Below are 56,261 nucleotides of genomic sequence, written 5' to 3' on the forward strand. Positions count from 1 at the left end.
CCGCGCCCGCGCCGTCGGCCGGGCAGGCGCCGGCGGCGCCCGTCGGCACCGCGCCGGCTGGCGCGCGGCCTGGGCAAGGCGGGCCGGCGCAGGCCGGGCAGGACGAGAGCGGCGGTTTCATGAAGGAAGTCAGCGATGTCCTGTTCGGTTCCACCGGCCCGCGCGGCGGCAAGCGCGACGGCGTGGTCCAGAGCATGGCCAAGACCGCCCTGCGCCAGGCTGCCCGCGAACTCGTCCGCGGTGTCCTGGGTTCTTTGACAGGCTCCCGCCGCCGCTGACGCGCAGTGGCTTGTTAAATCAACATGCTTGAAAGGGTCGCCCCATTTAAAAATGGGGTGACCCTTTTACCCCCCGTTGCTGTCGCCCAGGATTGTCCCCGGGCGGGTCAACTGCCCGCGAGGCGCGTCACCGGTTACCGCGCTCCGGCGCGTAATGGCTTGTTGAGCCGGCATACAGAAAGGCCGCCCCATTTTTATATGGGGCGGCCTTTTTCTCTCCCTGCCGTGGCAGGCGGGTTGTCAGCTGGCTACGAAGCGCGTGACGTCGTCCAGCGTGCGCTTGAAGCGCGTCACCATCTCCGTCACTTCGGCGGGCGTGATGATCAGCGGCGGGCAGAAGGCCACGGTGTCCTGGATGCCGCGGATGATCAAGCCATGCTCGTGCGCCTTTTCATACGCATAGGCGCCGGCCTTGCCCAAGGGGTCGAAAGGCCGCTTGGTCGCCTTGTCCGCCACCAGTTCGACGCCGGCGATCAAGCCCACCCCGCGCACTTCACCGACCAGCGGATGGTCGGCCAGGGCCCGCAGCTGTTCATGCAGCAGCGCGCCGCACTCGGCGGCATTGTCGATCAGCTTGCGCTCGTCGATGATCTTCAGGTTCTCCAGCGCCACGGCGGTGGCCACGGGGTGGCCGCTGGCGGTGTAGCCGTGCCCCAGGGTCCCCACCTTGCCGCTGTTCTCGGCGATGACTTCATTGACCTTGGCCGACAGCAGCACGGCAGCCAGCGGCTGGTAGGACGAAGTGATCTGCTTGGAGAACACCATGATGTCGGGTTCGATGCCATAGACATCGCTGCCGAAGCGTTGGCCCAGGCGGCCGAAGCCGGTAATCACTTCGTCGGCGATCACCAGGATGTCGTGCTTGCGGCACACGGCCTGGATCTTCTGCCAATACGTGCGCGGCGGGGCGATGACGCCGCCGGCGCCCATCAGGGGCTCGCCGATGAAGGCAGCCACGGTTTCCGGGCCTTCCTGCTGGATCAGCGCCTCCAGCTCATTGGCCAGGCGCGTGGCGAAGTCCTCTTCCGATTCGCCGGGGTTGGCGTAGCGGTAGTGGTGGGGACATGCAGTGTGCTTGATCTGCGGCAGGGGCAGGTCGAAATCGCGGTGGTTGCCCACCAGGCCGGTCAGGCTGGCCGAAGCCACCGTCACGCCGTGATAGGACCGCTGGCGCGCGATGATCTTCTTTTTCAGCGGCCGGCCCAGGGCATTGTTGTAGTACCAGACGAACTTGATGACGGTGTCGTTGGCTTCCGAACCGGAGTTCGTGAAGAAGGCCGTCGCCATGCGGCCTTCCGTGTAATCGACCAGCTTCTGCGCCAGCTCGATGGCCGGCACGTGCGACTTGGACGTGAACGTATGGTAGTAGGGCAGCTTGCTCATCTGGCGGGTGGCGGCGTCCACCAGGCGCTGCTCGCCGAAGCCGACGGCGACGCTCCACAGGCCGGCCATGCCTTCGATGTACTGCTTGCCTTGATCGTCGTAGACGTAGATGCCTTCACCGCGGTCGATCACGCGCGGGCCGGTGCTACGGAGCTTGATGACATTGGTATAGGGGTGCAGATGAGTGCGGACGTCGGTGCTGTGGGTGTCGTTGGAAGACATGATGGATTTCCTGCGTTGGTGGCCGCCCGGCTATACGGGGAAAACGCGTCTGGAAGTGGCGCGGCCAATACCTGGATGATATATGGGAGCGGAGTTTGCGTCAGCGGCGTCGGCTCAAGGCCAGGAACAATCCTGCGCCGCAAATCAGGACAATGCCGCCCGCGGCGATGGCGTCGGGTGGGCGGTCGAACAGGAAGGTGCTGTAGGCCACCGCCATCGGCAGCTGCAGGTAGTTCAGCGGCGCCAGCGTGGAAGCCGCCACCCGCTGGAAGGCGCCGATCAACAATACCTGGGCGATGCCGCTGCACATGCCCAACGCCAGCAAGGCCAGCAGTTCGCCGGCGCCGGGCGTGACCGCCGGCGGGAAGAAGGGCGCCGGCAGCGCCGCGCCAATCCAGCAGATTGCCGTGGCGTAGCCGAACTGCGTATGGCCGGGTGTCTGGCCAGCCAGCCGGCGTGTCACCAGCTGGAACAGGGCGTAGCTGACGGCGGCCACCACCATCAGGGCCGTGCCTATCCAGGGCAGGTCGCCGCCGGGCCGCACGATCAACAGCATGCCGCCGAAACCCACCGCTACCGCCAGCCATTGCATGAGGCGCACGTGCTCCTGCACCAGCCATGGTGACAGGGCCACCATGATCAGCGGCGCGGTGAAGTAGATCGCCGTCGCTTCGGACAGGGGCATCCAGATCAGGGCGGTCATATAGCAAGTGCCCACCGTGCAAAGCAACAGCCCGCGAGCCACGAGCAGGGGGGTGGGACGACGCGCCGCCCGTTCGGGCGCGGCGGCCGCGGCCCGCGCCCGGCCTCGCCACACGCGCAACAGCCACACGATCCCCACCAGCGCCACTGCCGTGTAACGCATCAGGTTGAGAAACGTGGGCGGATAGCGCGTGATCATGTACTTCGAGCCCGCATCGAAGGTGGCGAACGCCACCAGGGCACCGAGGAACATCAGGCAACCGGTGCGCTGCGCGGACGCCGGCGTAAGCAGGGCGAACGGTTTGCCGCGGGCAATGATGCTCATGGAAGGGTGCTCATGGTGTGATCTTCATACGGCGATGCTCACAGCACCGCGGCCTGCCCGGCACGTTGCGCCTGGCCGTCCGGCGCCAGGCCCTGCAAGAACGCATCCAGGGCCGCGCCGATGGCTTCCACCATGTAGCCGCCTTCCTGCACCACCACCGTGGGCAGGCCCAGCCCGGCGATGCGTTCGCCCAGCTGGCGATACGCATCGATGTCCACCTTCAACACGCTGATGGGATCGTCCTTGTACGTATCGAAGCCAAGCGGCAGCACCAGCGCCTGCGGCCGGTAGTCGCGCAAGGCGGTCAGCGCCTCGTCCAGCGCGGCCAGGAAGGTCGCGCCGTCCGCGCCGTGCGGCAGGGGATAGTTCAGGTTGTAGCCATGGCCGCTGCCATAACCCCGTTCGTGCGCGTAGCCAGTGTAGAAGGGGTAGTAATGCGTGGGATCGGCATGCAGCGACAGCGTCATCACGTCGGCGCGGCGGTAGAAGATGTTCTGCGTGCCGTCGCCGTGGTGGGCGTCCACGTCCAGCACGGCCACTTTGTCGTAGCTCTGGCGCAAACGCTGCGCCGCTGCCGCGCTGCTGTTCAGATAGCAGAAACCACCCGCGCGGTCCGCATGCGCGTGGTGGCCGGACGGGCGGCACAGCGCATAGGCGCTGCCCTGCGTGGCGCGCGCATGATCGGCGGCGGCCACCGCGCTATGCGTCGAGCGCAAGGCCGAACGCCAGGTGTGGGGGCCGATGGGGCTGGCCAGGTCACCCAGGTAATAACCGGTCTGCGCCACGATGGACGGCGACGGGCAGGGGCCGCGCGCGTCGTCCTCGACACGGCCGTTGTAGTAGGGCGAGAGATTGGGCAGCACCTCGATGCCGGGCTCGATGGCGCCCGGCTTCTTCAATTCCTGCCAGCGGTCCCAGGCGCTGGCCAGGTAGTCCAGGTAAGCGTCGCTGTGCACGCCGGCCAGGGGCGCGCGGCCGAAGTCCGGTGGCGATTCGACGGGGATGCCGCGCGCCTGCAGCTTGGCCAGCAGCGCCTCGGCCCGCGCCGGCAGGTCGGTGGGTTTGCTGATGCGGCCCAGCCGCATGAACTGCTGCGGGTCGTGCAGTATCTGTTCCGCGCAAAAAAAAGCCTTCATGACATTGCCTCGATCGCTGATTTACCTGGAAAGAAGTGCAGCGCGCGCGCTCAAGCGGCGTGCTGATCCGGCTGCGTGCAACACCCTGCGCTGTCCGCACCGTCCGCGCTTTTCAACTCGATCTCCACGAAAACGAATTCCTCCGTCCCAGGGTTGATCACATTGTGTTCCACCCCGACCGGCCGGTAGTAGGACTGGCCGGTGGTCAAGGCGCTGCGGACTTCGCCGCGCGGTGTCTCCAGCAGCAGTTCCCCCGTGGTCTGCGGCACCACCACGTAGTGCATGCCATGGCGATGCCACCCGGTTTCGCCGCCGGGCGGGAAGCGCCATTCGGTGACCTTGACCAGTTCGTTGTCGATCTGGACGGTGGGCGTGGCGGCGGGGCGTTGCATCGGATGTCTCCTGGGGTCTGCAGCGGCTGGTGTGCGTGGCTGCTCGTATGGGTTCCGGTAATTCGTCGGGTGCGCGGGGCGCTGCTACGTCGCCTCGCTGGTATCCACGCGCGTGCTGTCCCAGGCGCGGCCGGGCACCGCGCCGATCAGCCGCTGGGTATAGGCATGCTGGGGTGCATCGAAAATCTGCGCGGGGCTGCCGTACTCGACCACCTTGCCCTGGTGCATCACCAGCACGGCATTGCAGATCTGCGCCGCCACCCGCAGGTCATGGGTGATGAAGACCAGGCCGATGCGCAGCCGCTGCTGCAGATCGCGCAACAGTTCAAGCACCTGCGCCTGTACCGACACATCCAGCGCCGATACCGACTCGTCCGCCACCAGCACCTTGGGATCCAGCGCCAGGGCGCGTGCGATGCCGATGCGCTGGCGCTGGCCGCCGGAAAACTGGTTGGGATAGCGGTCGAAGGCCGATGCATCCAGGCGCACCAGTTCCAGCAATTCCCGCGCGCGCGCATGGGCCTGTTCGCGCGGCTTGCCGGCGGCCATGGGCCCGTCGCTGATGATGCGGCCCACGGTCTGGCGCGGGTTCAGCGACGCGAAGGGATCCTGGAAAATCATCTGGATATCCTTGCGCAGCGGGCGAAACGCACTTTCCGACAGCGGCGCGATGTCCTGGCCGTCGAACAGCATCTGCCCGCCATCGATGCCGACCAGCTTGAGCAGGCATTTGCCTATGGTCGACTTGCCCGATCCCGACTCGCCCACGATGCCCAGGGTCTCGCCACGGCGCACGCGGAAGCTGACGTCGTCAACCGCGCGCACCACGCGCTTCTTGCCCAGCCAGCCATGGCCGGTGACGTAGGTCTTGCACAGGTTCTTCACCTCCAGCACCACTTCTTCCTGTGGTGCATCCTCCCTGGCTTGCGCGCGCCGATGCGGCACCGCGGCGATCAGGCGGCGGGTGTAGGGATGTACCGGCCGGTTCAGTACCTGTTCGGCCGGTCCTTGTTCGACCACCAGGCCTTTTTCCATGACCACCACCCGGTGGGCGATCTCCGCCACCACGCCGAAGTCATGGGTGACGAACATCACGCCCATGCCTTTCTGCTGCTGGATGCGGGCAATCAGGGCCAGGATCTGCGCCTGCGTGGTGACGTCCAGCGCCGTGGTCGGCTCGTCGGCAATCAGCAGCGCCGGTTCCAGCGCCAGGGCCATGGCGATCATGACGCGCTGGCGCTGGCCGCCGGACAGACGGAAAGGATAGGTGTGGAACAAGGTGGCGGGGTCGGGCAGGCCGACGAAATCCAGCATCTCCAGCACGCGCCGTTCGCGCGCGGGGCCGGGATAGGCCTCGTGCACGCGCATCACTTCGGCGATCTGCTCGCCCACCGTCATCAAGGGATTCAGGGCCGACAGCGGCTCCTGGAAGATCATCGCCATGTCCTTGCCGCGCATGTCGCGCAAGGCGCTTTCAGGTTGCGTCAGCAGGTCCTGCCCGCGCAACAGGATCTGTCCGCCTTGCGGCCGCAGATAGGTAGGCAGCAGGCCCATGATGGCGTTGGCGCTCATCGACTTGCCCGAGCCCGATTCGCCCACGATGCAAAGGATTTCGCCGGCGCGGATGTCGTAGCTGACATCGCTCACCGCATAGGGCCGGTCGCCGCCGGCCGGCAGCGCGATGGTCAGGCCGCGCACGGACAGCAGCGGTGCGGCAGGGTCTTGCGGTGGCAGCGTGGCTCGTGCCGCTTGCACTGGCGGCGGCGTGGAGGACTGCTGGTTCAGGTGCGTGGTCATAAGTCTGGCTCCCGCCTCTCATTCGCCGCGGCGGCGCAGTTGCGGGTTCAAGGCGTCGTTCAAGCCTTCACCGATCAGGTTGATGGCCAGCACCGTCAGCAGAATGGCCAGGCCAGGCCACACGCTCATCCACCAGGCATCGCGGATCATGGTGCGCGCCGCGCCTATCATGAACCCCCAGCTCATGAGGTTGCGATCGCCCAGGCCCAGGAAGGACAGCGACGATTCCGTCAGGATGGCCGTGGCCACCATGAAGGAGGCCGACACGATGATGGGCGACATGGCGTTGGGCAGGATCTGCGTGGCGACGATGCGCGAGGGCTTCTGGCCGATGACGATGGCCGCCTGCACGAACTCGCGCTGCTTCAGCGTCATGAACTCCGACCGCACCAGACGCGCCGCCGGCGGCCACGACACCACGGAAATGGCGCCCATGATGGAGTAGATCGAGGGGCCCAGCACGGCCACGATCACCACGGCCATCGCCAGCTGCGGGATGGTCTGGAAGAACTCGGTGAAGCGCATCAGGAAGTCGTCGATGCGGCCGCCGCAGTAGCCGGCGGTGGCGCCCACCACCACGCCGAACAGCAAGGCCACACCGGTGGACAGCAGGCCTATCATCAGCGAAACCCGTGCGCCCCAGACCAGGCCGGCGGTGATGTCGCGGCCCAGCATGTCGGTGCCGAAAGGATAGGCCGCATCCGTGAAGGGCTTGATCAGCGGCGACGCCACCATCATCCAGGGCGAATCTTCATACAGATAGGGCGCGGCGATGGCGGCCACGATCACCACGACGATGATGGCCAGGCCGGCCACGGCGCCGTAGTTGCGGGCATAGCGTTTGAAAAAGGCCTTCATGCGCCCGCTCCTTGTCCGCCCGCGCCGATGCGGGGGTCGACCAGGCGATAGATGATGTCCGTGATCACGTTGAATACCACCACCAGCACGGAAGTCACCAGGAAGATGCCCAGCAGCAGCTGGTAATCGCGCTGCAGCAGGGCGTCGAACATCAGCCGGCCGATGCCGGGCCAGGCGAACACTGTTTCGGTGAGCACCGCGCCGCCGGCCATCTGCCCCAGCTGGATGCCGGCGAAAGTGATCACCGGCAGCAGGGCGTTGCGCAGCACATGCGCGCGAATGACGCGGCCCGGCGCCACGCCCTTGGCGCGCGCCGTCTTGACGAATTCCATGCCGATGACTTCCAGCATGGACGCGCGCGTCAGCCGTACATACACGGCCATGAAGAAGCATCCCAGCGTGATCACGGGCAAGACCAGGTGCTCGGCGATGTCGCTCACCCGCGCCCAGCCGGCCAGGTTGGCGCCCACCGTCTCCATGCCGAAAGCGGGCAGCCAGCCCAGCAGCACGGAAAACAGCAGGATGCCCATCAGCGACAGCCAGAACAGCGGCGTCGCATACAGCAGCAACGCGCCGCTGGTGACCACGCTGTCGAGCCAGCGGCCGCGATTGTCATAGCGGGCCCGTGCCGCCACCACGCCCAGCAGCACGCCAAGTACGATGGAAAACACGAAGGCGCAACTCATCAGCAGGAAAGTGGCCGGCAGGCGCTCGGCGATCAGGTCGATGACCGGCACATGGTTGCGATAGGAAAAGCCCAGGTCCAGCGTGGCCACGCCTTTCAGGTACAAGCCCAGCTGGGTCAGCACCGGCTTGTCCAGGCCGAAGGCCGTGCGCAATTGCTCGACGTAGGCGGCATCGCTGGCGCCCGCCTGGCCCGCCAGCACCGCGGCGGGATCGCCGGGCGCCATGCGGATGAGAAAGAAATTGATGATCACGACGCCGAGTACGACCACCAGGGCCTTGCCGACGCGCGCCAGCAAAAAAGACAAAAATTTCATGCGGACATCCTCATCCCTGTGCCGTGCCCTGTGCCTTGTTCCCTGTGCACGGATCCCCTGCCCACGGGCATGCCGCGGCGCGGCGGTGGCGGCGTCAGCCTTCACCGGCGCGGCTGCGGCGAGCCAGCCTCACTTGTCCATGTAGACGTCGTCGAAGCTTTCGTTCAGGCCGATGGCCGACTTCACCAGGTTGTGCACCTTGCTACGGTACAGCGTGGGATATTCGAGATCGATCAGGTAGCCGTTGGCAACGTCACCCACCAGCGTCGACTGGATCTTCGAATAGAGTTCCTGGCGCTTGGCCGTATCCACTTCGGACGCGGCCTGGTTCCACAGCTTGTCGAGGTCGGGGTTGTTATAGCCCTGCACATTGGCGAACGGCGAACCCTTGACGATGTTCGAGCCGATGTACAGGCGCTGCACGCCCAGGGCCGGATCGCCATACTGGTAGGTGAAGCTCAGCGTCACGTCGAAGTCCCAGTTGCCGGTGCGGCTGGCCCAGCCGCCGGCATCGGTCGATTCGGTATCGACCTTGAACCCCAACTGCTCCAGCGCCTGCTTGATGTACTCCCCCAGGCGGTCCCAGGTGGCGCCATAGGGGAAGGCCAGCTGGCGGATGGTGTAGTCGCCCGGCTTGATGCCCGATTCCTTGATCAGGTCGCGCGCCTTCTTCATGCTGAAGTCCAGCGCCGGCGTGTTCTTGTCGTAGAACATTTCGGTGCTGACGAAGGGACCGGTGGAGGGCTTGCCCAGGCCGAAGAAGATGTTATCGACGATGAGCTTGCGGTTCAGCGCGGCCATCACCGCCTGGCGCACCTTGACGTTGTCGAAGGGCGGCTTGCGCATGTTCATCAGCAGGTAGGCCTGCGGCGAGAACATTTCCCAGCCGGCGGTGGTGTACTGCACATTGGGCAGGGCGCGCAGGCGCTTGACGTCGACGTTGTCGACGTCGCCGCCACGCAGCACGTCGACCGAACCGCGCTCGAAAGCCACCGCGCGCGAGGCCGAGTCCGGGATGATGTTGAAGACCAGCTCATCCAGGTAGGGCTTGCCCGTTTTCCAGTAATTGGGATTGCGCACCAGCTTGATGTACTCGCCCCGCTTCCATTCCTTGAACATGAAGGGCCCCGTGCCGATCGGCTTCTGGTTGGCGGGGTTGGTCATGTAGTCGGTGCCGGCATAGATGTGCTTGGGCATGATGGGCGCGAAGCCCGGCTCGAATGCCAGCAGGAAGGCCGGGAAGGGCGCCTTCAGCTTGACCACCACGGTCAGGTCGTCGGTCTTGCTGACCGATGCCACGAACTGGTTCAGCAGCACGCGGGCGCGGGCGTGCGTCTTCGGCAGCATGTCGGCCAGGGAGAACACCACGTCGTCCGCGGTGAAGGGCTGGCCGTCCTGCCATTTCACGCCTTCCTGCAGGTGGAAGGTATAGGTCAGGCCATCCGCTGCCACTTCATAGGACTTCGCCAGGCTGGGCTGCGGTTTCAGGTCGGCCGAGTAGGTGAACAGGCTTTCGTAGATCTTGCCGGCCACGAACTGCGTCGGGCCTTGCTGATTGATGGCCGTGACGATGACCGGCGGCTCGGGCTGCACGATCATGTTCAGGGTGCCGCCGCGCGTCTGTGCCTGCGCGCTGAAGGGCAGCGCCGCTGCAACGGCCAGTGCGGCCAGACCCAGTTTGAAGCAATGGCTGTATTTCACCTTCAAGATATTCCCCTTGGATTCCCTGGCGCGGGCCTGCGTGGCAGGCGCATTGCGCATTTTCTGTGAACTGTCTTGAACTGCTGAGCGCAGCGTATCGAATATTTGGTACTCTCAACAGAGCCAAATTTCTCCATTTCCATGGTGCCACTTGCGCGACGCCAGCCTGTCCGAGGTTTTGCTGCAACGGCTCGATAGGGGGGCGAAGGATCCCCTATCGCGGCAGATCTATACCGTTCTGCGCACGTTGATACTGGACGGCGAAGTTGCCGCGGGCCTCAAGATGCCTGCCACGCGCACCTTGGCGCAGGACCTGGGGTTATCCCGCAATACCGTCATGCATGCGTACGAACAGCTGCTGGCGGAGGGGTATGTGGTGTCCGCTTTCGGCAGCGGCACCTTTGTCTCGGACACGGCGCCCCGCCAGGGGTTGGGCATGACCGGGCCGGGCTCGGAGGCGAAGGGGGCAAGCGCGGCGGCAGGGCACCCCGGCCAACGGGAATCGCATGCCGACGATCCCGGCTGGCATCAGGCGGCGTTGTCCTCGCGCGGCGCCCAACTGGTCGGCTTGGCTTCCGCATCGGACCAGCAACTGGGCGCCTTTGTCGCCGGTGTGCCGGACGTCACGCTGTTCCCCCACGCCATCTGGAACAAGCTGCTGAGCCGGCGCTGGCGCGAGCCGCCGCCGGAACTGCTCACCTACGCCTACGGCGCCGGCTACATGCCGCTGCGGCGGGTGCTGGCCGAGCATCTGCGCCTGTCGCGCGCGGTGCGCTGCGAGCCGGAGCAGGTGGTGCTGACCACCGGCATCCACCAGTCCATCAGCCTGGTGGCGCGCCTGCTGGGCGACACCGGGCACACGGCCTGGATGGAGAATCCGGGTTATTGGGGCGCGCGCTCCATGCTGCAGGCATGCGGCATCACCACGGTGCCGGTGCACGTCGACGAAGAGGGCATGGCGCCCACGCCGGACCAGATGGCGCAGCCGCCGCGCTTCATCTTCGTCACGCCGTCGCATCAGTACCCGCTGGGGCACATCATGAGCCTGTCGCGCCGGCGCATGCTGCTGGACTATGCCCACCAGCACGGCGCCTGGATCGTCGAGGACGACTACGACAGCGAATTCCGCTTCAGCGGCAAACCGCTGGCCTCGCTGCAAAGCATGGACCAGCACGACCGTGTCCTGTATCTGGGTACCTTCTCCAAGACCCTGTACCCCGGCATACGCCTGGGATATATGGTGCTGCCCAGGGCGTTGGCCGCCCCTTTCGGCATCGGCCTGTCCGAGCTGTATCGCGAAGGGCGCCTGATGGACCAGGCCGTGGTGGCGGACTTCATCGAGAAAGGCCATTACGCCACCCATCTGCGCCGCATGCGCCAGGTCTATGCGCGCCGCCAGGCATTGCTGCGCGACGCCATCACCGCCCAAATGGGCGCCGGCTGGCCGATCTCCACCCATGAAGCGGGCCTGCACCTGGTCATGCACCTGCCCGCCGGCACCGACGACCTGGGCATCGCCATCGCCGCGCGTACGCTGGGGCTGGCGGTAAGGCCGCTTTCGCGGTACTACGAGGGGACGGCGGGCGCGTCCGGACTGTTGCTGGGTTATGCCTGCTTACCTGATAATCTTATCGGCCCGTCATTCCAGCGCCTGATGCAGGTCATCACGCCCGCGCTGGAACATCGGCGACGGGCCGCCATGACGCGCCGCGCCTGAAGGCGCGCCGCCCCGATTGCGTATGTTGTACAAGGAGACAGTCCAGTGGCAAAGAAACACAAGATCGCCGTCATCGCGGGCGATGGCATCGGCAAGGAAGTGATGCCGGAAGGCCTCAGGGTGCTGGATGCGGCGGCGGCCCGTTTCGGCATCGATTTCCAGTTCGACCATTTCGACTGGAGCTGCGACTACTACGCCAAGCACGGCAAGATGATGCCGGATGACTGGCGCACGCAGATCGGCGGCCACGAGGCGATCTTCTTCGGCGCCATCGGCTGGCCCGACGCCGTGCCCGACCACGAGGCGCTGTGGGGTTCGCTCTTCCGCTTCCGCCGGGATTTCGACCAGTACATCAACCTGCGCCCCGTGCGCCTGATGCCGGGCGTGGAATCGCCGCTGGCCAATCGCAAGCCGGGCGACATCGATTTCTTCATCGTCCGCGAAAATACCGAGGGCGAGTATTCGAACAGCGGCGGCACGCTGTTCGCCGGCACCGAGCGCGAAGTCGTCATCCAGGAAAGCGTGTTCACCCGTATCGGCGCCGAACGCGTGCTGAAGTTCGCCTTCGAACTGGCGCGCAAGCGCGGCAAGCACCTGACCGCCGCCACCAAGTCCAACGGCATTTCCATTTCCATGCCCTGGTGGGATGCCCGCGTGGCCGAGATGGCCGAAAAGTATCCGGACGTGCGCTGGGACAAATTCCACATCGACATCCTGTGCGCGCACTTCGTGCAGCATCCGGACCGCTTCGACGTGGTGGTGGCGTCCAACCTGTTCGGCGATATCCTGTCCGACCTGGGGCCGGCCTGCACCGGTACCATAGGCATCGCGCCCTCGGCCAACCTGAATCCGGAGCGCAAGTTTCCCTCGCTGTTCGAGCCTGTGCACGGATCGGCGCCCGACATCTATGGCAAGGGCATCGCCAATCCCATCGGGCAGATCTGGAGCGGCGCGCTGATGCTCGACTTCCTCGGCTATCCGGAGGCGTCCCAGGCCGTGGTGCGCGCCGTCGAGGCGGTGCTGGAGCATGGTCCGCGCACGCCGGACATGAAAGGCGATGCGAAGACGGCGGATGTGGGCAAGGCGGTGGCCGAACGGCTAACCAAGGCCTAGGGCACGCCAGCCAGCCGCTGGGGATCGTCGTAGCGGACACGGGGAACCGGCCGGTTTCCCGTGTTACTGACGTTGCACCGCCCAGGAAACATTTGATGTAACAGTCCTATGCGGATGCGCATGGGCGACCATAAATTTACGAAAATCGCAAGGTATCTGAAGAGGATCTGAGGATTTTGCTTCTTAGATTCATCAAACTTTCAATTTTGAATGCGGTTGTAAGGTTATAGTTTCCGCTGCAGGGCCGGACCGGCGGGCGCGGGGGCGTCCAGTGACACTGGTGGAGCTGCATCCTTATCCGCACCACATGATCACAGAGTTAGAGTTTGGCATTGTTACCTTCTACAAGTTTGACTATCGACACTGCTGAGGGCCTCCCCGGTGCTGCTTCGCCTCGAACCTATGGTGATGGCGGCGGTGCCGTGCTGTTCAATGGCAAGGTAGGAAATTTGCGGCTGGACCGTTTCTGGCGCAAGTTCTACTCCGCGCTGCGCAGCCGCCGCATGCAGCACAACCGCCACCTGTGGCCTCACGTGTCGATCAAGCGGGATACGACCGGGGCCATCTCGGCATTCAAGGCCTTCGGCTATTCGGTACCCCTCACCCCCATCAGCCAGGCTTTTCCGGACCAGCTGAACCTGGTGCATCTGATCCTCAGTGGTCCTTCGATCGCCGAAATCCAGTACGACCGCCTGCCTATCGATGTGGCAATGGGCGTCAATGGCTCCATCGCGCTGCTGCGCAAGTTCGACATCCCGTTCAAGTACTACTGCGTCATCGACCAGAATTTCGTCCGCCGCCGTATCGACCTGATGCGTGATGTGGTCACGCGCGACCTGACCCTGTTCGTCACGCCGGACGTGCTGCGCTATCTGATGCAGGGGATTGCGCCGGCGACGTACAAGTGCCGTATCTGCGTCATCGAAGTGGTGTCCGAGCGGGCGTTCCAGGCGTCGTCCACGCCGCAAGACCTGCTGGCGCTGGCGCAGGCGCGGCCGGAAATGTCGGTGTTCGATGCGGAACGTGCCTTGGGCTTCAGCTTCAATGTGGCGCGCGGCGTGTTCGACGCGGACACCGTGGCGTATGCCGCGCTGCAGGTGATGGTGGCCGGCGGCGTGAAGAAGATGTACGTGCATGGGCTCGACCTGGGCTTTTCCAGTGGCCGCCGCTTCTATGACGAAGGCGCCCGCCCCGAGACCAGCCGCCTGGTGCGCAACTTCGAACGCATGATAGAGCCGTCCTTCGCCCACGCCGCGCATTTGCTGCAGGAACGTGGCGTCGAACTCTATAACCTGTCGCTGGACAGCGCGCTGTCCGACCGCATCATTCCCAAGATGAGCTGGCGCACCCTGCTGGAAACGGTAGAGGCATAGCGGCGCCTGCCGGCGATGCAAGGCATTCGGGCCGCAGATGCGGCCCGAATCACGTTGGCGGCTCGCCCCCTAGTGCGCACCAGCCGCTGCTTCCGCCGCGTCGCCGCCGCCCTTGCCGGACCGGCGGGCCGGACGGGCAAACCATACCAGCACGATCAGCATCAGGAAGATCACCGCCGACGCATAGAACACGTCCAGTGCCGACATCGTGAACGCCTGGGCGTTGACCAGTCCATCCAGCGAGGTAAGCGACTGCTGCGGCGACATGCCCGCTGTCGACAGCGAATCGATGGCCCGGTCGAAGGCCTGCGCGCCCGCCGTGGCCGTTTCCGTCAGGTGCGCATGGTGCATGGTCGCCCGGTTTTCCCAGACCGTGGTGGCGATGGAGGTACCGAAGCCGCCCATTGTCAACCGGCAGAAGTTGGACAGGCCCGAGGCTGCGGGAATCCGCCAGGGTTCGATGCCGGACAGCGTAATCGACGTCAGCGGCACGAAGAAGGCCGCCATGGCCGCGCCCTGGATGATGGTCGGTATGACCAGGTTGCGCATGTCGGTCTGCGGCGTGAAGCCGGAACGCATGTAGCACACCAGCGCGAAGACGCAGAAGGCGAACGTGACGATATGGCGGGGGTCGCGCGTGGCCAGCAGCTTGCCGACCACCGGCGTCAGCAGGATTGCCAGGATGCCGACGGGCGCCGTGACGATACCGGCATCCGTCGCGGTGTAGTTCATATTGCTTTGCAGCCACAGCGGCAGCAGCACGACATTGCCGAAGAACACGCCGTAGGCGATCGCCAGGGTGATGGCACCGACGGTGAAATTGCGGATCTTGAACAGCCGAAGATCCACCACCGGGTGGGCATCGGTCAGTTCCCAGATCACGAAGAACACGAAAGCGATGAAGGCAATGACAGCCAGCGTCAGGATGGTGGAGCTTTGGAACCAGTCTAGCTCCTTGCCCTTGTCCAGCATCACCTGCAGCGAACCGACCCAGACCACCAGCAGCAGCAGGCCGACCTTGTCGATGGGAAGCTTGCGCGTGACCGATTCCCGCTTGCCGTAGATGCGCCAGCTGATCCATGCGGCCAGCAGGCCCACCGGAACGTTGATATAGAAGATCCAGGGCCAGGTGTAGTTGTCGGAGATCCAGCCGCCTAGCAAAGGCCCGGCCACCGGCGCCACCAGCGTGGTCATGCCCCAGACCGCCAATGCCATGCCGGCTTTCTCCTTGGGGAAGCTGGCCAGCATCAACGCTTGCGACAACGGAATCATGGGGCCGGCGACGGCGCCCTGCAGCACGCGGAAGCCGATCAGGGCTTCCAGGGTGGGCGCGAAGCCGCACAGCCATGAGGCCAGCACGAACAGCAGGGTGGACGCCAGGAACAGGCGTACCTGGCCGAAACGTTGCGTCAGCCAGCCCGTCAGCGGCACGGTGATGGCATTGGCCACCGCGAATGACGTGATGACCCAGGTGCCCTGGCTGGTGCTGACCCCCAGGTCGCCTGAAATGGTCGGGATCGACACGTTGGCGATGGAGGTGTCCAGCACGTTCATGAACACCGCGGTGGACAGCGCCACCGCGCCGATGATGCGTGTCGCCCCCTGCAGGGGAGCGTAAGCGCCGGGCGCCGGCGCTGGCGCGGCGGGTGCCGGGCCGGCAGTGGAGGTTAGCTCGCTCATGGCGTGTGCGTATCGGTTCGGGTCGGTTCGGTGTGGGGCGGGGCGCGCTGGCGGGTCGGATTGCCCCGGGTGTTGATCGGGGCAATCCCGGGGGTTCTCTTTATTGCGCCAGGTTGGCCTGGATGATCTTCTGGATCAGCGCGTCGGCTTCCTTGTGATCAGGCTCGAAGGCGCGCGTGGACCAGACCGGTTCGGTACGGGTGGCCTGCGTCACGGCCTGGCCTTCCTGCTTGGCGATGTCGACCTCGACGTCCATCGACAGGCCGATGCGCAGGGGATGTTCCTGCAGCTGCTTGGGATCCAGGGCGATGCGCACGGGCACGCGCTGCACCACCTTGATCCAGTTGCCGGTGGCGTTCTGCGCGGGCAGCAGGGCGAAGGCGCTGCCGGTGCCCGCATCCAGGCCGATCACCTTGCCGTGGTACTTGACGTCGCCACCATACAGGTCGGCGGTCAGTTCGACGTCCTGGCCTACGCGCATCTTGCGCAGCTGGCCTTCCTTGAAGTTGGCTTCCACCCACACCTGGTCCAGCGGCACGATGTTCAACAACGTGTTGCCGGGAGCCACGCGCTGGCCCACCTGCACGCCGCGGCGCGCCACCATGCCGGTCACCGGCGCCGGCAGCACCGTGCGCGAAGTCGCCAGCCAAGCGTTGCGCACATTGGCGGCGGCTTCCTGCACGTCAGGATGCTGCTCGACCGTGGTGCCGTGCGTCAGGGCCTGGTTGGTGGCCAGCTTGGCCTTGGAGGCCGCCAGCGATGCCTTGGCCTGGGCCAGGCCGGACTCGGCGCTCTTCAGCGTGGTCTGGGCATGCAGGATTTCTTCACCGCTGACACCGCCGGACTTGGCCAGGGCCTGGCGCCGCGACAGGTCGCTGCGGGCGCGCGCCAGGTCCGCCTGGGCGCGTTCGATATCGGCCAGGCGCACATCCACGTCGGCGGCCAGCGCATCGTTCTGCACATACAGCGTGCGCACCTGGCGCACGGTCTGGCCCAGCTTGGCTTCGGCTTGCGCCAGGGCGATGTCGGTATCGGCCGGATCCAGGCGGATGATGGGCGCACCGGCCTGCACGGTTTCCGTGTCGTCGGCTTCGATGGCCACCACCGTGCCAGGCACCTGTGGCGTGATCTGCACCAGGTTGCCGTGTACATAGGCATCGTCGGTGTTCTCGAAGTGCGAGCCGACCATCCACCACCAGATGGCATAGGCGATGGCGATCAGAATGAAAACACCGGTGGCCAGCAACATCAGGCGTTTGCGGGCGGGATTGGTAGTCTGCGGGGCATTCATGACGTAGTGTCCGATGGGTTCTTCAATGGGTGTTGTTCTGGGCGTCGGCCGTAGGAGCCGCGGTGGGGGCCGCCGTGGCCGTGCTGTCCTGCGGGGCGGCCCCTGGCGTGGCCGTCTGGACATAGCCGCCGCCCAGCGCCTTGGCCAGGTCGGCGTCCAGCTTGTACGCACGGAAACGCAGGTCGGTGTCCAGGCGCGCCTGCACCAGCACGCTGTCCTGCGCGATCAGCACGGTAAGGTAGTTGCCCAGGCCGGCCTTGTAGCGGTTCACGGCCAGTTCATACGCGGCGTCCGTGGACGTCCGCGCCTGGCGCTGTTCCGTGGTTTCCCGCTCCAGCAGGCGCAGCGCGTCCAGCGCATCGGCGGTCTGGCGCACGGCGGTCAGCACGGTCTGGTTGTAGTCGGCTATCGCCAGGTCCGCATCGGCGCGCCGGCCGGCCAGGTTGGCGTTGAGTTCGCCGTTGTGGAACAGGGGCAGCGAAATCGCCGGGCCGATATTGCCCGCGTAGCTGCCGGAGTCGAACAGATTGCCCGTACCCAGGGCCTGCAGGCCGATGAAGGCCGTCAGGTTGACGTTGGGGTAGAACTGCGCCTTGGCGACGTCGATCTCCTTGTTGGCGCCTTCCGCACGCCAGCGCGCGGCCGTGACGTCGGCGCGATGGCCCAGCAGTTCCAGCGGCACCGTGGTGGGGAGGATCCCCGCCGGCGTCGTCATCGTGGTCGCGGTCAGGCGCTGGCCGCGTTCGGGACCGGCACCGACCAGGGCCGCCACCTGGTTACGCAATTGCGCCAGCGTGGTTTCGATCTGGGTCAGCTGTACCTTGCCGGCGGCCAGCGCGGCGTCGGCCTGCTTGACCTCCACTTGTGTATCCAGGCCGGCACTGAAGCGCTGCGTGGTGATGGACTGGACGTTCTCGCGCTGCTTGAGGATGTTGCGCAGGACATCGCGCTGCGCGAACGCATCCTGCAGGTTCAGGTAGGCCTCCACCACGCCGCTGCTCAACATGACGCGCGCTGCCTGGCGGTCGGCCTCGGCGGCCTGCTGCTGCGACAGTGCCGACTTCAGGTGGGCGCTGTTCTTGCCCCAGAAGTCCAGCTCATAGCTGAAATCCAGGCCCAGATGCGTGTCGCTCTGCAGCGAGCCGGCCAGGGGGGCAGGGTAGATGTAGTTCTTGGAGATGTGTTCGCGTTGCAGGCTGTAGTCCGCATCGACGCGGGGCAGCAGCGGCGCGCGGGCAGTGCCCACGGCGGCATTGGCCTGGGCCAGGCGGGCCTGGGCCGAGGCCATCGTGGGACTGTTGGCCAGCGCTTCTTCAATCAGGGCGTCCAGTTGGCTGTCCTGGTAGCGCTGCCACCATTTATCCGTGGGCCAGTCGGCGGTCGAGGTGCTCAGGCCCAGCGCGGCCCCGTCGACCTGCTTGACCGGTTGGGTACCTGGCTCCATCAGCGCGCAACCGCCCAGCGTCAGGACCAGCAAGGAGCTCAATAAGCGTTTCATAAGGACGAAGGATTGAAGAAAGTAGCGTTCAGTAGTTGTTCAGTATGTAATTGCCTAGGCAGCAATTATGGCGAAAAAAAGGCCGGTCATGGACGTCGTCACTTGAGCGGCGGCAACGGGGCCGACCCATTGGCCAGCATGCGGCGCATGAAATGGGACAGCATCTGCGCCTCGCTTTCCGTGAACCCGCGCATATAGTGATTCAGCGTACGGGCAATGATCGCGGGGATCTGCCGGGTGATGGCCGCACCTTCCTCGGTGACTTCGATCTTTACCACGCGCCGGTCTTGTTCACTGCGCTGGCGGCGCAACAGGCCTTTCGCTTCCAGGCGGTCAAGCGTCCTGGTCATGGCGCCAGTGTCCACGTCGGATATGCGGGCCAATTCGGCGGCCGTCTCGGCGCGTCCCATGCTTACCATGGCCAACGGGCGCCATTGGCTGGCGGTCAGTCCCAGGGGAGAAACTTCCTGGTCCAGCGCCCGGCTGAATGAATTGGTCACCAGCTTGATCAGATAGCCAGGATTCTCTTCAAACATCTGCAGGCGGTCGCACCGATACGGTGGCGACACGTCTGAAGCGTCTGCGTTGTCAGGGATTTCGTTGTCCATGGCAGGCAATATAGTTGCCTAAGCAGTAATTGTCAATACTCGCTTTGGGGAGCCGCGCGCGCAGAAAATAAGTGCAAACGGGGCGTTCGCGCACATAAAATCCAGCCCATGACATCGACGCCCGCCTCATCGACCAAGATTGCCGCTTCCCCCTCCAGGTACACCCAACGCGCCGTCGGCTTCGCGCTTGCCGCGCTGGGCGCCATCCTGTTCTCGGGCAAGGCCATCGTCGTCAAGTTCACCTACGAGTACGGCGTCGACGCGGTCACCCTGATCGCCTTCCGCATGCTGTTTTCCCTGCCGTTCTTCGCGGTAATCGCCCTTGACCAGGCGCGCCGCGCGCGGCTTGGCCAACTGCCAGTGCTGACGATGGGCGAGCGCGGGCGCGTGGTGGTGCTGGGGCTGCTCGGCTATTACCTGTCCAGCTTTCTCGACTTTCTCGGCCTGCGCTATATCAGCGTCGGCCTGGAACGCCTGATCCTGTTCCTGTCGCCGACCCTGGTACTGCTGATCACGGCTTTCTGGCTCAAACGCCCCATCGCGCGTCGCCAGTGGGTGGCCCTGGGCCTGTCCTACGCCGGCGTGGTGCTGGTTTTCGCGCACGACCTGTCGCAGTCGCGCAGCGATGCGATATGGTTGGGCGCGGGCTTCGTGTTCGGCTCGGCGCTGACCTACGCGGTGTACCTGATCGGCTCGGGCGAGCTGGTCAAACGGGTAGGATCCACGCGCCTGACGGCGTATGCCATGACGGTGTCCAGCATCGCCTGCCTGATCCAGTTCTTCGTGCTGCATCCCGTGTCGGGGCTGCGGCAACCCATGGGTTTCTATGGGTTGTCGGTGATCCACGCCACCATCAATACCGTGCTGCCTGTCTTCATGATCATGGCTGCCGTCTCGCGCATCGGCGCGCCGCTGGCGGCGCAGCTGGGCATGCTGGGACCGGTCTCCGTGCTGTTCCTCGCCTACTGGTTCCTGGGCGAACCGGTGACGTCCTGGCAACTGGCGGGGACCGCGCTGGTCCTGGCCGGCGTCTTTGCCCTTACCGGCGGCCGCCGCGCGCCGCTGAAGTCCTCATGAACCCGTACACTTTCCGTCCAACCTGTACCCAACGATAAACGCAAAAAAAGGAGCGTTGCATGGCCAGCACTATCGCAAAGGCAATCCAGCTCGAAACCCATGGTGGTCCCGAGGTCCTGAAACTGGTCGAGCTGGAAGTGCCGCCGCCCGGCCCCAAGGAAGTCACCATCCGCCAGCATGCCGCGGGTCTGAACTTCATCGACATCTATTACCGTACCGGTCTCTATCCGCACCCGCTGCCGCACGGCCTGGGTTCGGAAGGCGCGGGCGTGGTCGAGGCGGTCGGCAGCGAAGTCACCCATCTGAAGAAGGGCGATCGCGTGGCTTACGGCCAAAGCCCCCTGGGCGCCTATGCCACGGTGCGCAATGTGCCGGGCGTGAACGTCGTGAAGCTGCCCAAGGGCATCAGCTTCGATGACGCCGCCGCCATGATGCTGAAGGGCCTGACGGTGCAATACCTGTTTCGCCAAACCTACCGCCTGCAAGGTAATGAGACGATTCTTTTCCATGCCGCCGCCGGTGGCGTGGGCCTGATCGCCTGCCAATGGGCACGTGCACTGGGCGTGAAATTGATCGGCACGGTGTCCAGCCCGGAGAAGGCGGAATTGGCCAAGGCGCACGGTGCGTGGGCCACCATCGACTACTCGCGCGAGAACGTCGCCGAGAAGCTGCTGGAACTGACGGGCGGCAAGAAGGTGCCGGTGGTGTACGACGGCGTGGGCAAGGACACGTGGGAAGCGTCGCTGGACTGCATCGAGCCGCGCGGCCTGATGGTCAGCTTCGGCAATGCCTCCGGCCCGGTCAGCGGCGTGAACGTCGGCATCCTGAACCAGAAGGGGTGCCTGTACCTGACGCGGCCGTCGCTGGGCTTGCACATCAATACGCTGGACAAGCTGCAGGCCGCTTCCAGCGAGCTGTTCGACCTGGTCGGCAAGAAGAAGATCAAGCTGAACATCGGCCAGCGTTATCCGCTCGCCGAAGTGGGTGAAGCGCACACCGCGCTGGCGGCGCGCAAGACCACCGGTGCGACGATCCTGACGCTGGATTGATTCGCGGCTCGCGTGGTTTTTAATGGCAGGGGCGCACCGGGTTGCGCCCCTGTCACATTACAGTCACTCGCATTTTGACCACAGTCGGTCACGTCTCTCATCCTTGCGGCTGGGCTAAGGTGAAAGTGTCCCTGACATCAAGGAGATGCGTAGATGACTCGAAAACTATTGGCTTTGGTGCTGGCCTCCACCGCGGTAGGCAGCCTTGCCGCCTGCTCCCATCCGACCGTCGTGCAAACCAAGGACGGACAGCAGATCGTCGCGCCGGATGAGCCTCAATACAACAAGAAATCCGGCACTTATCAGTATGAGGACAATGGCAAGAAGGTGCAGATCAACAAGGACGACGTGCACTCGATGCAGGAAGTGAAGTAGCGCTGAGATCGCGCCGCGGTGGTGCCCTCCTGGTGCCACGCTGCCGCGCAACTGACGCAGTGAAATGCGTCAGCGCAAAATAAAAGGCCCACGCCATGCATGCCATGGCGCGGGCCTTTTTGCAGGCGGCGGGGCAGCTTAGCCTTTGCCGTGTTCCTGGTGATAACGCGCCACGGTTTCGACTTCATTCTTCGAACCGAGGATGACGCTGACGCGCTGGTGCAGTTGCGTGGGCTGGATGTCGAGGATGCGCTGGGTGCCGTCGATGGCGGCGCCGCCAGCCTGCTCGACCAAGAGGCTCATGGGATTGGCTTCGTACATCAGGCGCAGCTTGCCCGGCTTGTTGGGCTCGCGCGAATCCCACGGGTACATGAAGATGCCGCCGCGCGTCAGAATGCGGTGGACGTCGGCCACCATGGACGCCACCCAGCGCATATTGAAATCCTTGCCGCGCGGGCCCGTGGTGCCGGCCAGGCAGTCGTCGATGTACTGCTTCACGGGCGGCGCCCAGTGACGCATGTTCGACATATTGATGGCGAATTCCTTGGTATCCGCGGGAATGCGCATGTTCTCGTGGGTCAGCACCCACGATCCCATCTCGCGATCCAGCGTGAACCCGGCCACGCCGTTGCCCACGGTGATCACCAGCATGGTCTGCGGGCCATAGACGGCATAACCCGAGGCCACCTGCTTGGTGCCCGGCTGCAGGAAGTCCTGCTCGGTCACCGCCTGCCCCGGCGTGTCGTGGTGCGCGCGCAGCACCGAGAAAATGGTGCCGATGGACACATTGACGTCGATGTTCGACGAACCATCGAGGGGATCGAACAGCAGCAGGTATTCGCCCTTGGGGTAACGGTTGGGGATGGGATGGATGGTCTCCATTTCCTCCGAGGCCATGCCGGCCAGGTGGCCGCCCCATTCATTGGCTTCGAGCAGGATTTCGTTGGACATGACGTCCAGCTTCTTCTGCACCTCGCCTTGGACGTTTTCCGTGTCCAGGGCACCCAGCACGCCGCCGAGCGCCCCCTTGCTGACGGCGTGGCTGATGGCCTTGCAGGCACGTGCCACGACTTCGATCAGCAGGCGAACTTCCGGGCCGACGACCTCGTGTTCACGCTGCTGTTCGACCAGGTATTGAGTCAGTGTCTTACGTTTCAAATGTTTCTCCCAGGATGAATGAAGTCAGGCAGCCAGTTCCAGCGCCTTGGACACGATTTCGTTGACGTTGCGCGACAGGCCCGGATGCGCGCGCACGGCTTCCAGCGCGCGCTGCATGGGGGCGCGCAGCGCCGGTGTGTAGCGGGCCCAGTTGTCCAGGCCGCGCGCCAGGCGGGCCGCGATTTCAGGGTTGAGCGCATCCAGTGCCAGCACCTGCTCGACCCAGAAGTCGTAGCCGCTGCCGTCGGGCAGATGCAGGCCGCGCGCATTGTTCAGGCAGAACTGGAACACCAGCGCCCGTGCACGATTCGGATTGCGCAGCGTGAAGGCGGGGTGCGCCATCAGCCCGCGCACCGTATCCACCGACGTCGAGCGCGCCGTGGCCTGCAGCGCGAACCACTTGTCGATGACCAGCGGGTCCTGCTGCCATTGTTCGTAGAACTCGCCCAGGGCGCGGGTGGCATCGTCGGCCTGGCCGTGGTTGACCAGCGCGCCCAGTGCGCCCAGGCGGTCCGTCATATTGCTGGCCTGTTCGTACTGGGCCTGCGCCCAGCCGCGGGCGCGCGGATCGCCCGCCGCCATCAGATGCGCCAAGGCCAGGTTCTTCAAGGCGCGCCGGCCCGCCGGCAGAGGGGCAGGGCTGTACGCGCCCGGGGTCTGGTTGTTCTCGTAAGCCTCGCCCCACGCTTGCGCCAGCTGGCGGCCCAGTTCGGCCCGCACGAAATCGCGCGCGACGGCCAGGGCGGGGGGATCGATCTGCGCCATGCGTTCGGCCAGGGTCTTTTCCGAAGGCAGGGCCAGCGCGCGGGCGCGGTAGGCCGCGTCCAGGCGCGGATCCGTCAGCAAGGTGCGCCACGCGTCGACAAACGCCGGCTGCAGGCTTAGCGCCGCGCCTTCCTGAGTGCGTGCCGCCAACGCCAGGATCTGGCGCGTGGCCAGTTCCTGGCCGGCCTCCCAGCGGGCGAAAGCATCGGGGTCGTGGGCCGACAGCAAGGCCAGCTCGTCGTCGCTCCAGGCATATTCGACGATGACCGGCGCGGAGAAGCCGCGCAGCAGCGACGGCACGGGTTCGCGCGCAACGTTGTCGAACACCCATTCCTTGCGGTCGGTGGTCAGTTCCAGCAGCACGGTGTCGGCGGCCGCGGCGCCGTCCAGCGACAGGGGCAGGGGCTTGCCCGCACGGTCCAGCAGTCCCATGGCAAACGGGATGTGCACGGGCGGCTTCGCCGCAACGGAGTTGCCACTGCTGCCTGCGCTCTTTTCCACGCCCACCGGCGCGCAACGCTGCGCCAGGGTCACGCTGCAGCGCTGTGCGGCGGCATCGTAGGCCAGCGTCACGGTGACGCGCGGCGTGCCGGCCTGGCGATACCAGCGGCGGAAGACGGAAAGGTCACGCCCCGGGTGCTGGCGCGTGTAGACCGATTCCATCGCGGCGACGAAATCGTCGCAGGTGACGGCCTGGCCGTCGTGGCGGCGGAAATATTCGTCCATCCCCGCGCGGAAACCTTCCTCGCCCAGCAGCGTGTGCTGCATGCGGATGACCTCGGCGCCTTTCTCGTAGACGGTGGCGGTATAGAAGTTGCCGATTTCCTGGTAGCTTTCCGGGCGGATGGGGTGGGCCATGGGGCCGGCGTCTTCCGGGAACTGCGCGGCGCGCAGCGTGGCCACGTCGTCGATGCGCTTGACGGCACGCGCGCTGGCGGCTGCCGCGGCGTCCATGCCGTGCGCCATCATGTCGGCGCTGAATTCCTGGTCGCGGAAAACCGTCAGGCCTTCCTTGAGGCTCAACTGGAACCAGTCGCGGCACGTGACGCGGTTGCCGGTCCAGTTGTGGAAATACTCATGGCCGATGACCGATTCGATGCCTTCGTAATTGGCATCGGTCGCCGTGTCGGGGTTGGCCAGCACATAAGCCGCGTTGAAGATATTGAGGCCCTTGTTCTCCATGGCACCCATATTGAAGTCGCGCACGGCAACCACCATGAAGCGGTCCAGGTCCAGCTCCAGGCCGAAGCGCGTCTCGTCCCAGCGCAAAGCGCGCTCCAGGGACTCCAGGGCCCAGGCCGTGCGGTCTTCCGAACCCGGGTCGCTATAGACCTGCAGCAGCACTTCACGGCCACTGGCCGTCTTGGTACGCATTTCGCGGCAGCTCAGCTGGCCGGCCACCAGGGCAAACAGATAGCAAGGCTTGGGGAAGGGATCTTCCCATTCCACTTCCTGGCGTCCATCCGGCAAGGTGCGGCTGGCCACCAGATTGCCGTTGCTCAACAAGTGCGGGTAGTCGGGCTGGGCACGCAGGGTGACGCGATAGCGCGACATCACATCGGGCCGGTCGGCGAACCAGGTGATGCGGCGAAAGCCCTCGGCCTCGCACTGCGTGAAGAAATTTCCGCCCGACACATACAGGCCCATCAGCGTCGAGTTGGCCTGCGGGCGGCAGCGGCTGACGATTTCCAGTACCGCGGCGTCCGGCAGGCCGGACAAGGTCAGGGTGTGCGCGGTCAGCGCATAGCGGCTGGCGTCCCAGGCCGTGCCGTCGACATGAACGGAGACCAGTTCAAGTTCGCTGCCGTCCAGCACCAGCGGCGCCGTGTCGCCGGGCACGCGACGATTCAGGGTCAGGCGCGACGTCACCGTGGTCACTTCGGGTTCCAGGTCGAACGCCAGTTCCACTTCGGCGATGTCGAACGGGTAGGGCTGGTAGTCCTTGCGAAAAATGGTCACGGAAGTATCGGTGCGCATGGGCTATTTTCCCCGGAAAAAAGTAATCATGTAGCTATTGTAGGACGCGGCTTGAGGCTTGCTGTGCAAACTTTATACGCTGCGCCCGGTCTCAAGTGAATTGGCAAGACGTATGATGCGTCGCGGCCACCAGGACAACAGTATGGCCGTTCCCGAGGAGTCGTTCCATGAATCGTTATCTTTATTCACCACTTTCGCGGTGGGTCCAGGCGTGCTGCCTTGCCATGCTCGCATTGGTGCTGGCAGGATGCGCCACCACCGATACGGTTTCGGCGCGCGTGACGTCGTTCCAGCATTGGCCCGACAACGCGACCGGACAGACGTATCGCTTCGTCGTCGCCAATCCAACCCAGGAAAACAATCTTGAATATCAGTCCTACCAGGACATGGTGCGTGCCGGCATAGGCGCGACCGGCCTGGTGGAAGCGGCCAAGGGTGTGCCCGCGCGCTTTAACGTGTCGTTTACTTATGGCGTCGTGCAAACCCAGGTGACGGTGCGGCGCCCCTACGATCCCTACTTCTATGGCGGTTACCCGGGCTTTTACGGACCGCGTGGCTATTGGGGCGGCTTCGGCGGTTACTGGGGGCCAGACTGGGTGGATGTGCCCACCGTGGCTTATCGCAATACGCTGACTGTCGTGATCCGTGACAGCGCCAATGGCGGCGCTGAAGTGTACCGGGCTACTGCTTATAGCGTATCGGGCAGCGAACGCCTGCTACAGGCCATGCCTTATCTGGTGCGGGCGATTTTCGACCAGTTCCCTGGGAATAATGGCTCGGAACGCAGAGTCGAATTCCCGGTCAGTCGTTGATATATCAATTGTTTTAATGACAATACAATGTACTAAGTTATGAAATAAGTCATAAGGCCGGTATATTTATACGCATAAATACGCCGGCCTGTCTTATTTGTATTGTTTGTCTGATTTGTCTTGTTGCCTGACACTGTGAGTGCCCCCCTTGAAAAGGGTACTGGAGGTGCAACATAAGCGTGGCGGCCATAAAAAAACATCGCGCCGATTGGCGCGATGTTTTTTGCAGGGCCTGCTAATGGCTGAGCCCCAGGGCTGAAAACCCAGGGCAGGCCCACGATTCCGGTGTTTACTGGATGAGAAAGCTGTCGCGCTTGGCGCCTTCCGCTTCGGCGGCGGTCAACCAGCGCGGCGCCTTGCCACGGCCGCTCCAGGTTTCGCCCGTGTCAGGGTGGCGATACTTGGGCGCCACGGCGCGTTTGGCACGGGGAGCAGCGGGCGCGGCACCCTTGCGCGCGGCAGCAGGCGCACGAGCCGGTTTGCCAAAAGCCGCGGCGATTTCTTCGGGAGTGATATTGTATTCACGCATCGATCGAATGATCGTTGCCACCACGGGCTTGCGCCGCTTGGTGTGCAGCAGTTCGGCCCGCTTGCGGAGTTTGCCGATTTCCTTTTCTATCTTGGCCTGCTGTGCCGCGTAGTTTTCTCTAACCATGGTGCTGTGATCCTTATTATGGAAATTCGGTTTTCCCGACAGGATGAAGTTTATTGTATCCGCAATGGTACAAAATTTATACGGCTATTATCCTCAGAATTCTTGAATCCATATGTTTCAGCCTAATGATTGTTCAAGGAACGAATCAACCATGTCCTTCAAAGTCGCCGCAATTCAAATGGTCAGTACCCCGGACGTGCAGGAAAATCTCGACGCGGCGGGGGCGCTGATCGCGCAGGCAGCGCAAGAAGGGGCCAGGCTCGTCGCTTTGCCCGAATATTTTTGCCTGATGGGGCGTAAAGACACTGATAAGGTGGCGGCGCGCGAATCGGAGGGCAACGGGCCGATCCAGGCATTCCTGGCGCAGCAGGCGCGCCAGCACGGCATATATGTCGTGGGCGGTACCTTGCCCGTGGAAAGTCCCGACCCGAACCGAGTCTATAACACCACGTTTGTATATGGGCCGGATGGTGGGCAGATTGCGCGCTATGACAAAATTCACCTGTTCAACTTCCAGCGTGGCACGGATTCGTTTGACGAAGCGACGAGCATACGGCCCGGCACGATGCCGCGAGTTTTCGATGCCCCATTCGGAAAAATCGGTTTGTCGGTTTGCTATGACCTGCGTTTTCCTGAGCTGTATCGAGCTTTTGGAGACGTTAGCTTGATTTTGGTTCCAGCCGCCTTCACTTATACGACTGGCAAGGCGCATTGGGAGCTGCTGCTGCGTACGCGCGCGGTGGAAAACCAGTGCTATGTGCTGGCCCCGGCGCAGGGCGGTGTGCACCCGACCGGGCGCCGCACCTGGGGCCAATCCATGCTGATCGACCCGTGGGGCGAAATTGTCGCGCAATTGCCCGAGGGGCCGGGCGTGGTGGCGGGTAACATAGACCCCGATCGTCTTCAGGAAGTCCGGGCGTCCTTGCCGGCATTGCGGCACCGCGTCATGTAATACGTATATTGTCTACATCGCGCACCGGACAATTACTGCTTATCCAAAAAGCGTGAACAAATTGTGAAAGTTCGACATCGAGTCTCGCCATGAAAATTACCGATCCTGCCATTCAGTCGCTCGCCACCGCTAAAACCTTGTTGCTCGACCCCTGGGGATTGAGCGAGGTGGATATGGCGCGCGCGCTCGGTGAAATATTCACCCACAAGGTGGATTACGCCGATCTTTATTTCCAATACACGCGCAGCGAAGGCTGGAGCCTGGAAGAGGGCATCGTCAAGACCGGCAGTTTTTCCATCGGCCAAGGCGTGGGCGTGCGCGCCATCAGTGGCGAGAAAACCGCTTTCGCCTATTCCGACTCGCTGTCGCCGGAGGCTTTGCTGTCGTCGGCGCGCACGGTGCGCAGCATCGCCCGCCAGGGCGCGGGCAAGGCACGCGTCACCGCGCCGGCCGACCCCGGACCGGGGCGTGGCCTGTATCCGGCCATCGATCCTTTGCTGACGATGGGCGCGCCCGACAAGGTGGCGCTGCTGGAACGCGTCGAACGCATGGCGCGTGCGCGTGATCCGCATGTCATCCAGGTCATGGCCGGCCTGGGGGCCGAGTACGACGTGATCCTGGTGGCGGGCAGCGATGGCCGCCTGGCCGCCGACGTGCGCCCGCTGGTGCGCCTGTCGTTGACCGTGATCGCCGAGCGGGACGGACGGCGGGAAATGGGCCATGCGGGCGGCGGCGGCCGTTCCGGGCTGGGGTATTTCACCGATGACATCCTGCGCGGCTATGTCGAGCACGCCGTGCATGAAGCCATGGTCAACCTGGACGCGCGGCCCGCGCCCGCCGGCGAGATGACGGTGGTGCTGGGCTCGGGCTGGCCCGGCATCCTGCTGCATGAAGCCGTGGGCCACGGTCTGGAAGGCGATTTCAATCGCAAGGGCTCCAGCGTGTTTTCCGGCCGTATCGGCCAGCGCGTGGCGTCCAAGGGCGTGACCGTGATCGACGATGGCACCATTCCGGACCGCCGTGGTTCGCTGAATGTGGACGACGAAGGCAATTCGACGCAGCAGAATGTGCTGATCGAGGACGGCATCCTGCGCGGTTATATGCAGGACACCATGAACGCGCGCCTGATGAAAACGTCGGCCACCGGCAATGGCCGGCGCGAATCGTTCGCGCACCTGCCCATGCCGCGCATGACCAATACCTACATGCTGGCGGGCGCGACGCCGCCCGAGGAAATCATTTCTTCGGTCAAGCGCGGTTTGTATGCGGTCAATTTCGGCGGCGGCCAGGTGGACATCACCAGCGGCAAATTCGTTTTCTCCGCGTCCGAGGCCTACATGATCGAAAACGGCAAGGTGACGTATCCCGTCAAGGGCGCCACGCTTATCGGCAACGGTCCGGATGCCATGAACAAGGTCACCATGATCGGCAATGACCTGCGCCTGGATTCCGGCGTTGGCACGTGTGGCAAGGAAGGCCAGAGTGTGCCGGTGGGAGTGGGGATGCCCACGGTGCGGATGGAAGGGCTGACGGTGGGCGGTACGGCTTGATCGGACTGTGACGCGCCGCATTTTGACCCGGCGGCAGTAAGGCCGGACTGGAATGGCCGCCCTGGATTTTGCAGGGCGGCTTTCTCATTACAAATTTTTGTGCTATGGTTGCCCCCATGAATACCGCAATCCCGTCCGTCGGCACTGGCCGATTTTATTTTTATTTTGGCTTTCCGATGCCGCTGGCGGAGGAAGGATTGCGCGCAACCTGAAGTTTGCACAGAATCCCCCCAAAAAAGCCGCCAGCTTACTGGCGGCTTTTTTTATGTCCGCCAGCCTGGCAACCCCACCCAGGAAGGAAATAACGTGTCTCACAATACCGACGATCTGCGTATCCGCGAAATCAAGGAACTGACGCCGCCCGCTCACGTGATGCGTGAATTCTCGTGTACCCAAACCGCTTCCGCGGTGGTGCACGATACGCGCCAGGCGCTGCATCGTATTCTGCATGGCATGGACGACAGGCTGGCCGTGGTAATCGGCCCGTGCTCCATCCATGACACCAAGGCGGCGCTGGAATATGCGGATCGCTTGAAAGTGGTGCGTGAAGCGCTGAAGGCGGACCTGGAAATCGTCATGCGCGTGTATTTCGAAAAGCCGCGTACCACGGTGGGGTGGAAAGGGCTGATCAACGATCCCGATCTGGACGGCACCTTCAATATCAACAAGGGCGTGCGCGTGGCCCGCGAACTGTTGCTGGAAATCAATGACCGCGGTGTGCCCGCCGGTTGCGAATTCCTCGACATGATTACGCCGCAATATATCGCCGACCTGGTGTCGTGGGGCGCCATCGGTGCGCGCACGACGGAAAGCCAGGTGCACCGTGAATTGGCGTCGGGGCTGTCCTGCCCGGTGGGATTCAAGAATGGCACGGATGGCAATATCAAGATTGCCGTGGATGCCATCAAGGCCGCTTCGCAGCCGCACCATTTCCTGTCGGTGACCAAAGGTGGCCATTCGGCCATCGTGTCGACCGCCGGCAACGAGGACTGCCACGTCATCCTGCGCGGCGGCAAGGCACCCAACTACGATGCCGCCAGCGTCGAGGTGGCGTGCCAGGATCTGGCCAAGGCGGGCCTGGCGCAGCGCCTGATGATAGACACCAGCCACGCCAACAGCAGCAAGAAGCCGGAAAACCAGCCCATGGTGGCCGATGACATCGCCCGCCAGATGGAAGCCGGCGACTCGCGCATTGTCGGCTTGATGATCGAAAGCCATCTGCTGGCGGGGCGCCAGGACCTGGTGCCGGGGCAGGCGCTGACGTACGGGCAGAGCATCACCGATGGCTGCATCGACTGGGATTCGTCGGTGCAGGTGCTGGAGCGCCTGGCCAAGGCGGTACGCGAACGCCGCCGCAGCGGTTCCGCCAGCGGAAAGTAAGGCCGGGCGGGGAGGCGCGTAAAATGCCGGGTTTCGGGGCTGCACTGCAGCCCCAGTCCGATTTCTCAGGAACGCCATGAACGCCCCCTTGCATGCCGACACTTTGCGTCGCCCGATTCCCGCCGCCTGTCTGGACGAACTGGGCGCAATTTTTGGTGATCGATTGTCGGTGGCGCAGGCCGTGCGTGAGCATCATGGCCACGACGAATCGCCGTATCCGGACCTCTTGCCCGATGCCGTGGTGTTCGCGCTGAACACCGAGGAAGTGGCGGCATTTGCACGCATATGCAATACGTACAAGGTGCCCGTCGTACCTTATGGCGCGGGCTCTTCGCTGGAAGGGCATCTGCTGCCGGTGCAGGGTGGCATCACCCTGGACCTGTCGCGCATGAACGCGGTATTGACGCTGAACGCCGAGGACTTCACGGTGACCGTGCAGGCCGGCGTGACGCGCAAACAACTGAATGAAGAAATCCGCTCGACCGGCCTGTTTTTCCCGGTCGATCCCGGTGCCGACGCCAGCCTGGGCGGCATGGCGGCGACGCGGGCCTCGGGCACGAACGCGGTGCGCTACGGCACCATGCGCGAGAACGTGCTGTCGCTGACGGTGGTGACGGCGGACGGCCGCGTGGTGCGCACCGCCAGCCGCGCGCCCAAGTCGTCGGCCGGCTATGACCTGACGCGCATCTTCGTCGGTAGCGAAGGCACCCTGGGCATCATTACCGAAGTGACCGTGAAGCTGTATCCGCAGCCGGAGGCGGTTTCCGCCGCGGTCTGCAATTTCTCGACGCTGGGCGATGCCGTCGATAGCGTGATCGAGATCATGCAGATGGGCATCCCTGTCGCGCGCGTGGAATTCATGGATGAACATGCCGTGCGTTCCGTCAATCTGTACAGCAAGCTCGAACTGCGTGAGACGCCGTTGCTGGTGTTCGAATTCCACGGCAGCGCCGCGGGCGTGCAGGAGCATGCGCAGGCGGTGCAGGACATCGTGCGCGAACATGGCGCCATGGATTTCGATTGGGCCGAACGTCCGGAAGACCGCAGCCGCCTGTGGTCGGCGCGCCACAACGCCTATTTCGCCGGCCTGCAGTTGCGCCCGGGCTGCCGCGCCAGCACCACCGATGTCTGCGTGCCCATCTCGGCGCTGGCTGACTGTGTCCGCGAAACCGCGCAGGATCTCGCGGATGCGCCGTTCCCCTTCACCATCGTGGGTCACGTTGGCGATGGCAACTTCCACGTCCTGATGCTGCTCGACCCGGACAGTGCCGAAGAGTGGCAGGCGTCCGAGCGCATCAACCACGCCCTGGTCCATCGCGCCATCGCGGCGGATGGCACCTGCACGGGCGAGCACGGCGTCGGCCTGCACAAGATGCAGTTCCTGGAAGAAGAGCACGGCGCCGACGCCCTGGCCCTGATGCGCAGCCTGAAACACGCCTTCGATCCCAACAACATCCTCAACCCCGGCAAGATCTTCGCCTGGTGAGAGACGGCTTGCAGGGGCCCGTAAAAAAGTAACCTTGGGTACTACATGGTCAAACTCCCAGGGTAAATCCCGGCCTGTGCGAATCGGTCCCTCGCGCTATCGTGTCCGACATGGATAAGAAGGCAGAGACCGACCTCACAGACGCTCAGACCGCGCCCCCCGCCGCGCCCGATCTGATCGCGGCGCTCCACGCCGTATTACCCGCCCACTGCATCCTGCACCGAGAAGAAGACACCCGTCCGTTCGAATGCGACGGCCTGTCGCTGTACCGTGCCTTGCCGGCCGTCGTCTGCCTGCCCGAAACCGAGGCCCAGGTCCAGGCGATCATGCGCATCTGCCGCAAGCTCAACGCTCCCGTCGTTCCCCGCGGCGCCGGCACCGGCTTGTCCGGCGGCGCCATGCCGCATTCGCAGGGCGTGCTGCTGGGCCTGTCCAAGCTGAACCGCATCAAGCGTATCGACACCGACAGCGCGACCGCCATCGTCGAACCCGGCGTGCGCAACCTGGCGATCTCCGAAGCCGCCGCGCCGCATGGCCTGTACTACGCCCCCGACCCATCCAGCCAGATCGCCTGCTCGATAGGCGGCAACGTCGCCGAGAATTCGGGCGGCGTGCGCTGCATGAAATACGGCCTTACCGTGCACAACATCCTGCGCGTGCGCGTGGTCACCATAGACGGCGACATCGTCGAGCTGGGTTCGGAAGCACCCGATGCGCCCGGCCTGGACCTGCTGGCGGTCTTCATCGGTTCGGAAGGCATGCTGGGCGCGGTTACCGAGATCACCGTCAAACTGCTGCCCAAACCCGCCTGTGCCCAAGTGCTGCTGGCCAGCTTCGGCAGCGTCGAAGCCGCCGGCAACGCGGTGACGAAGATCATCGGCGCCGGCATCATCCCCGCCGGCCTCGAAATGATGGACCGCCAGGCGATCCACATGGTGGAGCCCTTCGTGCAGGCCGGCTACGACATGGACGCGCAGGCCATCCTGCTGTGCGAATCCGACGGCACGCGCGAAGAAGTCGAACATGAAGTCGAACGCATGGAAGCCGTCTTGCAGACCGCCGGCGCCACGCGTCTGCAGGTATCCACGTCCGAGCCCGAGCGCCTGCGCTTCTGGGCCGGCCGCAAGAATGCTTTCCCCGCGGCGGGCCGCGTCTCGCCGGACTATTACTGCATGGATGGCACCATCCCGCGCCGCCACCTGGCGCGCGTACTGAAAGCCATCGAACAGATGGAAGACGAATTCGGCCTGCGTTGCGCCAACGTCTTCCACGCGGGTGACGGCAATCTGCACCCCTTGATCCTTTTCGATTCAAACAAGCCGGAAGAGACCGAACGCGCCGACAAATTTGGCGTGGCGATACTCGAACTGTGCGTACAGGTAGGAGGCACCGTGACTGGAGAGCACGGCGTGGGCATGGAGAAAATCAATCAAATGTGTGTGCAGTTCTCGCGAGACGAACTCGACACCTTCCTGGCGGTCAAGCGAGCCTTCGATCCGCGTTGCCTGCTGAACCCTCAAAAGGTGATACCGACGCTGGCGCGCTGCGCGGAGTACGGCAAGATGCACGTACACGCCGGCGAACTACGTTTTCCTGATCTTTCGCGTTTTTAAGTCCGGGTCAGTTCATGGAATTCGTCCTGTCGGAGCTGTGCGACCAGGTCATGACCGCGCACGCCGGGCATAAACCCATCTTCATCACGGGTGGCGGCAGCAAGGCCTTCTATGGCAACCATCGGCCCTTGCGGCCGCAGGATGGCCATTGCCTGCTCGACATCAATCCCTATCGTGGCATCGTCAACTACCAGCCTTCTGAACTGATGGTCACGGTTCGTGCTGGCACGCCTTTGCAAGACCTGGAGGCGGAGCTGGCCGCGCAGGGCCAGATGCTGGCCTTCGAGCCCCCCCATCACGGCAGCGGCGCCACCGTGGGCGGTTGCGTGGCCACCGGCTTGTCGGGCCCGCGCCGCATGAGCGCGGGCGCGGTGCGCGATTTCGTGCTGGGTGCGCGCCTGCTCGATGCGCAGGGCCGCGTGCTGAGTTTCGGCGGCGAGGTGATGAAGAACGTCGCGGGATATGACGTATCGCGCCTGCTGGCGGGCTCGCAAGGCATCTTCGGGGTCATCCTGGAGGTATCGCTGAAAGTGGTGCCGCGACCGATGGAAGAGTTGACGCTGTGCCTGGAGGCCGACGAGGCACAGGCCCTGGCCCTGTTCTCGCGCTGGCGCGGCCTGCCCATGCCGGTGTCGGCGACGGCCTGGCTGCCGGTGGCGGGCACGCCCGGGCAGCTATGGGTACGCCTGTCGGGCGCGCCGCCGGCCATCGCGGCAGGCCAGGTGCGCATCGGCGGGCAAGCCGTCGATGCCGCGGTGGCGGCGGCGCATTGGGCGTCCTTGCGCGAGCAGACGCATGCCTTCTTCGACCGCGGCCACAGCCTGTGGCGACTGGCGGTGCCGCCTGCGACGCCCCCACTGGGCCTGGGGCCCACCTTGCTGGAATGGGGCGCGGGCCAACGCTGGCTTTGCCAGGGCGCCCTGAACGATGCCGACGCCATGCGCGCGGCGGCCCAGGCCTGCGGCGGTCACGCCACGCTGTTCCGCCCGGCGCGGCAGCAGGACATCCCGGCCGATGGCGTCTTTCATCCGCTGACACCGGGCGTGGCGCAAATTACGCGCCGCTTGAAGCAAGAGCTCGACCCTTGGGGCCTGTTCAATCCGGGCCGGCTGATCCTGGAGCTATGACGCATCATGCAGACCCAAATCGCATCGTGGGCGCGCGACACCGACTTCGGCCAGGAGGCCGATGCCATCCTGCGGCGTTGCGTGCATTGCGGCTTTTGCACGGCCACGTGCCCCACCTACCAGGTGCTCGGTGACGAGCTGGACAGCCCGCGCGGCCGCATCTACCTGATCAAGCAGATGCTGGAGGGCGCCGCGCCGGGACCGTCGACGCAGACCCATCTGGATCGCTGCCTGACCTGCCGCAATTGTGAAACCACCTGTCCTTCCGGCGTGCAATATGGACACTTGCTGGACATCGGTCGCAACCTGGTCGAGCAGCGTGTGCCGCGCCCCTGGCGGCAACGGCTCACGCGCGCCTTGCTGCGCAAGGGCCTGAATTCGCCGCTGTTCGCGCCCGCCTTGCGGCTGGGCCAGGCCATGCGCGGCCTGTTGCCCGCGAGCTTGCGGCGCAAGGTGCCCGAGCGGCGTGCCGCCGGCGCCTTGCCCGATACCCGCGCGCATGCACGCCAGGTACTGTTGCTGGCGGGCTGTGTGCAGCCCGCCCTGATGCCCACCATAGACGCGGCCACGGTGCGCGTGCTCGATGCCATCGGCGTGGGCGTGCGGCTGGGCGTGGGCGGCTGCTGCGGCGCCGTGAATTTCCACCTGGACGACCAGGAAGCCGCGTTGCGGCAGATGCGCGCCAACATCGACGCGTGGTGGCCGGCCGTGCGCGATGGCGAAGTGGAAGCCATCGTCATGAACGCGTCGGGTTGCGGCGCCATGGTCAAGGAATATGCGCATCATCTGCGCCATGACGATAGCTACGCGGAACGCGCGGCCCGCATCGTGGCCATGGTGCGCGACGTATCGGAGATCGTCGCGCCGCACGCCGCGCAGCTGCGCGCGCGCCTGGCCGGCGCCACGCACGTGGCGCAGCTGCATGGTGAGCAAGGCTTGCGCGATCCGTACGCACCGATACGCGCGGCTTTCCATCCGCCGTGCACGCTGCAGCATTGGCAGGCGCTGCGGCCGCGCACGGAAGCCATGCTGGCCGATCTGGGCTATGAACTGCAGCCCTTCAGCGAGCAGCACCTGTGCTGTGGGTCGGCGGGCGCGTATTCGGTGTTGAACCCGGACATCTCCGTGTCCTTGCGCGACCGCAAGCTGGCGGCGATCGCGCCGACGCAACCGGACATCATCCTGTCGTCCAATGTCGGCTGCATCGGCCATCTGCAAAGCGGCACGCCCGTGCCGGTGCGGCACTGGATCGAATCGCTGGACGAACGGTTGGCGCAGACGACCGCGCCCTGAAATGCGCTGCCGACCGCGCCTTCAAGCCTGCGTTCAACCGCACCCCAGCCCGAGGCCTTTGACCTCGGGCCGGTAGCTTTACTCCACCGCCTTGCCCATGTCCTCGATCACTTTCTTGGCATCGCCGAAGACCATCATCGTGCGGTCCATGTAGAACAGCTCGTTGTCCAGCCCGGCATAGCCCGCCGCCATCGACCGCTTGTTGACGATGACCGTGCGGGCCTTGTAGACCTCCAGGATGGGCATGCCGGCAATCGGCGACTGCGGGTCGTTCTTGGCGGCCGGGTTGACCACGTCATTGGCGCCCAGCACCAGCACCACGTCGGTCTGGCCGAACTCACCGTTGATGTCGTCCATTTCGAACACCTGGTCATACGGGACTTCGGCCTCGGCCAGCAGCACGTTCATATGCCCCGGCATGCGGCCCGCGACCGGATGGATGGCGTACTTTACCGACACGCCCTTGGCGGTCAGCTTGGCCGCCAGTTCCTTCAGCGCATGCTGGGCGCGCGCCACCGCCAGGCCGTAGCCCGGCACGATGATCACGGATTCGGCATTCTCCATCAGGAAAGCGGCGTCTTCCGCGCTGCCCGACTTGACGCTGCGCTGCGCGCTGGCGCCGCCGGCATCGGCGCCGCCGGTGCCATTGCCGAAGCCGCCCAGCAGGACGTTGAAGAACGAGCGGTTCATCGCCTTGCACATGATGTAGGACAGGATCGCCCCTGAAGACCCCACCAGTGAGCCCGCGATGATCAGCATCGGATTGTCCAGCGAGAAGCCGATGCCGGCGGCCGCCCAACCCGAATAGCTATTGAGCATGGACACCACCACCGGCATGTCGGCGCCGCCGATGGGGATGATGATCAGCACGCCCAGGATGAAGGCAATCGCCAGCATTACGACGAAGGGCGTCCATTGCGCGGCCCCCGCGCTGGTGATGAACCAGATGCCATAGGCCAGCATCGCCACGGCCAGCAGCAGGTTCAAGGCATGCTGTCCGCGGAACACCACCGGCGCGCCCTGGAACAGGCGGAACTTGTATTTGCCGGACAGCTTGCCGAAGGCGATTACCGACCCCGAGAAGGTGATGGCGCCGACGAAAGAGCCGATGAAGATCTCGATGCGGTTGCCGACCGGCAGGCCGCCGCCCGGCCCGGCGATGCCGAAGGCATGCGGCTCGGCCACCACCGCCACCGCGATGGCCACCGCCGCCAGGCCTATCATGCTGTGCATGAAGGCCACCAGTTCAGGCATCTTCGTCATCTCGACGCGCAGGGCCATGATGGTGCCCAGGCTGCCGCCGATCAACAGGCCCAGCAGCACCCAGCCCAGGCCCATGGTTGCCGCGCCCGGGCGCGCCAGGCCGGCGATCAGCGCCGCGGTGGTGAGGACCGCCAGCGCCATGCCGACGATGCCGAAGGCATTGCCGATGCGCGAAGTGGTGGGGTGCGACAGGCCCTTGAGCGCCTGGATGAAGCAGACCGACGCCAGCAGATAGAGCAGGGTGACCAGGTTCAGGGAGATCATTGCTGGCCTCCCTTGGCCTGCTTGGCCCCCTGCGCGCCGGCGGCAGGACGTTCCTTCTTCTTGAACATCTGCAGCATTCGGCGTGTGACCAGGAAACCGCCGAACACATTGACGGCGGCCAGGGCCACGGCCAGCACGCCCATGGCGCGCGCCAGTCCGCCTTCGGTCAGCGCCGCCGCCAGCATCGCGCCGACGATGATGATGGCCGAAATCGCATTGGTCACGGCCATCAGCGGCGTATGCAGGGCCGGCGTGACATTCCACACCACGTGGTAGCCCACGTACACGGCCAGCACGAAGATGATGAGATTGATCAGGGTAGGGCTGATGGTGTCCATTCACGCACTCCGCAAAACGTTGCCGCCTTCGCAGACCAGGCAGGCCGCGACGATCTCATCCTCGCGCTGGATCGCCAGCGCACCATCGGCGGCGGTGATCAGCTTGAGAAAATCGAGCAGGTTGCGCGCATAGAGCGCCGAGGCGTCGGTGGCGACCAGGGCCGGCAGATTGGTCAGTCCCACCAGGGTGACGCCATGTTTTTCGACCACGCGATCCTTTTCCGTGAGCGGGCAGTTGCCGCCGCGCTCGACGGCCAGGTCGACCAGCACCGAGCCCGGCTTCATGGCTTGCACGGTTTCCGCGCTGACCAGGGTGGGCGCGGGCCGGCCCGGGATCAGCGCGGTGGTGACGATGATGTCGGCCTGACGGCAGCGTTCGGACACCAGCGTGGCCTGGCGCGCCATCCATGCGGCCGGCATGGGCCGCGCATAGCCGCCCACGCCTTGGGCGATCTCGCGTTCTTCGTTGGTTTCGAATGGCACGTCGATGAACTTGCCGCCCAGCGATTCCACCTGCTCGCGCGCGGCGGGGCGCACGTCGGACGCTTCCACCACCGCGCCCAGCCGGCGCGCCGTCGCGATGGCCTGCAGGCCGGCGACACCCGCGCCCAGGATCACGGCGCGCGCGGCCTTCAGCGTGCCGGCGGCGGTCATCATCATGGGGAACAGGCGGCCGTAGTGGTGGGCGGCCAGCAGCACGGCCTTGTAACCGGCCAGGTTGGCCTGCGAGGACAGCACGTCCAGGCTCTGTGCCCGCGTGATACGTGGCGCGGCTTCGAGGGCGAAGCCGGTTACGCCGGTGGCGGCCAGCGCCGCCAGGCCCGCGCCGTCGAAGGGATCCAGCATGCCCGCCACGATCGCGCCCGGGTTGAGCAAGCCCAGTTCAGGGCCGGCCGGTGCGCGCACCTTGAGAACCAGCTCCGCGCCCATGGCCTGCGCCGTCGATCCCAGGCTGGCGCCCGCCGCGGTGTAGGCTTCGTCGGGGTAGCGGGCGGCCAGGCCGGCACCTTGCTCGACGCAGACCGCATGTCCAGCGGCCACATACTTTTTCACCGTCTCCGGTGTTGCAGCGACGCGAGTCTCACCCGGCAGGGTCTCGCGTGGAACTCCGACTATCATGGATCCTCCAGAAGTGGCCCCAGTACCGCGCCGCGCGCGGCCCCCTAAAGGGGCGGTTTGCATTCCAAGGTGATGCCGTGAAGCTGTATTGCCCGTGACATGATGCCGTGTTTGGGCCACTTTGTGGGGCTTATCGGGGGTGGGTGAGGGCGCGGCGCTAAAATGCCGGTTTGACAGTCACCGCGGCGCGCTTTGGCGTCGCCCTGTCGTCTTCGTGGTTTTTGCCTTTTCCCCTTATGTCGCATTCCTCCTCCAAGGGCCGTGTCGTCGTCGGCATGTCCGGTGGCGTCGATTCCTCCGTCACCGCCTGGCTGTTGAAGCAGCAGGGCTATGAAGTCGTCGGCCTGTTCATGAAGAACTGGGAGGACGATGACGATTCCGAGTACTGTTCGACCCGCCAGGATTGGCTGGATGCCGCCAGCGTGGCGGACCTGATCGGCGTGGACATCGAGGCGGTGAACTTCGCGGCCGAGTACAAGGACCGCGTGTTCGCCGACTTCCTGCGTGAGTATTCGGCCGGCCGCACGCCCAATCCCGACGTGCTATGCAACGCCGAGATCAAGTTCAAGGCTTTCCTGGATCACGCCATGAGCCTGGGCGCTGAACGCATTGCCACCGGGCACTATGCGCGGGTGCGCCGCGTCGACGAGGCGGCCGGTCCGCGCTTCGAATTGCTCAAGGCGCTGGATGCGAGCAAGGACCAGAGCTATTTCCTGCATCGGCTGAACCAGGCGCAGCTGGCGCGCACCTTGTTTCCCCTGGGCGAGATTCCCAAGACGGAAGTGCGCCGCATCGCCCATGAAATCGGCCTGCACAACGCCGCGAAGAAAGACTCCACCGGCATCTGCTTCATCGGCGAGCGGCCTTTCCGCGAGTTTCTCAACCGCTATCTGCCCACCGCGCCGGGCCCCATCCTGACGCCGGAAGGCAAGCGGGTGGGAACGCACGAGGGGCTGTCGTTCTATACGCTGGGCCAGCGCAAGGGCCTGGGCGTGGGGGGCGTCAAGGGCGCGCAGCGTGAAGACGGCACCGGTGATGCCTGGTACTCCGCGAAGAAGGATCTGGCGACCAACACGCTGTATGTGGTGCAGGGGCACGATCATCCCTGGCTGCTGGGCAGTACCTTGGCGGCGCAGGACGCCAGCTGGGTGGCGGGGACGCCGCCCGCGGCGGGGCTGTATGGCGCCAAGGCGCGCTACCGGCAGGCCGATGCGGCCTGCACGCTGCGCGACGCCACGGCCGCGGGTTTCGCCTTGGACTTCGAGCAGGCCCAGTGGGCGGTCACGCCGGGGCAATCGGCCGTGCTGTACGACGGCGACATCTGCCTGGGCGGCGGGATCATCGTGTAGCGGACTTTGGGGGGGGGACGATGGCCGCATCATGCGTCATCGCCTGCGGTGCCAGCAACGGCATGGGCCCCGGCTTCGGCAGCAAAAAAAACGCACCCCTCGGGGTGCGTTTCTTGTTCCCGGCCTGGCTCAGGCAGCAGGCGGGACCGTGTCGATGAACGAATTGCGCGTCATCAGCTTCTCGTACAGGCGCGTCAGGTTGGCGTGGCCTTCGCGCCAGTCGAGCGTGGGGAAGCGCAGTTCCAGGTAACCGAGGGCACAACCGACGGCAACGTCGGCCAGGCTGTAATTGATCCCCATGCAATGCGCATGTTCGCCCAGGCTCTTGTCCATGGCGTCCAGGCTGGCGTGGATCTTGGAGTACTGGCGGCTGATCCAGTCGGGGCTTTGCTGCGCCTCGGGGCGCTGCTTTTCCTTGACGATGGCCACACAGGCATCCAGCACGCCATCGGCGATGGCTTCCCAGCACTTCACGGCGGCGCGGTCGCGGCCGGACTGCGGGATCAGCCGGGCAACCGGCGACAGGGTGTCCAGGTATTCGACGATCACGCGCGAGTCGAACAGCGCGCCGCCGTCTTCCATGACCAGGCAGGGCACTTTCCCTAGCGGGTTGAATTGCTGGATCTTGGTGTCGGGCGACCAGACGTTCTCGACATCCATCCGGTAATCGAGTTTTTTCTCCGCCATGACAACACGTACTTTACGTACGTAAGGGCTGGTATGAGAACCGATAAGTTTCATGGTGTCACTGTCATAGTCGGAAAGCGGCCGCAGTATAGCAGGATGCCGCGGTAACGATTGGGGGGGTGAGTGCCGCGCCGGCGCGCGGCGGGGCGGGGGCGGGGGTGGCCTGCCTCGGCCGGCGCGGCCGCGGATGATAAAATCGCGTCGCTTTTCAACGGTTTCTTCTCTTTCAGCCCTATCTCATGCATATCGCTCCCACACTCAGCCAACTCAACGCTCTTTCGCCGCTCGACGGCCGTTACGCCTCGCGCGGCGACGCTTTGCGTGGCCTGTTGTCGGAGGCGGGCTTCATGGCGCATCGCGTCGAGGTCGAAGTGGCCTGGCTGGTGGCGCTGGCCGATGCCGGCCTGCCAGAGCTGCCCCGGTTTTCCGACGAGGCCCGGGCCCGGTTGAACCAACTGGTGGCCGATTTCAGCGAGGCTGACGCCGCGCGCATCAAGGAAATCGAGCGCGTCACCAACCACGACGTCAAAGCCGTCGAATATTGGTTGAAAGAAAAGGTGGCGGATCACGTCGAACTCTCCAGCGCCGCGGAATTCATTCATTTCGCGTGCACCTCGGAAGATATCAACAACACCTCGCATGCGCTCATGTTGTCGCGCGCATGCAACAACGTATTGCTGCCGACGCTGAAAAAAGTGGCCGCCAAGCTGACGGCGATGGCCCAGGCCCATGCCGACCAGCCCATGCTGTCGCGCACTCACGGCCAGCCGGCCAGCCCCACCACCCTTGGCAAGGAGTTCGCCAACGTCGCCGCTCGTCTGCTGCGCGCCATCGATGCCGTGGCCGCCGTGCAGCCGCTGGCCAAGCTCAATGGCGCCGTCGGCAACTACAACGCGCACCTGTCGGCCTATCCGGAAGTCGACTGGGAGGCATTCAGCCAGCGCGTGCTGCAGGGCCTGGGGCTGACGCAGAACCGCCACACCATCCAGATCGAGCCACATGACTGGATGGCTGCCCTGTTCGACGCCGTGGCGCGCGCCAACGTCATCATCCTGGACCTGAACCGCGACATCTGGGGCTATGTCGCCCTGGGGTATTTCAAGCAGCGCCTGAAGGAAGGCGAGGTCGGTTCGTCGACCATGCCGCACAAGGTCAACCCGATCGACTTCGAGAACTCGGAAGGCAATCTGGGCCTGGCCAATGCCACCCTGCGCCATCTGTCGGACAAGCTGCCGGTGTCGCGCTGGCAGCGTGACCTGACCGACTCCACGGTCCTGCGCAACCTGGGCGTGGCCTTCGGCTATTGCATGGTGGCCTGGGATGCCTGCCTGCGCGGCCTGGACAAGCTGGAGGTCAACACGGCCGCCATCGACGGCGATATCGACGGTGCCTGGGAAGTGCTGGCCGAGCCGGTGCAGACGGTCATGCGCCGTTATGGCCTGCCGCAGCCCTACGAGCAGCTCAAGGCGCTGACGCGCGGCAAGGGCATCACGGAAAGCGCACTGCGCGAGTTCATCCAGGGCCTGGCCCTGCCGGAAGAGCCCAAGGCGCGCCTGCTGGCGATGACCCCCCGGTCGTATATCGGCCTGGCCGCCGACCTGGCCCGCGCGATCAAGTAAACCTGCGGCCGGACAGCGGCAGCGGGGTTATCCGCGCCTGACCGGACAATGTTGACCGGCAACGCGCCGGCAACAGCACGCAAGTTACCAACAGCACCCCGAGAGTCGGATGTAACTCCGACCCTCGGGGTGTTTTGCATTGGAATGCCGGGGCGGCTGCCACCTTTGTACGTTTTCAGCCCAGGCGCGACGTTCTTCGCCACCACGCCAGATCGCGCTGCCCAGGTCTCCCGGATTTGCACGACGCCAGCCATGGGCGCTAGCCCGAGAATGGTGGCTTGGGGGGCCTCCCCCCAAAAAAACCTCCCCCTACCTAAGTGCGATGGGAAAAATCGGGTTACTCGTACACACGGCTTTGTATCTATTTCCATAGCCCCAGACCTGCCCGGGATGGCGACAAAATCCCCAATCCATCCGGTCCAGGAGCCGCTTCCCATAGGGGAAAGAAGCAAATCGACCCCGCGGACTGGGTCAGGCACGCTACTTGCTATTGGTCACCATCCACAGCAACTGCGAAACGCAATGGAAGTTTTTGCAAAAAATTCGAATGGGTGGGGAGCCACCTTGCTGGTCGATCCAGCCGAGAACGGGAAATACAACTGGCGTATCCAGGTGGAAGACCGGCGCTGCGCGCCGCCGTCGATCCGCTTCATCGTGTCGCCAGTGTGTTTCGCGTCCGTCGGGGAAAGTATCGACGACGGCCGGGCCGTGCTGGAAGTCCTGACTCCCGACGATTTGAATTGATTCTCTGTTTTCCGTTTTTCCGTCTTCTTAGCGCTGCGGACGGAGGCGAGCTGCCGCTTCCGTTTATACCTACCTCAATACATGGAGAATAATATGAGTGCCATGATGTGCCTGCCTTGCCAGAGCATTGCCGTTGCGACTTCCGGGCTGCAAGCCCATCCCAGCCTGGTGCACGAGGGCTTCGTGCGTCCCACGGAGAAGCATCGCGAAAACCACCGGGAAGACCGTTATCGCTGCTCCTGCTGCCACACGCAGTGGGTGCGCGAAACCGACCGTTGGGGCATGGACATGGGTTTCCGTCTGGCACCCGTGCAAACCGGTGCACGCCCGCGTTTCATTTATACGGAAACCCCTGCCCGCATCGCCGAAAAGCGTATTTACAAAGTGCCGCAGGCCGAGGGAGAAGGGGTGCAGAGGGTTTAAATCCGGCAGGATGGCAGCGCTTGGAGGCTGTCATCCGGTTTGCCGGGCCGCGGCACCGAAGTATCGATACAGTTCTTGGGGAAGAAAAAAAGCCACGCAGAGCGTGGCTTTTTTTCGTTTGCCGGAAGGCGGCGATTAGTGCCAGGCTGTCAGATCACATGGAAAAGCCACAGCAGGATAATCACGGGAATGGGAATGCCCAGTAGCCAAAGCAGAATGCCGCGCATGTCGGTCTCCTTATGCAAATACGGTCGCCGCTGACCGTTCAGCCGGGTAGATGCAAGGAGCGTGCCCGTCATTGCGGCGACTTCAGTGCAGGCCGCCATCCTGCTCGTCGCTGAGGGCGAGCAAGGCCAGGGCAGCGGCATAGGCGGCCTCGTTGGCACACAGGAACACGGCGATGTCGTTGGGATTGAGGTTGTCGAGCACGTCGAGCACCTGGCTTTCAGCGCTGTCCACGTCAGTGACCGCGGTAGCGTGGATTTCGCCGCCGGCTTCCACTTCCTCGGGCGGCACGATCTGCGCGATGGCATTCAGGTCGGGCGCGCTGACCACGGCATAAGTGCGTATCGGCTCGCCGTCGAGCGTAGTGTGCATGGCGATGCCGCCGACAATGTTCTGGCGGTGGGTGCTGATAATTTCCATGGGTTCACCTGGGTAGATTTGCATACCCCGTATGCTGTATTGCTTAAAAAATAAGCAGCATTACCGGAGCGTGTAGAGAAATATTCGTCAAACGTGCCGTTATAAGCGCGTGCAAGTGCAACGCACAGTAAGTGTGACCTTTAGTTTTCCGAGCTTTGTAGCATCCAGTTTCAATTAAAGCGATTTTCCGCTAAAATGTTTTTGACTTAAACCAGCGACAGTCTCATAGTGTCGTCGAGGTTTTCAAGCGCGCGGTATTTGTACAGTTGTCGAGTTCTTCCCGGTCTCCCTATTGTCATGTTCCCTTGCTTGAATGCGCTCCTATCCCGGGCTTTGAATTGCCCTATTTATGCAAGGACACGACGGTATGGAAGAAACCGGCATCGTTAAGTGGTTCAACTCTGAAAAGGGTTACGGCTTCATTACCCCGGATGCGGGTGGCAAGGATCTGTTTGCGCACTTCTCCGAAATCCAAGGTGCGGGTTTCCGCTCCCTGGAAGAGAACCAGCGCGTCAGCTATGTCGTTGCTAACGGTCCCAAGGGCCCGCAAGCTACCAAAATTCAGCCGCAGTAAGCTGCTGATGACCAACTTCGGCGGCTCTCCGGGCAGCTGAAGTGAGGGAAGCCCCGCCATCGTCGGGGCTTTTTTTATGGCTTGCAAGCCACTCCATGCACCACTGCGAGGCGCCGACAGCGGCCGTCGCTGCTTTTTTACAACGTCATGACCGAACGCGCCACCCTTATGGGCGGGCGCGACCGCCCAGTCCCGGCGCCGGCCCTGTGCTCGGTGATAATGAGAAAAATTCCAAAAGACTGGAGCGTGGGTTGTGATGAGCATGACAGGCACCCTTGGGGCTGCCTTGAGCACGGGGATCTGGAGCCTGATCTCCGGCACGGTGCTGGCATGGCTGTGCGGAGCCTGGCTGCGGCGCCAGGCCTGGCCGCATGGGCTGGTGTGGGTCGGACGAATCATTATCGTGGCCGCCATCGTTTTGTTTCCGCAGGGCTTGCGCCTATGGTTTGCCGGGCCGTTCGTGAACCAGTACCTGCCTCATACCTTGACCAATATCGAGCTGAGCTTGCTGGTGAAAATTGCCTTCGGCACTTCTGTCCTGGGGGTGATCGTGGCCGCGTTTTATGACCCTGGCGTGAAATAAAAATGCCACGGATATAATGTCTCTAGTCCAATACAAATAATCCTTTTGTCGTCAATAATGCGTGTCCGCATGTAAGGTCAGGCGGCCGAGATAATCCAGAACGGCGGCGTTTTTTTCGGGTTTGCCCTGATAAATAAACCTCTTCACGCGCGGTTTCGTGGTGCGCGCGGGCTGATTCCTGGATGCCTCTTTTTGTACTAGACCGAAACATGCGTGTAAGCACGAGCCGCGCGGCAGGCTGCGCACTGGTCAAAACCGCTACCATTTCCGGACCCGATTCCGGATAGCTGTTCCGGCGCCGCCCCCGAACTTCAGTCCAGGGAAATCGCATGAGCCTGCATGCTGTCTTGAGAAATAACACCAGGAATCCGAAGCAGCAGACCTATGCGGTGCTCGCGGGCGCGCCGACCGACCAGGGTATGCCTGGCGACTTGTCGGTGTCTCTGTATGCGGGCGTCTGGATAATCCACGAGAGCGGGAGCGTGGACGAGGCCGGCGTCGAGTTGGCCGAGGCAGCGGTGGCGGTTTCCGCGGCGGGCCGCAGTTCCCTGGTCATCGACGCCCCGGCGGTCGGCGCTGACGCCGCCGGTTCGATCACGATAGATGAGCCTCGCGAAACCGAGGAGTCCGTCCAGGCAAGCGGCATCAGCCACCGCCATGGCGGGGTCGAACATCGACGCACCGTTACAGTCAGCCGGGCGCTGCCGGTGGTCACGATCGAGGATGTGGTGAAGGGTGAGGACTTGAGGGGCGGTCCGGGGGACGGCCCGCAGGACCGGCCCGGGATGTCTCTTGTGTGGCGCCTGGCGTCCGGGCTTGCCGCCGTCATCGTTGGCCGGGAAGTCCATCTGCTGCAAGGCAGCACCAAGGTGGCGAAGATTTGCATCCAGACGGACACCACCGTCGAGACCAGCGTTGACGGGTCGACGCTGCGCGTGGCGATGGGAAATATGTCGTCGTGGCGCTGCACGACCACTTTTGTATTCCCGCGCCGTTCCGCTACGGGAATCGTCCTGCCATTCGAAACCTTGCCGGGGGACTGGCCCATCCAGTATCGCCTGGAGACCCAGGCGCAAAGCGATGTCCTGTGCGTGGTGCTGCCTGCCATGGCGGGTAAGTTCGACTACCGGATCAACTATCTGAAGCTGCTGCGGGGCGCGCCGGTCAACCGCCTGTTCTTGCTGGATGATTTCGGCCCTCAGGGGTCTTACCTGATTGCGTCGGGTGGGGACGTGCGGCTCGGTGATGCGGTGTGCGCTCTGCTGGAAAGTGTGCGATGCAGGCTTGGCATCGACAAGCGCAAGGTGGTCTTCATGGGTTCATCGAAGGGTGGAACGACCGCGCTATATGTGGCGCACCGGCTCGGTTATGGCCGTGTCCTGGCGGGCGCCCCCCAGACGCGGATAGGTTATTTCCTGCTGCACCAGGATGTCGCCAATGGCTGGCGCCTGGCTGACTACATGTGTCCCGGCAAGAGCGGCGCGGCGGCATTGGACTGGCTCAACCGATTGATGTTCGATCTGCCTTTGGCCAAGGATGTCGATTGCCGCATCCATGTGGGGGAGGGCGATCACCACTACCGACGCCATGTGCTGCCTTATCTGCACCACGTCAGGAAGCGGGGTGGCGATGTCGATCTGCACGTCGGGAATTATGAGCAGCACAACGAGCTTGGCGAGCACTTTCCCGATTACGTCGAAAATGCCCTGGGCGATCTTTTTGGCATCACTTTCAGCGACCCCTCAACCACTGCGGAGCCTATCGTGAATTCCACTATCCCGACTTCCCCTGATGTGAGTACCGCGGCATCCCCCGCGCCTGTCATTGCGCCACCAGTTGCCGTAGATCCGGCGCTGACCGTGATGGCCTGGCGCGAAGGCGACGAACTGGTCGGCCGCATTGCCGTGCCGTGGAAGTGGTCCGCGGCGCAGGTCGAATTCGCCTTCTATCTGCAGGTCGCCGATGAAAAGAAGGAAGTGCGCTGGTACGAGGACTCCCCGACTACACGCTTCGCCTGGCCGGCTGGCGCCGATCCCGAAATCGTGAGCATCAAGGGCTTCGTACGCGAAGCAGGCAATCACGCCCACCACCTGTCGGCAACGTCACCACTCTTGCGCAGCAGCGCAGTGTTCGCGGTGTGAATGCCTGAAACCGAAGGCCCAAGATAGACGCTCTCAGCCAACGCCCAAAGCAAAACGGCCCGCATCTCTGCGGGCCGTTTCAAATACTTGGTGGCGCATCCCTGATTCGAACAGGGGACCTGCGGATTATGATTCCGTCGCTCTAACCGGCTGAGCTAATGCGCCATTTCGCTGCGGCCCGTCAGTATCGCCCGTTTCCATCACCTTGCTTGCGCCGTGACGGCTTAGTTGCGATCCAGAGTGTGCCTCAGGAAAGAACGAGATTCTAGCACGGAAAAACTTTGTTCAACAAGCCCGTTGAGCAAAATTCAGCCACGCGCGCCGAACAGGGCAAACCACTCCCTTTCGTCAGTCCAATAGCGCACGTTGTGGAAACCCGCCCGTTCCAGCATGGCCTTGAATGTGGACGGGTAGTACTTGTATGAATTCTCCGTGTGGATCCGCTCGCCACGGGCGAAGCTGCGCTGGCCGCGCGGCCACGTCACCGTCAGGTCGGCTTCGGCCTGAAGATGCATTTCGATGCGCGACTTGGCTTCATTGTAGAAAGCGACATGTGACCACTGCGCGACGTCGAAGTCCGCATCGATGATGCGGTTGGCATGGCGCAACATGTTCAAGTTGAACGCGGCAGTGACGCCCAGGGCGTCGTCATAGGCCGGTTCCAACAGAGCCCGTGGCTTGACGAGGTCGACGCCGATCAACAGGCCGCCACCGACACAGGCACGGCGGATACGGCTCAACAGGGACGCCGCATGGTCCGGCGCCAGGTTGCCGATGCTGGAGCCCGGGTAGAAGAACAATCGCTCCACTTCGCCCACGTCGGGCGGCAGGTTCAGCGTTTCAAAGAAATCGGTGCCGACGGCAACCAGATCCATATCCGTGTAGCGGGCACCCAGGCGATCGACTGCCTGGCGCAAATAGTCGACGGAGATGTCCACCGGCACATACTGCGCCGGCGCCAGATAAGGGAACAGCCGCTCGGCCTTGACGCAGTCGCCCGCGCCCAGATCGACAAGGGTGCGTACGGGACCCACATGGCGGGATATCTCGGCAGCATGGCGCTCGACGATTTCGCGTTCGCAGCGAGTGGGGTAGTACTCCGGCAGCTGGGTGATCGCCGTGAACAGGTTGGAGCCCAGTTCGTCGTACAGGTATTTGGGACTGATGGTAGGGCGGTCGGCCCTCAGGCCCTGTTCTATCTCGGCCCGAACCGCGTCATTGTCTTCAGAATGCAGTTGATGGAAGCGCGGGGAAGGGACGGTCTTGATGTAAGTGTTATGGGCGGGAACGTGCGGCGAGTAAGACGGGTTGTACATTGGTCTGCCCTCGGGGGTGGGTGTCCTGCATTAGCAATTGCAATAGCAACCTTCATGCCCGCCGCCGGCTGGGGAGGCCGGATACCGATTCCAGGCCGCGCCGATACCGACGACTTCAGGACAATACCCTGTTCCGCTTTGCGCCGTGCACGATGAAATAGCGCTTTACCGCTGGTTGCGAATCACAAACAAAGCGCTAACACGGCGCCGCCACAATAATGGTGTCAGACGGGCTTAGCGGCCCGTCGCCGCATTTCCACTTTTTGGGGTGCGGGGAATCCTTCAAGGAGTCGCCATGAGAACGAATTCATATTCTGCCGAAATCGCCGCCAACAAGGACAAGGTCGCAGCCAGCTTCCGGGAACTGGTGGCCGGTACGGAAGATTTGCTGCGCTCGACCGCCTCCTACACGGGCGAAGAGGTCGAACGTTCCCGCAAGCGTCTGCGCCAGCAGCTGGAAGTTGCCCGCGGCGTGGCCGGGGAATGGGAGCAGACCGCGGCGGAACGCGCTCGCCGCGCTTCCGAGGTGACGGACCAGTATGTCCACGAAAATGCCTGGAAGTCGATTGGCGTGGCCGCCCTGGTAGGCCTGCTGGTGGGCGCCTGCCTGTCTTCGAGCGACCGCCGCTGACGCGGCACGCGCGCCCCATGTCCGGGGCGCCGGATCTGTCCAATATGTCGTCCATCATCGTCGCGGGTTTCGAAAGCGTAGAGGCTGCCGAGAGCGCCATGCACGCGTTATTGACCGAAGGTTTTCGTGAGGACGCCGTCCACATCTTCGATGTGGACGGCGACGCGAAATACCTGGCGGTCATGCGCCATGCCGCCCGGGCCGCTGTGCTGCAGACGGCCATCATGGCCGCTGTCGGCGCCGCGCTGGGCACGGCCAGCGCCATGTATATGGACGTCCCTGGGGCCATAGGCATAGGGGTTGCCGCACTGGGCGCACTGCTGGGTGCGGGCGCCGCCGCGATTTTCTCGGTTCTGCATCGCAATTGGCTGGGCCGCCCCCGCCGGGTGGCCCTGGTGGCTGTACTGGCAGAGGCGGGCGAGGAGTTACAGGGGGCCCAGCTGTTGTCCGACGCCGGGGGCGTTGGCGTGCCGCGCCGCAAAGCGCGTTGGCAGGGGTGGGGGCCCGCGGCGACCGCCGTTACATCTCAAGGGAGTTCCGTCACGAACCGGGACTTCCGACTGATCAAGGCCAAGGGAGGCTAGCATGACCGCCACACACAACGACGAGCACAAGATTCCCGCCACGGGTAATACCAAGGGCAGCGCGGAGACGCCTGAGCGCACGCGCAACCAGACCGAACGCGAAGGGCCGGCACGGGTGTCGCATGAACTCGACCGGCAGGAGCAATGGGACGACGCCGCGTCTCACGAGGGTTTCCAAAAAGGCGAGCAGGGCGGATACAAAGGCGACTACGACCAGGGCAAGTACGAAAACCGCGATTTTGGTTTTACCCCCTCGGAGGATGAAAGCCAGCCGGACGCCGGCGGTGGACAGGGCAAGCAGCAGGAAAACAAGCAGGGTATCAAGCAGGTTCAGAAAAAATAATTAACCGCGACAGCAGCCCCGCATGATGGCGGGGCTTTTGCATGCCGCAGGAAAGGAGTACGAGTATGCGATGGCTGGCGCGCTGGCTGGGCGTGGCGGTCACGGTGGTGGGAATGCTGGGTGGTTGCGCCAGCGTGCCCGACACCGACCATTTGGGCGGGTCCGTAAGCCAGAAGCGGTTCGCCACCGATTCAGGGTGGTCGAATTACAACCGCGGGCAGGACATCGTCAAGAAGCTGGACGCGCAGAAGCCCGCCGCTACCGCGGACGGCGATTTCCTTGCACGTCACCTGCAGGTGGAGGAAGCCATCAGCGGCGCGCCGCTGATGATAGGCAACCGGGTCACCCTGCTGACGGACGGACCACGCACGTATGACGCGATGCTGCGCGACATACGCGCCGCGCGGCAGTTCATCCACATGGAAAGCTATATCTTCGACGACGACGAAGTAGGGCGCATGTTTGCCGACGCCTTCATCGCCAAGCGCGCGGAGGGCGTGGCGGTCGCCTTGATGGTCGATGGTGTGGGCACCCTGGGAACACCGGACGCGCTGTTCAAGCGCATGCGCGACGCCGGTGTGCAGGTGGTCGTGTTCAACCCTGTCAATCCCGCGCGCGCCAAGGCTGGTTGGGCGCCCAATAACCGCGACCATCGCAAGCTGCTGGTGGTGGACGGCAAGGTCGGCTTCCTGGGCGGGATCAATATCAGCGCTGTGTATGCGTCTGCGCCATCGCACGGCGGCAGCGCCGGGTCGGCGCTGTCGTTCTCTGGTGGGTCCAAGGCCACCGATGTCAAGGCCGATGGGGTCAAGCCTGGCGACGCCAAATCCGATGATGTGAAGCCCGACGGCAGTACGCCGGACGCCGCCACCGCGCCATGGCGCGACACGCATATCCGCGTGGAAGGGCCGGCGGTCGGTGAGATCGAACGCGTCATGCAGCAGGGCTGGGCTGAACAGCACGGGCCGCCGCTGGACGCGCGCGAGTTCTATCCGCGTGCCACGCCCACGGGGCCTACCGCGATGCGCATCGTCGCCAACCGGCCTGGCGACAAGGATGGCTACACGCTGTACCTGACCTTGATTTCCGCGATCAAGAGCGCGCAACGTTCCATCCATATCACCATGGCCTACTTCGTGCCCGATCCCGCGTTCGTGCAGGCCTTGACCGAGGCGGCGCGGCGCGGGGTGGATGTGGGCATGGTGTTGCCGGGCTTCAGCGATTCATCGCTGGTCTGGCACGCGGGCAGGTCCTATTACACGCCGCTGCTGGATGCGGGTGCGCATCTTTACGAGCGGCGCGACGCCATGCTGCACGCCAAGACCGCGGTGATCGATGGCGTGTGGTCCACGGTGGGTTCAAGCAATATGGACTGGCGCAGCTTCGCGCTGAATTACGAATTGAATGCCGTCATCCTGGGGCCGGAATTCGGTGGCGAGATGGAGGCTCTGTTCAAGCGGGACGTGGCCGACGCCACGCCTATCAGCAAGGAAGAATGGAGCCAGCGGGGCTTCGACGAACGCTTCATGGAAGCCTTTTCGCGTTTGTTCGAACGCTGGCTCTGAGCGCGCGTGGCTTACTTGCCGTAGCGCGTCTTCGCATCAGCCATGCAGGCATCCTTGGCATTGCCCGACATGGTGTCGCATTTTTCCTTGGCGACCTTGTAATCGTTGTCGCGCTTTTCCTTGGTTGCGTCGTGGCGCGACTCGGCCTGTTCCTTGGCCTGCTTGGCATCGACCTTGGCATTATCGCGCGTGGCCTTGGCCTGCTGCTGGCACACATCCTTGTCATTGCCCTTGAGCGCGTCGCAACGCTTCTGGTCGGCCTTGTATTGGGTGTCGATCTCTTGCGGCGTCATCACGGTTTGCGCCTGTACAGCGAAAGACAGCGCGGACAAGCCGAGCAATGCGCCGGCAAGAGTGGGTTTGATGATGTTCATGCGCTTCTCCTGTTTATTTCTCATGCATGGCGTTCGGGCATACATGCCGATACGCCATGGCTCATCGACAGCCCGGCGTATTGCCGAGCTCAATCTAAGCATTAGCAACCGGTATGCCCATGCATGTGCGATGGCCGTGTGAGCATGTCCATGGCCAGACATAAGCGTTGCTGCAAGACGGTTCACGCAGCGCTTGAATGTGCGCGGCAGCGTTGTGGGTACGCTGTTTGCTGTATGCCCTGCACCTGATGATCCAATCATCAAGTCCTTTCAGGTCAACCAAGTAGGGAGATACTTCATGAAAACCAGCCGTCTTGTTTCCGTCTTGCTTCTGGCCACTGCATGCGCCTCGGGTGCCGCCATGGCTCAACCCACCACGCCGTCGACCACGCCTAACGACACGACGGCCACGCCGCCCAACAACTCCAAGGTGCCCCCTGGAACGCCGGCCCCCGCGCCTTATTCGGGCAAGCCGACCGCCACGCAACCGGTCGACCGCGATACGTCGCATAGCGACCTGAAGAATGAAAATGGCAAGCCGCGCCAGCCTTCGGACATGGGCAACAGCAACGTGACGCCCACCCAAGGCGGCAAGGCCCCGTATCCCAACACCGGCAACAAGTAAGCGGATCGCGGACATTCATCGGCGCGGGATCGGGTAATCCTTCCCGCGCTGATGTATCGAATGCCGCTCCAGGAACAAAGGCTCAAAGAGAAGGGGCGCCGGATAATCCGGCGCCCCTTCTTCTTCGCATCACATCAACACCAATCCATCAATATTCCCTGCGCATTTCCGCGGGCGGATACTTCAACTGGCCACGATACTTCGACACCGTACGACGGGCCACGACCACACCCTGTTCGCCCAGCTTCTGCGCCAGGTCGACATCGGACAAGGGCGAATTGCCGTCTTCCCCATCGATCATTTCCTTGATCAGCGCGCGCACCGCCGCGGCCGAGCAGCTGCCGCCGGTATCGGTGTTGAGTTCGCGCGAGAAGAAGTGCTTGAACTCGAAGATGCCGCGCGGCGTCGCCATGTATTTGTTGCTGGTGGCGCGCGAGACGGTCGATTCGTGTATCTCCAGCTCGTCGGCGATCTCGCGCAGCATCAGCGGCCGCAGGGCGATTTCCCCGTATTCGAAAAAGGTCTGCTGGCGTAGCACGATGGCTTCGGCGACACGCTGGATGGTGCTGTAGCGTTGCTCGACGTTGCGGATCAGCCAACGTGCTTCCTGCAGTTCCTGCGCCATCGGCGAGCGGTCGCTATAGCGTGCGGTGCGGAACAGGTCCGCGTAGGCACGATGCAGCCGCGCGCGCGGCATCGAAGAGCGATTGGGCGTGACGATCCATTGGCCATTGAACTTCTGCACCGTCACGTCCGGCACGATGTAGCTGGAGTCCGGCTTGGCGTAGCGCAGGCCGGGACGGGGATCCAGGCTGCGGATCAGTGCGCAGGCGGCGCGCAGGTCATCGTCGCTGCATTGGCAACTGCGGCCCAGGCCGGAGAAGTCATGCTTGCCCAGGCGCTCCAGTTCGCTGGAAACGATGTGCAGGGCCAGTTCGCGGTTCTCGGTTTCTTGCGGCAATGCCTGCAGCTGCAAGGTCAGGCATTCGGCCAGGTTGCGCGCGGCGATGCCGGGCACGTCCAGCTGCTGCACCAGCTTCAGCGCCGTTTCCCATTCTTCGGGTTCCGGCGGCGGATCGAAGGCGTCTTCACCGGCCAGTTCGTCCAGATCGGTACGCAGATAGCCATCTTCGTCCAGACCCTCGATGACATAGGCGGCCAGCATGCGGTCGCGCTCCGCCAGGCGGTAGCTGCACAGTTCATTGCTCAGATGGTCGCGCAGGTCGAGTACGCTGCGGGCCCATTGGCCGACATCGGACTCGCCATCGCCGGTGCCACGGGCGGCCGGGTAGTCGCCGGAATATTCGGCTTGCGCGTCCGGCAGCTCGGGCAATTCAGTCACCGACTCGGCGGGGATTTCGGTTGCCGTGGCCCCGGAGCTATCCAGTTCCTCCATGGGAGGGGCGCTGGTCAGGGCTTCCGCGTTGATGCCGTGGTCGACTTCATTGGCCTGCTGCGCGTCCGCCAGGGCAGGGCCGTCGTCTTCCACTTCTTCCAGGAAGGGGTTGGTCGCCAGCGCTTGCTGGATCTCGTGCGTGAACTCTAGCGCGGACATTTGCAGCAGTTTCACGGATTGCTGCAAGCGGGGGGTCAGGCTGGTCTGCTGCCGTGCCCTCAACTCGTAAGTGGCTTGTGCCAATTGCTGTCTCCGTAAAGCGGGTAGGGTGAAAAACGGTTTCGCCCATTCATAAACAGATGAAAGCAAAGTCCATGCCAATTTTCAAAAGGCCTCTGGATTTTTTTGGCGACTCCCTGCAGAGCCGCGCCAATGCTTGCTGTGCAGGATGTGACAAATGCTGCGGCGGCACGGGCCGGGGCGTTTCGGGCACTAAACTTGCGGCCCGGGGCTGGCGGAATTACCGGGTCCGTGTAAGAAGTGCAGAAAAACCTGGCAGGCCAGGCCGACAAAGCCGCGGCGGGCGCGGCATTTCCATCACGAGCAGGAGCTCGCCATGTCAATTGACCAGACTGAAAACGGGGCTCAAGGAACGGCTTTGACCTCGACCGATGCCCCGCGCGAGGCGGTGGCGGTGGGGGTGCCGGAAGTCAACCGTATCGTGGGATCGGGCAAGCGCTCGGCCAGCGGGCCCGGCCCGGCTGTCATGGCGGCGCAGACCCTGGAAGGCAATGATGTCCTCAACCTGTCCGGCGAAAAGCTGGGTGTGCTGCAGGACATCATGCTGGACGTGCCCAGCGGGCGCATCGCCTATGCAGTACTGGAGCGGGGCGGCGTCATGGGCATCGGCGACAAGCTGTTCGCGATTCCCTGGCATGCCCTGACGCTGGATACGGACAGGAAGTGTTTCCTGCTGGAACTCGACCTGGAAAAGTTGCGGCAGGCGCGCGGCTTCGACAAGGACAATTGGCCTGCTTGCGCGGACGCGGAATGGGCGGCGCTGCAAGGCGGCACGGCCACGGCCGCCGCAGACGCTACCTCGGCCGCGGCGCTGCCCGCCACGGGCCATGTACAGCAAGTCTTCGATTGACCGTTGCCGCTGCGCCGATCAGCCCTGGGGCGCGGCCGCTTCGTAATTGCCCAGGCGGTTATACAGCGTCTTCAGGCTGATACCCAGCGTTCGCGCCGTCCTGCGCTTGTCGCCCTGGTGATGGGCCAGGGTGGCAAGGATCAGATCCTGCTGGGCCTGCATCAGGGACGTGCCGACAGCCATCTGCACGGTGCCTGTGGCAATCCCGGACACCTTCGTCGGCTTGCGCGCGGCGGCCAGCGTG

At 64.0% G+C, this 56,261-nt stretch carries 53 protein-coding genes and 1 tRNA gene (1 of these 54 running past the window's edge); 28 read left to right on the top strand and 26 right to left on the bottom strand.

Going from position 1 to position 56,261, the window contains the following annotated elements; translation table 11 throughout:
- On the top strand, positions 1–278 hold a 278-nt coding region (locus CEY05_RS30030), incomplete at its 5' end, for a helicase HerA-like domain-containing protein (protein WP_143220714.1).
- Positions 279–518: 240 nt separating this feature from the next.
- Here CEY05_RS30030 and CEY05_RS30035 read toward each other — a convergent pair.
- From CEY05_RS30035 to CEY05_RS30070, 8 genes are all read right to left on the bottom strand, one after another.
- The gene (locus CEY05_RS30035) at positions 519–1,883 is read right to left on the bottom strand and encodes an aspartate aminotransferase family protein (protein WP_088601197.1); all 1,365 of its coding nucleotides are present in this window, start codon (positions 1,881–1,883) and stop codon (positions 519–521) included.
- Between the two features lie 100 nt (positions 1,884–1,983).
- On the bottom strand, positions 1,984–2,910 hold the full coding sequence (locus CEY05_RS30040; RefSeq protein WP_088601196.1) for a DMT family transporter: 927 nt from the start codon (positions 2,908–2,910) through the stop codon (positions 1,984–1,986).
- A 38-nt stretch (positions 2,911–2,948) separates the two neighbouring features.
- Positions 2,949–4,046, bottom strand: coding sequence for a histone deacetylase family protein (locus tag CEY05_RS30045; protein ID WP_088601195.1), 1,098 nt, complete (start codon positions 4,044–4,046; stop codon positions 2,949–2,951).
- A gap of 50 nt (positions 4,047–4,096) precedes the next feature.
- Positions 4,097–4,438, bottom strand: coding sequence for a cupin domain-containing protein (locus CEY05_RS30050; protein ID WP_088601194.1), 342 nt, complete (start codon positions 4,436–4,438; stop codon positions 4,097–4,099).
- Between the two features lie 84 nt (positions 4,439–4,522).
- Positions 4,523–6,235, bottom strand: a complete 1,713-nt coding sequence (locus tag CEY05_RS30055; protein WP_088601193.1) for an ABC transporter ATP-binding protein — start codon at positions 6,233–6,235, stop codon at positions 4,523–4,525.
- 18 nt (positions 6,236–6,253) lie between these two features.
- Positions 6,254–7,093 carry an ABC transporter permease gene (locus CEY05_RS30060; protein WP_088601192.1) on the bottom strand — a complete coding sequence of 280 codons (840 nt, stop codon included), beginning with the start codon at positions 7,091–7,093 and terminating at the stop codon, positions 6,254–6,256.
- A complete protein-coding gene (locus tag CEY05_RS30065; RefSeq protein WP_088601191.1) occupies positions 7,090–8,094 on the bottom strand; it encodes an ABC transporter permease in 1,005 nt (334 codons plus the stop codon). The genes CEY05_RS30060 and CEY05_RS30065 overlap by 4 nt, the downstream gene beginning before the upstream one ends.
- Positions 8,095–8,223: 129 nt before the next feature.
- A complete protein-coding gene (locus CEY05_RS30070; protein ID WP_088601216.1) occupies positions 8,224–9,795 on the bottom strand; it encodes an ABC transporter substrate-binding protein in 1,572 nt (523 codons plus the stop codon).
- 151 nt (positions 9,796–9,946) lie between these two features.
- On the opposite strand from CEY05_RS30070, the gene CEY05_RS30075 reads away from it, so the two are divergent.
- The 3 genes from CEY05_RS30075 to CEY05_RS30085 all read left to right on the top strand — a co-directional run bounded on the left by CEY05_RS30075 (position 9,947) and on the right by CEY05_RS30085 (position 13,998).
- The gene (locus CEY05_RS30075) at positions 9,947–11,512 is read left to right on the top strand and encodes a PLP-dependent aminotransferase family protein (protein ID WP_088601190.1); all 1,566 of its coding nucleotides are present in this window, start codon (positions 9,947–9,949) and stop codon (positions 11,510–11,512) included.
- Between the two features lie 45 nt (positions 11,513–11,557).
- Positions 11,558–12,625 carry a tartrate dehydrogenase gene (locus tag CEY05_RS30080; RefSeq protein WP_088601189.1) on the top strand — a complete coding sequence of 356 codons (1,068 nt, stop codon included), beginning with the start codon at positions 11,558–11,560 and terminating at the stop codon, positions 12,623–12,625.
- A 350-nt stretch (positions 12,626–12,975) separates the two neighbouring features.
- Positions 12,976–13,998: a hypothetical protein gene (locus CEY05_RS30085; protein WP_233161780.1), complete on the top strand. Its 1,023-nt coding sequence runs from the start codon at positions 12,976–12,978 to the stop codon at positions 13,996–13,998.
- Between the two features lie 69 nt (positions 13,999–14,067).
- On the opposite strand, the gene CEY05_RS30090 is transcribed toward CEY05_RS30085, so the two are convergent.
- The 4 genes from CEY05_RS30090 to CEY05_RS30105 all read right to left on the bottom strand — a co-directional run bounded on the left by CEY05_RS30090 (position 14,068) and on the right by CEY05_RS30105 (position 19,075).
- Complete coding sequence (locus CEY05_RS30090; protein WP_088601187.1) at positions 14,068–15,678, bottom strand: DHA2 family efflux MFS transporter permease subunit; 1,611 nt, start codon at positions 15,676–15,678, stop codon at positions 14,068–14,070.
- A gap of 100 nt (positions 15,679–15,778) precedes the next feature.
- Positions 15,779–16,969, bottom strand: a complete 1,191-nt coding sequence (locus CEY05_RS30095; RefSeq protein WP_088601186.1) for an efflux RND transporter periplasmic adaptor subunit — start codon at positions 16,967–16,969, stop codon at positions 15,779–15,781.
- Between the two features lie 22 nt (positions 16,970–16,991).
- Positions 16,992–18,467 carry an efflux transporter outer membrane subunit gene (locus tag CEY05_RS30100; RefSeq protein ID WP_088601185.1) on the bottom strand — a complete coding sequence of 492 codons (1,476 nt, stop codon included), beginning with the start codon at positions 18,465–18,467 and terminating at the stop codon, positions 16,992–16,994.
- Between the two features lie 98 nt (positions 18,468–18,565).
- On the bottom strand, positions 18,566–19,075 hold the full coding sequence (locus tag CEY05_RS30105) for a MarR family transcriptional regulator (RefSeq protein WP_198952957.1): 510 nt from the start codon (positions 19,073–19,075) through the stop codon (positions 18,566–18,568).
- Positions 19,076–19,183: 108 nt separating this feature from the next.
- Here CEY05_RS30105 and CEY05_RS30110 point away from each other — a divergent pair, with 108 nt between their 5' ends.
- The 3 genes from CEY05_RS30110 to CEY05_RS30120 all read left to right on the top strand — a co-directional run bounded on the left by CEY05_RS30110 (position 19,184) and on the right by CEY05_RS30120 (position 21,576).
- Positions 19,184–20,152 carry a DMT family transporter gene (locus CEY05_RS30110; protein ID WP_088601184.1) on the top strand — a complete coding sequence of 323 codons (969 nt, stop codon included), beginning with the start codon at positions 19,184–19,186 and terminating at the stop codon, positions 20,150–20,152.
- Between the two features lie 59 nt (positions 20,153–20,211).
- The gene (locus CEY05_RS30115; RefSeq protein WP_088601183.1) at positions 20,212–21,201 is read left to right on the top strand and encodes a quinone oxidoreductase; all 990 of its coding nucleotides are present in this window, start codon (positions 20,212–20,214) and stop codon (positions 21,199–21,201) included.
- 153 nt (positions 21,202–21,354) lie between these two features.
- Positions 21,355–21,576: a YgdI/YgdR family lipoprotein gene (locus CEY05_RS30120; RefSeq protein WP_088601182.1), complete on the top strand. Its 222-nt coding sequence runs from the start codon at positions 21,355–21,357 to the stop codon at positions 21,574–21,576.
- Between the two features lie 138 nt (positions 21,577–21,714).
- On the opposite strand, the gene CEY05_RS30125 is transcribed toward CEY05_RS30120, so the two are convergent.
- Together CEY05_RS30125 and pepN are read right to left on the bottom strand one after the other, a co-directional pair.
- Entirely contained in the window at positions 21,715–22,734 is a 1,020-nt protein-coding gene (locus CEY05_RS30125; RefSeq protein WP_088601181.1) for a class 1 fructose-bisphosphatase, read from the bottom strand.
- Between the two features lie 24 nt (positions 22,735–22,758).
- The gene (pepN, locus tag CEY05_RS30130; RefSeq protein WP_088601180.1) at positions 22,759–25,476 is read right to left on the bottom strand and encodes an aminopeptidase N; all 2,718 of its coding nucleotides are present in this window, start codon (positions 25,474–25,476) and stop codon (positions 22,759–22,761) included.
- Positions 25,477–25,643: 167 nt separating this feature from the next.
- On the opposite strand from pepN, the gene CEY05_RS30135 reads away from it, so the two are divergent.
- The gene (locus tag CEY05_RS30135; protein ID WP_088601179.1) at positions 25,644–26,288 is read left to right on the top strand and encodes a DUF4136 domain-containing protein; all 645 of its coding nucleotides are present in this window, start codon (positions 25,644–25,646) and stop codon (positions 26,286–26,288) included.
- A 289-nt stretch (positions 26,289–26,577) separates the two neighbouring features.
- Here CEY05_RS30135 and CEY05_RS30140 read toward each other — a convergent pair whose 3' ends face one another.
- Entirely contained in the window at positions 26,578–26,943 is a 366-nt protein-coding gene (locus tag CEY05_RS30140; protein ID WP_088601178.1) for an H-NS family nucleoid-associated regulatory protein, read from the bottom strand.
- A 151-nt stretch (positions 26,944–27,094) separates the two neighbouring features.
- Between CEY05_RS30140 and CEY05_RS30145 the strand changes: the two genes are divergently transcribed.
- The 7 genes from CEY05_RS30145 (at position 27,095) to glcF (ending at position 36,344) form a co-directional block, all read left to right on the top strand.
- Positions 27,095–27,895, top strand: a complete 801-nt coding sequence (locus CEY05_RS30145) for a carbon-nitrogen hydrolase family protein (protein ID WP_233161781.1) — start codon at positions 27,095–27,097, stop codon at positions 27,893–27,895.
- An 89-nt stretch (positions 27,896–27,984) separates the two neighbouring features.
- Positions 27,985–29,445 carry a metalloprotease TldD gene (gene tldD, locus CEY05_RS30150; RefSeq protein WP_088601176.1) on the top strand — a complete coding sequence of 487 codons (1,461 nt, stop codon included), beginning with the start codon at positions 27,985–27,987 and terminating at the stop codon, positions 29,443–29,445.
- A 306-nt stretch (positions 29,446–29,751) separates the two neighbouring features.
- Positions 29,752–30,825 (top strand): 3-deoxy-7-phosphoheptulonate synthase AroG, encoded by a 1,074-nt coding sequence (gene aroG, locus CEY05_RS30155; RefSeq protein ID WP_088601175.1) that lies wholly within the window; start codon positions 29,752–29,754, stop codon positions 30,823–30,825.
- Between the two features lie 76 nt (positions 30,826–30,901).
- Positions 30,902–32,311: an FAD-binding oxidoreductase gene (locus CEY05_RS30160; protein WP_088601174.1), complete on the top strand. Its 1,410-nt coding sequence runs from the start codon at positions 30,902–30,904 to the stop codon at positions 32,309–32,311.
- A gap of 110 nt (positions 32,312–32,421) precedes the next feature.
- The gene (locus CEY05_RS30165; RefSeq protein ID WP_088601173.1) at positions 32,422–33,924 is read left to right on the top strand and encodes an FAD-linked oxidase C-terminal domain-containing protein; all 1,503 of its coding nucleotides are present in this window, start codon (positions 32,422–32,424) and stop codon (positions 33,922–33,924) included.
- Positions 33,925–33,938: 14 nt separating this feature from the next.
- Positions 33,939–35,051: a glycolate oxidase subunit GlcE gene (gene glcE / locus CEY05_RS30170; RefSeq protein ID WP_088601172.1), complete on the top strand. Its 1,113-nt coding sequence runs from the start codon at positions 33,939–33,941 to the stop codon at positions 35,049–35,051.
- A 6-nt stretch (positions 35,052–35,057) separates the two neighbouring features.
- Positions 35,058–36,344, top strand: a complete 1,287-nt coding sequence (gene glcF / locus CEY05_RS30175; protein ID WP_088601171.1) for a glycolate oxidase subunit GlcF — start codon at positions 35,058–35,060, stop codon at positions 36,342–36,344.
- Between the two features lie 78 nt (positions 36,345–36,422).
- Here the strand turns inward: glcF and CEY05_RS30180 are convergent, their stop codons facing one another.
- From CEY05_RS30180 to CEY05_RS30190, 3 genes are read right to left on the bottom strand one after another with little or no spacing between them, the layout of a single operon-like run.
- Positions 36,423–37,871, bottom strand: coding sequence for an NAD(P)(+) transhydrogenase (Re/Si-specific) subunit beta (locus tag CEY05_RS30180; protein ID WP_088601170.1), 1,449 nt, complete (start codon positions 37,869–37,871; stop codon positions 36,423–36,425).
- On the bottom strand, positions 37,868–38,209 hold the full coding sequence (locus CEY05_RS30185; protein ID WP_088601169.1) for an NAD(P) transhydrogenase subunit alpha: 342 nt from the start codon (positions 38,207–38,209) through the stop codon (positions 37,868–37,870). Before CEY05_RS30185 ends, CEY05_RS30180 begins: the two co-directional genes overlap by 4 nt.
- On the bottom strand, positions 38,210–39,328 hold the full coding sequence (locus tag CEY05_RS30190; RefSeq protein ID WP_088601168.1) for a Re/Si-specific NAD(P)(+) transhydrogenase subunit alpha: 1,119 nt from the start codon (positions 39,326–39,328) through the stop codon (positions 38,210–38,212).
- Positions 39,329–39,564: 236 nt separating this feature from the next.
- Between CEY05_RS30190 and mnmA the strand changes: the two genes are divergently transcribed.
- Positions 39,565–40,677, top strand: coding sequence for a tRNA 2-thiouridine(34) synthase MnmA (gene mnmA / locus CEY05_RS30195; RefSeq protein ID WP_088601167.1), 1,113 nt, complete (start codon positions 39,565–39,567; stop codon positions 40,675–40,677).
- Positions 40,678–40,806: 129 nt separating this feature from the next.
- Here mnmA and CEY05_RS30200 read toward each other — a convergent pair whose 3' ends face one another.
- A complete protein-coding gene (locus CEY05_RS30200) occupies positions 40,807–41,418 on the bottom strand; it encodes a glutathione S-transferase (RefSeq protein ID WP_088601166.1) in 612 nt (203 codons plus the stop codon).
- Between the two features lie 185 nt (positions 41,419–41,603).
- On the opposite strand from CEY05_RS30200, the gene purB reads away from it, so the two are divergent.
- From purB to CEY05_RS30215, 3 genes are all read left to right on the top strand, one after another.
- Positions 41,604–42,983, top strand: a complete 1,380-nt coding sequence (gene purB / locus CEY05_RS30205; protein WP_088601165.1) for an adenylosuccinate lyase — start codon at positions 41,604–41,606, stop codon at positions 42,981–42,983.
- Between the two features lie 564 nt (positions 42,984–43,547).
- Complete coding sequence (locus CEY05_RS30210; RefSeq protein ID WP_088601164.1) at positions 43,548–43,727, top strand: hypothetical protein; 180 nt, start codon at positions 43,548–43,550, stop codon at positions 43,725–43,727.
- 93 nt (positions 43,728–43,820) lie between these two features.
- Positions 43,821–44,150: a hypothetical protein gene (locus CEY05_RS30215; protein ID WP_233161782.1), complete on the top strand. Its 330-nt coding sequence runs from the start codon at positions 43,821–43,823 to the stop codon at positions 44,148–44,150.
- 149 nt (positions 44,151–44,299) lie between these two features.
- Here CEY05_RS30215 and CEY05_RS31350 read toward each other — a convergent pair whose 3' ends face one another.
- A complete protein-coding gene (locus CEY05_RS31350; RefSeq protein WP_158219461.1) occupies positions 44,300–44,449 on the bottom strand; it encodes a hypothetical protein in 150 nt (49 codons plus the stop codon).
- A 10-nt stretch (positions 44,450–44,459) separates the two neighbouring features.
- Positions 44,460–44,795: a hypothetical protein gene (locus tag CEY05_RS30220; RefSeq protein WP_088601214.1), complete on the bottom strand. Its 336-nt coding sequence runs from the start codon at positions 44,793–44,795 to the stop codon at positions 44,460–44,462.
- A 367-nt stretch (positions 44,796–45,162) separates the two neighbouring features.
- Between CEY05_RS30220 and CEY05_RS30225 the strand changes: the two genes are divergently transcribed.
- The 3 genes from CEY05_RS30225 to CEY05_RS30235 all read left to right on the top strand — a co-directional run bounded on the left by CEY05_RS30225 (position 45,163) and on the right by CEY05_RS30235 (position 48,093).
- Complete coding sequence (locus tag CEY05_RS30225) at positions 45,163–45,369, top strand: cold-shock protein (protein WP_198952958.1); 207 nt, start codon at positions 45,163–45,165, stop codon at positions 45,367–45,369.
- 256 nt (positions 45,370–45,625) lie between these two features.
- Positions 45,626–45,952, top strand: coding sequence for a hypothetical protein (locus CEY05_RS30230; RefSeq protein WP_088601162.1), 327 nt, complete (start codon positions 45,626–45,628; stop codon positions 45,950–45,952).
- 329 nt (positions 45,953–46,281) lie between these two features.
- Positions 46,282–48,093 (top strand): hypothetical protein, encoded by a 1,812-nt coding sequence (locus tag CEY05_RS30235; protein ID WP_088601161.1) that lies wholly within the window; start codon positions 46,282–46,284, stop codon positions 48,091–48,093.
- An 88-nt stretch (positions 48,094–48,181) separates the two neighbouring features.
- On the opposite strand, the gene CEY05_RS30240 is transcribed toward CEY05_RS30235, so the two are convergent.
- Both CEY05_RS30240 and egtD read right to left on the bottom strand, forming a co-directional pair.
- A tRNA-Met gene (locus tag CEY05_RS30240) sits at positions 48,182–48,258 on the bottom strand.
- Positions 48,259–48,401: 143 nt separating this feature from the next.
- Entirely contained in the window at positions 48,402–49,409 is a 1,008-nt protein-coding gene (gene egtD, locus CEY05_RS30245; RefSeq protein WP_088601160.1) for an L-histidine N(alpha)-methyltransferase, read from the bottom strand.
- Positions 49,410–49,704: 295 nt separating this feature from the next.
- Here egtD and CEY05_RS30250 point away from each other — a divergent pair, with 295 nt between their 5' ends.
- The 4 genes from CEY05_RS30250 (at position 49,705) to CEY05_RS30265 (ending at position 52,532) form a co-directional block, all read left to right on the top strand.
- Positions 49,705–50,040, top strand: coding sequence for a YqjD family protein (locus CEY05_RS30250; RefSeq protein WP_088601159.1), 336 nt, complete (start codon positions 49,705–49,707; stop codon positions 50,038–50,040).
- Between the two features lie 17 nt (positions 50,041–50,057).
- Complete coding sequence (locus CEY05_RS30255; RefSeq protein ID WP_088601158.1) at positions 50,058–50,624, top strand: hypothetical protein; 567 nt, start codon at positions 50,058–50,060, stop codon at positions 50,622–50,624.
- A 1-nt stretch (position 50,625) separates the two neighbouring features.
- Complete coding sequence (locus tag CEY05_RS30260; protein WP_088601157.1) at positions 50,626–50,967, top strand: hypothetical protein; 342 nt, start codon at positions 50,626–50,628, stop codon at positions 50,965–50,967.
- 65 nt (positions 50,968–51,032) lie between these two features.
- Complete coding sequence (locus CEY05_RS30265) at positions 51,033–52,532, top strand: phosphatidylserine/phosphatidylglycerophosphate/cardiolipin synthase family protein (protein ID WP_088601156.1); 1,500 nt, start codon at positions 51,033–51,035, stop codon at positions 52,530–52,532.
- 11 nt (positions 52,533–52,543) lie between these two features.
- Here CEY05_RS30265 and CEY05_RS30270 read toward each other — a convergent pair whose 3' ends face one another.
- The gene (locus CEY05_RS30270; RefSeq protein WP_088601155.1) at positions 52,544–52,906 is read right to left on the bottom strand and encodes a hypothetical protein; all 363 of its coding nucleotides are present in this window, start codon (positions 52,904–52,906) and stop codon (positions 52,544–52,546) included.
- Between the two features lie 298 nt (positions 52,907–53,204).
- On the opposite strand from CEY05_RS30270, the gene CEY05_RS30275 reads away from it, so the two are divergent.
- A complete protein-coding gene (locus CEY05_RS30275) occupies positions 53,205–53,531 on the top strand; it encodes a hypothetical protein (protein ID WP_088601154.1) in 327 nt (108 codons plus the stop codon).
- A gap of 148 nt (positions 53,532–53,679) precedes the next feature.
- On the opposite strand, the gene CEY05_RS30280 is transcribed toward CEY05_RS30275, so the two are convergent.
- The gene (locus CEY05_RS30280; protein WP_088601153.1) at positions 53,680–55,170 is read right to left on the bottom strand and encodes an RNA polymerase factor sigma-54; all 1,491 of its coding nucleotides are present in this window, start codon (positions 55,168–55,170) and stop codon (positions 53,680–53,682) included.
- Positions 55,171–55,483: 313 nt separating this feature from the next.
- Here CEY05_RS30280 and CEY05_RS30285 point away from each other — a divergent pair, with 313 nt between their 5' ends.
- Positions 55,484–56,017, top strand: a complete 534-nt coding sequence (locus CEY05_RS30285; RefSeq protein WP_088601152.1) for a PRC-barrel domain-containing protein — start codon at positions 55,484–55,486, stop codon at positions 56,015–56,017.
- 18 nt (positions 56,018–56,035) lie between these two features.
- Here CEY05_RS30285 and CEY05_RS30290 read toward each other — a convergent pair whose 3' ends face one another.
- On the bottom strand, positions 56,036–56,261 hold the end of the coding sequence (locus tag CEY05_RS30290) for a sigma-54-dependent Fis family transcriptional regulator (RefSeq protein WP_088601151.1). Its footprint extends 782 nt past the window's final position; 226 of the gene's 1,008 nt are visible here — the last part of the coding sequence; the start codon falls outside the window, past its right edge; its stop codon occupies positions 56,036–56,038.

It is taken from the genome of Achromobacter sp. HZ34 (assembly GCF_002209485.1).
GTDB lineage: Bacteria > Pseudomonadota > Gammaproteobacteria > Burkholderiales > Burkholderiaceae_B > Bordetella_C.

What these genes read in the sequence shown, in the direction of transcription:
- CEY05_RS31350 (WP_158219461.1), bottom strand. Translation starts at nt 44,449, where the DNA reads ATGACGGGCACGCTCCTTGCATCTACCCGGCTGAACGGTCAGCGGCGA.
- CEY05_RS30055 (WP_088601193.1), bottom strand. Translation starts at nt 6,235, where the DNA reads ATGACCACGCACCTGAACCAGCAGTCCTCCACGCCGCCGCCAGTGCAA.
- CEY05_RS30265 (WP_088601156.1), top strand. Translation starts at nt 51,033, where the DNA reads ATGCGATGGCTGGCGCGCTGGCTGGGCGTGGCGGTCACGGTGGTGGGA.
- mnmA (WP_088601167.1), top strand. Translation starts at nt 39,565, where the DNA reads ATGTCGCATTCCTCCTCCAAGGGCCGTGTCGTCGTCGGCATGTCCGGT.
- glcF (WP_088601171.1), top strand. Translation starts at nt 35,058, where the DNA reads ATGCAGACCCAAATCGCATCGTGGGCGCGCGACACCGACTTCGGCCAG.
- CEY05_RS30100 (WP_088601185.1), bottom strand. Translation starts at nt 18,467, where the DNA reads ATGAAACGCTTATTGAGCTCCTTGCTGGTCCTGACGCTGGGCGGTTGC.
- CEY05_RS30285 (WP_088601152.1), top strand. Translation starts at nt 55,484, where the DNA reads ATGTCAATTGACCAGACTGAAAACGGGGCTCAAGGAACGGCTTTGACC.
- CEY05_RS30235 (WP_088601161.1), top strand. Translation starts at nt 46,282, where the DNA reads ATGAGCCTGCATGCTGTCTTGAGAAATAACACCAGGAATCCGAAGCAG.
- CEY05_RS30260 (WP_088601157.1), top strand. Translation starts at nt 50,626, where the DNA reads ATGACCGCCACACACAACGACGAGCACAAGATTCCCGCCACGGGTAAT.
- purB (WP_088601165.1), top strand. Translation starts at nt 41,604, where the DNA reads ATGCATATCGCTCCCACACTCAGCCAACTCAACGCTCTTTCGCCGCTC.
- CEY05_RS30095 (WP_088601186.1), bottom strand. Translation starts at nt 16,969, where the DNA reads ATGAATGCCCCGCAGACTACCAATCCCGCCCGCAAACGCCTGATGTTG.
- tldD (WP_088601176.1), top strand. Translation starts at nt 27,985, where the DNA reads ATGAAAATTACCGATCCTGCCATTCAGTCGCTCGCCACCGCTAAAACC.
- CEY05_RS30230 (WP_088601162.1), top strand. Translation starts at nt 45,626, where the DNA reads ATGAGCATGACAGGCACCCTTGGGGCTGCCTTGAGCACGGGGATCTGG.
- CEY05_RS30110 (WP_088601184.1), top strand. Translation starts at nt 19,184, where the DNA reads ATGACATCGACGCCCGCCTCATCGACCAAGATTGCCGCTTCCCCCTCC.
- CEY05_RS30065 (WP_088601191.1), bottom strand. Translation starts at nt 8,094, where the DNA reads ATGAAATTTTTGTCTTTTTTGCTGGCGCGCGTCGGCAAGGCCCTGGTG.
- CEY05_RS30255 (WP_088601158.1), top strand. Translation starts at nt 50,058, where the DNA reads ATGTCCGGGGCGCCGGATCTGTCCAATATGTCGTCCATCATCGTCGCG.
- CEY05_RS30215 (WP_233161782.1), top strand. Translation starts at nt 43,821, where the DNA reads ATGAGTGCCATGATGTGCCTGCCTTGCCAGAGCATTGCCGTTGCGACT.
- CEY05_RS30035 (WP_088601197.1), bottom strand. Translation starts at nt 1,883, where the DNA reads ATGTCTTCCAACGACACCCACAGCACCGACGTCCGCACTCATCTGCAC.
- pepN (WP_088601180.1), bottom strand. Translation starts at nt 25,476, where the DNA reads ATGCGCACCGATACTTCCGTGACCATTTTTCGCAAGGACTACCAGCCC.
- CEY05_RS30200 (WP_088601166.1), bottom strand. Translation starts at nt 41,418, where the DNA reads ATGAAACTTATCGGTTCTCATACCAGCCCTTACGTACGTAAAGTACGT.
- CEY05_RS30145 (WP_233161781.1), top strand. Translation starts at nt 27,095, where the DNA reads ATGTCCTTCAAAGTCGCCGCAATTCAAATGGTCAGTACCCCGGACGTG.
- egtD (WP_088601160.1), bottom strand. Translation starts at nt 49,409, where the DNA reads ATGTACAACCCGTCTTACTCGCCGCACGTTCCCGCCCATAACACTTAC.
- CEY05_RS30135 (WP_088601179.1), top strand. Translation starts at nt 25,644, where the DNA reads ATGAATCGTTATCTTTATTCACCACTTTCGCGGTGGGTCCAGGCGTGC.
- CEY05_RS30275 (WP_088601154.1), top strand. Translation starts at nt 53,205, where the DNA reads ATGAAAACCAGCCGTCTTGTTTCCGTCTTGCTTCTGGCCACTGCATGC.
- CEY05_RS30160 (WP_088601174.1), top strand. Translation starts at nt 30,902, where the DNA reads ATGAACGCCCCCTTGCATGCCGACACTTTGCGTCGCCCGATTCCCGCC.
- CEY05_RS30045 (WP_088601195.1), bottom strand. Translation starts at nt 4,046, where the DNA reads ATGAAGGCTTTTTTTTGCGCGGAACAGATACTGCACGACCCGCAGCAG.
- CEY05_RS30120 (WP_088601182.1), top strand. Translation starts at nt 21,355, where the DNA reads ATGACTCGAAAACTATTGGCTTTGGTGCTGGCCTCCACCGCGGTAGGC.
- glcE (WP_088601172.1), top strand. Translation starts at nt 33,939, where the DNA reads ATGGAATTCGTCCTGTCGGAGCTGTGCGACCAGGTCATGACCGCGCAC.
- CEY05_RS30050 (WP_088601194.1), bottom strand. Translation starts at nt 4,438, where the DNA reads ATGCAACGCCCCGCCGCCACGCCCACCGTCCAGATCGACAACGAACTG.
- CEY05_RS30060 (WP_088601192.1), bottom strand. Translation starts at nt 7,093, where the DNA reads ATGAAGGCCTTTTTCAAACGCTATGCCCGCAACTACGGCGCCGTGGCC.
- CEY05_RS30185 (WP_088601169.1), bottom strand. Translation starts at nt 38,209, where the DNA reads ATGGACACCATCAGCCCTACCCTGATCAATCTCATCATCTTCGTGCTG.
- CEY05_RS30040 (WP_088601196.1), bottom strand. Translation starts at nt 2,910, where the DNA reads ATGAGCATCATTGCCCGCGGCAAACCGTTCGCCCTGCTTACGCCGGCG.
- CEY05_RS30270 (WP_088601155.1), bottom strand. Translation starts at nt 52,906, where the DNA reads ATGAACATCATCAAACCCACTCTTGCCGGCGCATTGCTCGGCTTGTCC.
- CEY05_RS30165 (WP_088601173.1), top strand. Translation starts at nt 32,422, where the DNA reads ATGGATAAGAAGGCAGAGACCGACCTCACAGACGCTCAGACCGCGCCC.
- CEY05_RS30115 (WP_088601183.1), top strand. Translation starts at nt 20,212, where the DNA reads ATGGCCAGCACTATCGCAAAGGCAATCCAGCTCGAAACCCATGGTGGT.
- CEY05_RS30190 (WP_088601168.1), bottom strand. Translation starts at nt 39,328, where the DNA reads ATGATAGTCGGAGTTCCACGCGAGACCCTGCCGGGTGAGACTCGCGTC.
- CEY05_RS30090 (WP_088601187.1), bottom strand. Translation starts at nt 15,678, where the DNA reads ATGAGCGAGCTAACCTCCACTGCCGGCCCGGCACCCGCCGCGCCAGCG.
- CEY05_RS30140 (WP_088601178.1), bottom strand. Translation starts at nt 26,943, where the DNA reads ATGGTTAGAGAAAACTACGCGGCACAGCAGGCCAAGATAGAAAAGGAA.
- CEY05_RS30180 (WP_088601170.1), bottom strand. Translation starts at nt 37,871, where the DNA reads ATGATCTCCCTGAACCTGGTCACCCTGCTCTATCTGCTGGCGTCGGTC.
- CEY05_RS30250 (WP_088601159.1), top strand. Translation starts at nt 49,705, where the DNA reads ATGAGAACGAATTCATATTCTGCCGAAATCGCCGCCAACAAGGACAAG.
- CEY05_RS30220 (WP_088601214.1), bottom strand. Translation starts at nt 44,795, where the DNA reads ATGGAAATTATCAGCACCCACCGCCAGAACATTGTCGGCGGCATCGCC.
- CEY05_RS30105 (WP_198952957.1), bottom strand. Translation starts at nt 19,075, where the DNA reads ATGGACAACGAAATCCCTGACAACGCAGACGCTTCAGACGTGTCGCCA.
- CEY05_RS30225 (WP_198952958.1), top strand. Translation starts at nt 45,163, where the DNA reads ATGGAAGAAACCGGCATCGTTAAGTGGTTCAACTCTGAAAAGGGTTAC.